The 57671-nt window shown below is 58.9% G+C and carries 51 protein-coding genes (1 of these 51 running past the window's edge); 11 read left to right on the top strand and 40 right to left on the bottom strand.

Features of this window, described 5'->3' with window-relative positions; all coding sequences use genetic code 11:
- Window positions 1-236, bottom strand: partial view of a helicase gene (locus tag D8U82_RS07040; protein ID WP_130889055.1) — the 5' portion only. 148 nt of this gene lie to the left of the window's left edge; 236 of the gene's 384 nt are visible here — the first part of the coding sequence; its start codon is at window positions 234-236; its stop codon lies beyond the left edge, outside the window.
- 432 nt (window positions 237-668) lie between these two features.
- Between D8U82_RS07040 and D8U82_RS07035 the strand changes: the two genes are divergently transcribed.
- Window positions 669-1031 carry a DUF6124 family protein gene (locus D8U82_RS07035; protein WP_130889054.1) on the top strand — a complete coding sequence of 121 codons (363 nt, stop codon included), beginning with the start codon at window positions 669-671 and terminating at the stop codon, window positions 1029-1031.
- 58 nt (window positions 1032-1089) lie between these two features.
- On the opposite strand, the gene D8U82_RS07030 is transcribed toward D8U82_RS07035, so the two are convergent.
- From D8U82_RS07030 to tssA, 34 genes are all read right to left on the bottom strand, one after another.
- Window positions 1090-1527 (bottom strand): hypothetical protein, encoded by a 438-nt coding sequence (locus D8U82_RS07030; RefSeq protein ID WP_130889053.1) that lies wholly within the window; start codon window positions 1525-1527, stop codon window positions 1090-1092.
- A 64-nt stretch (window positions 1528-1591) separates the two neighbouring features.
- Window positions 1592-2680, bottom strand: coding sequence for a tetratricopeptide repeat protein (locus D8U82_RS07025; RefSeq protein WP_130889052.1), 1089 nt, complete (start codon window positions 2678-2680; stop codon window positions 1592-1594).
- Between the two features lie 57 nt (window positions 2681-2737).
- The gene (locus tag D8U82_RS07020; RefSeq protein ID WP_130889051.1) at window positions 2738-3496 is read right to left on the bottom strand and encodes a lysozyme inhibitor LprI family protein; all 759 of its coding nucleotides are present in this window, start codon (window positions 3494-3496) and stop codon (window positions 2738-2740) included.
- Window positions 3497-3498: 2 nt separating this feature from the next.
- Entirely contained in the window at window positions 3499-4362 is an 864-nt protein-coding gene (locus tag D8U82_RS07015) for a tetratricopeptide repeat protein (protein WP_130901945.1), read from the bottom strand.
- Window positions 4363-4366: 4 nt separating this feature from the next.
- Entirely contained in the window at window positions 4367-4822 is a 456-nt protein-coding gene (locus D8U82_RS07010) for a hypothetical protein (protein ID WP_130901963.1), read from the bottom strand.
- 88 nt (window positions 4823-4910) lie between these two features.
- Entirely contained in the window at window positions 4911-5615 is a 705-nt protein-coding gene (locus D8U82_RS07005; RefSeq protein WP_241663584.1) for a hypothetical protein, read from the bottom strand.
- Between the two features lie 20 nt (window positions 5616-5635).
- Complete coding sequence (locus D8U82_RS07000) at window positions 5636-8086, bottom strand: alpha/beta hydrolase (RefSeq protein ID WP_130901943.1); 2451 nt, start codon at window positions 8084-8086, stop codon at window positions 5636-5638.
- Window positions 8087-8095: 9 nt separating this feature from the next.
- Entirely contained in the window at window positions 8096-9490 is a 1395-nt protein-coding gene (locus tag D8U82_RS06995; RefSeq protein WP_130901942.1) for a TIGR01777 family oxidoreductase, read from the bottom strand.
- A gap of 138 nt (window positions 9491-9628) precedes the next feature.
- On the bottom strand, window positions 9629-10993 hold the full coding sequence (locus D8U82_RS06990; RefSeq protein ID WP_130901941.1) for a lysozyme inhibitor LprI family protein: 1365 nt from the start codon (window positions 10991-10993) through the stop codon (window positions 9629-9631).
- A 20-nt stretch (window positions 10994-11013) separates the two neighbouring features.
- Window positions 11014-11475, bottom strand: coding sequence for a hypothetical protein (locus D8U82_RS06985; protein WP_130901940.1), 462 nt, complete (start codon window positions 11473-11475; stop codon window positions 11014-11016).
- Window positions 11476-11530: 55 nt separating this feature from the next.
- Window positions 11531-11911, bottom strand: coding sequence for a hypothetical protein (locus D8U82_RS06980; RefSeq protein ID WP_241663583.1), 381 nt, complete (start codon window positions 11909-11911; stop codon window positions 11531-11533).
- 47 nt (window positions 11912-11958) lie between these two features.
- A complete protein-coding gene (locus tag D8U82_RS06975) occupies window positions 11959-12732 on the bottom strand; it encodes a lysozyme inhibitor LprI family protein (RefSeq protein WP_241663580.1) in 774 nt (257 codons plus the stop codon).
- Window positions 12733-13191: 459 nt separating this feature from the next.
- Complete coding sequence (locus D8U82_RS06970) at window positions 13192-14046, bottom strand: tetratricopeptide repeat protein (RefSeq protein WP_130901939.1); 855 nt, start codon at window positions 14044-14046, stop codon at window positions 13192-13194.
- A complete protein-coding gene (locus D8U82_RS06965; protein WP_130926257.1) occupies window positions 14036-16909 on the bottom strand; it encodes a hypothetical protein in 2874 nt (957 codons plus the stop codon). Before D8U82_RS06965 ends, D8U82_RS06970 begins: the two co-directional genes overlap by 11 nt.
- A gap of 49 nt (window positions 16910-16958) precedes the next feature.
- Window positions 16959-19001 carry a type VI secretion system tip protein VgrG gene (locus D8U82_RS06960; RefSeq protein ID WP_130901937.1) on the bottom strand — a complete coding sequence of 681 codons (2043 nt, stop codon included), beginning with the start codon at window positions 18999-19001 and terminating at the stop codon, window positions 16959-16961.
- Window positions 19002-19029: 28 nt separating this feature from the next.
- Window positions 19030-20031, bottom strand: a complete 1002-nt coding sequence (locus D8U82_RS06955; protein WP_130901936.1) for a serine/threonine-protein kinase — start codon at window positions 20029-20031, stop codon at window positions 19030-19032.
- Window positions 20028-20756, bottom strand: coding sequence for a PP2C family serine/threonine-protein phosphatase (locus D8U82_RS06950; RefSeq protein ID WP_041476618.1), 729 nt, complete (start codon window positions 20754-20756; stop codon window positions 20028-20030). The genes D8U82_RS06955 and D8U82_RS06950 overlap by 4 nt, the downstream gene beginning before the upstream one ends.
- The gene (gene tssM, locus D8U82_RS06945) at window positions 20756-24295 is read right to left on the bottom strand and encodes a type VI secretion system membrane subunit TssM (RefSeq protein ID WP_130901935.1); all 3540 of its coding nucleotides are present in this window, start codon (window positions 24293-24295) and stop codon (window positions 20756-20758) included. The genes D8U82_RS06950 and tssM overlap by 1 nt, the downstream gene beginning before the upstream one ends.
- Before the next feature lie 14 nt (window positions 24296-24309).
- Window positions 24310-25185: a type IVB secretion system protein IcmH/DotU gene (gene icmH / locus D8U82_RS06940; protein WP_016772511.1), complete on the bottom strand. Its 876-nt coding sequence runs from the start codon at window positions 25183-25185 to the stop codon at window positions 24310-24312.
- Window positions 25186-25190: 5 nt separating this feature from the next.
- Entirely contained in the window at window positions 25191-26522 is a 1332-nt protein-coding gene (gene tssK / locus D8U82_RS06935; protein ID WP_016772510.1) for a type VI secretion system baseplate subunit TssK, read from the bottom strand.
- A 2-nt stretch (window positions 26523-26524) separates the two neighbouring features.
- Complete coding sequence (gene tssJ / locus D8U82_RS06930; protein WP_016772509.1) at window positions 26525-27025, bottom strand: type VI secretion system lipoprotein TssJ; 501 nt, start codon at window positions 27023-27025, stop codon at window positions 26525-26527.
- A 5-nt stretch (window positions 27026-27030) separates the two neighbouring features.
- Complete coding sequence (gene tagH / locus D8U82_RS06925) at window positions 27031-28227, bottom strand: type VI secretion system-associated FHA domain protein TagH (protein WP_130901934.1); 1197 nt, start codon at window positions 28225-28227, stop codon at window positions 27031-27033.
- Between the two features lie 18 nt (window positions 28228-28245).
- Complete coding sequence (locus tag D8U82_RS06920; protein WP_003229566.1) at window positions 28246-28386, bottom strand: hypothetical protein; 141 nt, start codon at window positions 28384-28386, stop codon at window positions 28246-28248.
- A gap of 297 nt (window positions 28387-28683) precedes the next feature.
- Window positions 28684-30204 carry a sigma 54-interacting transcriptional regulator gene (locus tag D8U82_RS06910; protein ID WP_122705536.1) on the bottom strand — a complete coding sequence of 507 codons (1521 nt, stop codon included), beginning with the start codon at window positions 30202-30204 and terminating at the stop codon, window positions 28684-28686.
- Between the two features lie 10 nt (window positions 30205-30214).
- A complete protein-coding gene (gene tssH, locus D8U82_RS06905; protein WP_130901933.1) occupies window positions 30215-32872 on the bottom strand; it encodes a type VI secretion system ATPase TssH in 2658 nt (885 codons plus the stop codon).
- An 11-nt stretch (window positions 32873-32883) separates the two neighbouring features.
- Window positions 32884-33891 (bottom strand): type VI secretion system baseplate subunit TssG, encoded by a 1008-nt coding sequence (gene tssG / locus D8U82_RS06900; protein WP_056790879.1) that lies wholly within the window; start codon window positions 33889-33891, stop codon window positions 32884-32886.
- Window positions 33855-35642, bottom strand: a complete 1788-nt coding sequence (gene tssF / locus D8U82_RS06895; protein ID WP_039757337.1) for a type VI secretion system baseplate subunit TssF — start codon at window positions 35640-35642, stop codon at window positions 33855-33857. Before tssF ends, tssG begins: the two co-directional genes overlap by 37 nt.
- 101 nt (window positions 35643-35743) lie before the next feature.
- On the bottom strand, window positions 35744-36127 hold the full coding sequence (locus D8U82_RS06890) for a hypothetical protein (RefSeq protein WP_110599800.1): 384 nt from the start codon (window positions 36125-36127) through the stop codon (window positions 35744-35746).
- The gene (locus D8U82_RS06885; protein WP_016772501.1) at window positions 36124-36975 is read right to left on the bottom strand and encodes a hypothetical protein; all 852 of its coding nucleotides are present in this window, start codon (window positions 36973-36975) and stop codon (window positions 36124-36126) included. The genes D8U82_RS06890 and D8U82_RS06885 overlap by 4 nt, the downstream gene beginning before the upstream one ends.
- A 5-nt stretch (window positions 36976-36980) precedes the next feature.
- Window positions 36981-37484, bottom strand: a complete 504-nt coding sequence (locus tag D8U82_RS06880) for a PAAR domain-containing protein (protein ID WP_076564582.1) — start codon at window positions 37482-37484, stop codon at window positions 36981-36983.
- Between the two features lie 11 nt (window positions 37485-37495).
- Window positions 37496-37903, bottom strand: a complete 408-nt coding sequence (tssE, locus tag D8U82_RS06875) for a type VI secretion system baseplate subunit TssE (protein WP_007920274.1) — start codon at window positions 37901-37903, stop codon at window positions 37496-37498.
- 9 nt (window positions 37904-37912) lie between these two features.
- Entirely contained in the window at window positions 37913-39388 is a 1476-nt protein-coding gene (tssC, locus tag D8U82_RS06870; protein ID WP_016772499.1) for a type VI secretion system contractile sheath large subunit, read from the bottom strand.
- Window positions 39389-39416: 28 nt separating this feature from the next.
- Window positions 39417-39920, bottom strand: a complete 504-nt coding sequence (gene tssB, locus D8U82_RS06865) for a type VI secretion system contractile sheath small subunit (RefSeq protein WP_016772498.1) — start codon at window positions 39918-39920, stop codon at window positions 39417-39419.
- Between the two features lie 32 nt (window positions 39921-39952).
- Window positions 39953-41515 carry a type VI secretion system protein TssA gene (tssA, locus tag D8U82_RS06860; RefSeq protein ID WP_024014827.1) on the bottom strand — a complete coding sequence of 521 codons (1563 nt, stop codon included), beginning with the start codon at window positions 41513-41515 and terminating at the stop codon, window positions 39953-39955.
- Between the two features lie 699 nt (window positions 41516-42214).
- Here tssA and tssI point away from each other — a divergent pair.
- From tssI to D8U82_RS06835, 5 genes are all read left to right on the top strand, one after another.
- A complete protein-coding gene (tssI, locus tag D8U82_RS06855) occupies window positions 42215-44239 on the top strand; it encodes a type VI secretion system tip protein TssI/VgrG (RefSeq protein ID WP_016772497.1) in 2025 nt (674 codons plus the stop codon).
- Window positions 44236-45084 carry a DUF4123 domain-containing protein gene (locus D8U82_RS06850; protein WP_110599794.1) on the top strand — a complete coding sequence of 283 codons (849 nt, stop codon included), beginning with the start codon at window positions 44236-44238 and terminating at the stop codon, window positions 45082-45084. The genes tssI and D8U82_RS06850 overlap by 4 nt, the downstream gene beginning before the upstream one ends.
- 20 nt (window positions 45085-45104) lie before the next feature.
- Window positions 45105-45872 (top strand): hypothetical protein, encoded by a 768-nt coding sequence (locus D8U82_RS06845; RefSeq protein ID WP_241663578.1) that lies wholly within the window; start codon window positions 45105-45107, stop codon window positions 45870-45872.
- Entirely contained in the window at window positions 45869-48199 is a 2331-nt protein-coding gene (locus tag D8U82_RS06840) for a lipase family protein (protein WP_130901932.1), read from the top strand. The genes D8U82_RS06845 and D8U82_RS06840 overlap by 4 nt, the downstream gene beginning before the upstream one ends.
- A gap of 94 nt (window positions 48200-48293) precedes the next feature.
- Entirely contained in the window at window positions 48294-48650 is a 357-nt protein-coding gene (locus tag D8U82_RS06835) for a hypothetical protein (RefSeq protein WP_071172084.1), read from the top strand.
- Between the two features lie 97 nt (window positions 48651-48747).
- On the opposite strand, the gene D8U82_RS06830 is transcribed toward D8U82_RS06835, so the two are convergent.
- The 3 genes from D8U82_RS06830 to D8U82_RS06820 form a co-directional block, all read right to left on the bottom strand.
- Window positions 48748-49023: an HU family DNA-binding protein gene (locus D8U82_RS06830; RefSeq protein WP_003213368.1), complete on the bottom strand. Its 276-nt coding sequence runs from the start codon at window positions 49021-49023 to the stop codon at window positions 48748-48750.
- Between the two features lie 190 nt (window positions 49024-49213).
- Window positions 49214-50362, bottom strand: coding sequence for an FAD-dependent oxidoreductase (locus D8U82_RS06825; RefSeq protein ID WP_130901931.1), 1149 nt, complete (start codon window positions 50360-50362; stop codon window positions 49214-49216).
- A 20-nt stretch (window positions 50363-50382) separates the two neighbouring features.
- Complete coding sequence (locus D8U82_RS06820) at window positions 50383-50550, bottom strand: rubredoxin (RefSeq protein WP_016772491.1); 168 nt, start codon at window positions 50548-50550, stop codon at window positions 50383-50385.
- 201 nt (window positions 50551-50751) lie between these two features.
- On the opposite strand from D8U82_RS06820, the gene D8U82_RS06815 reads away from it, so the two are divergent.
- Both D8U82_RS06815 and ubiA read left to right on the top strand, forming a co-directional pair.
- The gene (locus tag D8U82_RS06815; protein ID WP_122612777.1) at window positions 50752-51312 is read left to right on the top strand and encodes a chorismate lyase; all 561 of its coding nucleotides are present in this window, start codon (window positions 50752-50754) and stop codon (window positions 51310-51312) included.
- Window positions 51312-52202 carry a 4-hydroxybenzoate octaprenyltransferase gene (ubiA, locus tag D8U82_RS06810; protein ID WP_130901930.1) on the top strand — a complete coding sequence of 297 codons (891 nt, stop codon included), beginning with the start codon at window positions 51312-51314 and terminating at the stop codon, window positions 52200-52202. The genes D8U82_RS06815 and ubiA overlap by 1 nt, the downstream gene beginning before the upstream one ends.
- Before the next feature lie 115 nt (window positions 52203-52317).
- Here the strand turns inward: ubiA and D8U82_RS06805 are convergent, their stop codons facing one another.
- Window positions 52318-52701, bottom strand: a complete 384-nt coding sequence (locus D8U82_RS06805; RefSeq protein ID WP_073470882.1) for a hypothetical protein — start codon at window positions 52699-52701, stop codon at window positions 52318-52320.
- 151 nt (window positions 52702-52852) lie between these two features.
- Here D8U82_RS06805 and phoB point away from each other — a divergent pair, with 151 nt between their 5' ends.
- From phoB to D8U82_RS06790, 3 genes are all read left to right on the top strand, one after another.
- The gene (phoB, locus tag D8U82_RS06800) at window positions 52853-53542 is read left to right on the top strand and encodes a phosphate regulon transcriptional regulator PhoB (protein ID WP_007896474.1); all 690 of its coding nucleotides are present in this window, start codon (window positions 52853-52855) and stop codon (window positions 53540-53542) included.
- Window positions 53543-53680: 138 nt separating this feature from the next.
- Window positions 53681-54967 carry a phosphate regulon sensor histidine kinase PhoR gene (phoR, locus tag D8U82_RS06795; protein WP_241149644.1) on the top strand — a complete coding sequence of 429 codons (1287 nt, stop codon included), beginning with the start codon at window positions 53681-53683 and terminating at the stop codon, window positions 54965-54967.
- 123 nt (window positions 54968-55090) lie between these two features.
- On the top strand, window positions 55091-56431 hold the full coding sequence (locus tag D8U82_RS06790; protein ID WP_016772486.1) for a hemolysin family protein: 1341 nt from the start codon (window positions 55091-55093) through the stop codon (window positions 56429-56431).
- Between the two features lie 172 nt (window positions 56432-56603).
- Here the strand turns inward: D8U82_RS06790 and D8U82_RS06785 are convergent, their stop codons facing one another.
- Window positions 56604-57500: a M23 family metallopeptidase gene (locus tag D8U82_RS06785; RefSeq protein WP_130901929.1), complete on the bottom strand. Its 897-nt coding sequence runs from the start codon at window positions 57498-57500 to the stop codon at window positions 56604-56606.
- Window positions 57501-57671 lie beyond the last annotated feature (171 nt).

Below are 57671 nucleotides of genomic sequence, written 5' to 3'. Positions count from 1 at the left end.
GCAAAGCCATAACCGGCATCTTTAAACGCAATCGCAAACGCAGGCTCCGCCACTACCCCAGACTTGCTGGTGATGCGCTGATCCTTGACCACGAAATGCCGCGCCACTTTCCCATCCAGCGTCTGCAACTGAAACACCAGATCCTTGTCACCCAACTGCTGCTGGAACGCAGGATTTGTCCGGCTGGCCTTACCCATCAACAAACCCATCATCCACAGAAGAAAACGAAATTTCATGCGCACAGCCTCAAAAGGAAAATGAACGGCCGAGGCAGTGTAAGGGATTCGGAGGATAACGCCAGTATCTGACGCTGTTGGAAGAGGATGTAGACCAATTCCTGCACGATGACTGCCAAGTCACGATTCAACGTTTACCCCTGATCGTTCCCCCGCTGCGCGTGGAACGCATCCCGAGACGCTCCGCGTCTCACCGTTCACCTTTCCTACACCTGTTGAAACACATCCCTGTAGGAGCCGGCGAAGCCTGCGATCTTTTGATCTTCCGGCCTGCGAATCCATGGGAAATTTCCTGCGAAGTGCGGGGCTGTCCATGAACTAGGCGAGCTCGAAGATCACCGATAGGCTTTCTGCGTCATCGGGTATTCGATGACCGGATGTGCAAGTCCGAATTCGGGAGCAATTTCTTCTTACTCCAAGGGATTTACACCGATGACCAATTCAACGACCAACACCGAGGACACCTCCCCCTACGAATCCTTCGATTCAAGAAAACTACATGAAGCCGCCGAACGCGCCCTCGATCACCATTTGGGCAACCCCGGCCATCCACCGGCCCCACGCCGCGAAGGCTTGTTCAGCCTGAACCCGGACATCGACGCCGAAGCCCTGCTGGCCAACGCCTCGGAAGACCTGCTATCCATCAGCATCATCGCTGCGGACCTTGCGGACGACATAGATGGCTTACGCCGCTCGGTTGCACTGGCATTGAGTAGGATGGCGGACGGGGTGAGATTGATGGTGGAAGGGACGCTTGATCACATTGAAGTGCGGAACATGGCGGCCAAGTTTTAGCGAGATTCACGGATGAAAAAGAGGGGGCGTTGAGCCCCCTTTCTCGATGATCCCTGTCTTACCACCGACAGCCTGTCTCTGGAGATGCATCCATGGTGATGTCTTGTTCAAATGAATACTTATTTCCGGATTTGTAGTTCGTGTAAGTCATCCCGTAAATTCGAGCACCCTGGCTGACCATTTCATATTCGCCTGTCAGCGAGTCTTCGGACACTTCTACCCAAGTTGTCGTGAACTGAGAAGGCCGCCCCTCTGCCATGACTTCCTCTTCGACACTCCGATAGACAAGTGGAATGACCTTTCGGGACTTCGTGTACTTGACCCCTGCTCCGCTCCACCGTGAGACGGTGTCGTAATAGGATCGAAACTCGAAATTGATGTTCTTGCCTTCCAACGAACGGAAGCAGGAAACCTCGGTGGTAACCTCACCTAGGGCAGTCAGCGGTATTAGAAGAAGCGCAGAAATAAACGCAAACGACGATTTCAAACCGATCATTCCTTAGCGACTTATGGACAATTGAAAGTGCTTTTCTGCGAACTTTACGGGAATAGGGCCCGAATCATTTCTTGGAGAGTCCAGCACAGCGCTCACCCACCCTCGCCGGGATCTTCGAAACCTTCCCCGCTTCAGACATTCGCGATGCGTATTGCTTGTACGCCGCCACCGCCCGCTCTTTATCGTTCACGGCCCAATAACTGTCAGCGAGATTCAGGTAAGCAACCGTCCTGTTTGGGTGGTTGGCAATCACTGCATTGAGCAACTCAATCGACTCAGCGTAGTAACCCGCCTCGCCGAGCAGAAAACCGAGGTCGTTGGACCAGCCGGGACGCTGCGGGTAGTAGTACTTTGCGACGATATAGCTATCCGGGGGACAAGTGTCATGCGAGCCACCGCCCATCAACGCGTAGCTCATCGTATCCTTGAAGGAAGAGTCATCACCCTTTCGGTAGGCTGCCAGCGCCATATCCAGCAAATCAGCCGAATTGACGGTCATCAATTTCTTTCTAACGCCCTCAATACTGCCAGTACGAGCAACCTGCAGCTTCTGCAGCGCTTCACGCCCGTCGAAAGAAGCGAGAGTGATTGGGCCCAATGTCTGCACCGGCAACTCCACTACGCTGACAAGCGACCGATCACAGGAGTCGTTGTTCGCCACTTCCAGCAGAGCTTTCAGCTCAAACTGCTTTGAACCTCTGTTGAAGGCGAACAACAGGTTGAAGTTGTAAACCGCGTTATCTTCTTCACTGGTTACCAGCGCGATGTAATCCCCTTCCTCAACGAACGGCTGCTTGACGACAGCTTCCTCAGCCTGCGGATCAATGACAGTCATGACGCCGGGGCGACCTTTAAGTACATGGACGCTGAATACACCCTGAAGCGCAGACGAGTACTGACTCTTGATCAGAGGCAGCGCCTTCGACGTATCGAGCAAAATTTCCTCATTACGTGCCTGCACCGGCGCGATCAACAACCGGTTGGAGGCCTCGTCCGCATCCCCTGTCAGAACAAATACCTTTTGCCGTGATGCATCACCCAGCAAGCTAGCCGGAATTTCCTTCAGGACTTGGGGCGCAGCAAGCGCGGGAGAACCCGGTACAGCGAGACAACAAGTTAGAGCGCAGAGAACGCTCTGCAATACGCGTTTCACTTTCTTCAATCCTTGATTCAATCAAATGATGTCCAAATACGTCCCAATTGACCCCGATTAGGCACCGGGTTCAGGCGCGCCGCATTTCAGCTCTTTGATTTGCTCGTTCTTGATCGGAATCACACAAGCGAGGCGCTTCTCTCCGAGCCCACGAAGCTCCGTCAACCTGAGCGTCACGTGCAATCCATCATCGGCAAACGCATGATCCTCAAACCCGGCATCGGCATAGTCCGTCCAAAATGCCTTGCCCTCGAAACTGCAAAACCGCTTGGAGGACAGCACTCTCCAACCGCCGTTGGGCGCCAGTATCTGGACCGTCAGGCCTGGGCTGCCAAAGGTGCTGACATAACGTGCCACGACATCGCCGAAGCGCTGAGAGCCGGACAGGTACACCTTGTTGAGATCGACCACATTACCCGGCTCATCAGCGACGATTGTGTCCAGGTAGGCCGCACGCTCCAGACTTATTCTGGCCATGCAGTTGCTGATCGTCGTGACATGCGCTGCCACCCCAGGCTCGATTTCCGTGGCTTCAAGCGGGCACGTGGTGTCGCGTAGCTTGATCCAGGCGCGCTGGGATTCTCTGGCCATGGCGACCAGCGCCTTACCCTGCTCAGGGTCGCGCCGTTGTTGAGCCTCAAACCGTCCCAGCAGCTTCTTGTAGCTGGCATTGAGTTGTGTGTCGGCTTCTTTGCGAGCTGCCTCCACACACCGATCGACCTGGGCGCTAACGGTGATTTCTTTACAGTCGTCCTCGGCTATCGCGCAGGAGGCAAACAGGCATCCAAAGGACAACGCGATAAAACGCGCAAACATGTTCAATTTTCCATTCCCTGAATGACGGATCGCTCAACGACACGTTGAGGTATTTTCTGCGCCTTGCCGTCGGCTCTCATCGCGTCGCGGTACTGGCTGTAATAGCGCTGCGCTTCATCTTTGCGATCAAGGCGCCAGAGCGAGTCGGCAATGTTCAACATCAGTACCGTGCGCTTACCCACGGCCTCAACGCCGCGATAAAACTTCAGCGCCAACTCATCGTTACCGCCCTCGGCCAGGTGGAAAGCCAAGTCGTTGAAAGCTTGAATATTGCGCGCCGGTGGGTGACAAGCAATATAGGACTCTGGACTTATAGTGCGAAGATTGAATGCGAGTTCTTCCACGCGAGATTGCGGCATCTCAATATTTGAGACCTGCTTCAATAAGTCCTTTGGAGACGGCGTCTGCATGACGACGTCAGGCGCATCCTCTTCCCCGGAAGTCCACCGATTGCCTTCCCACTTGCCGTAGCAAAACCTGGCTGCAGGCTGACTGAGCACGCAACAGGTCTCCATCGAAATGACCCCGCAACCAGTTTCCTCTGTCGGGATTTCTTCACCCTCCTGGCCAATGACAACGCCATACAGAGTCTGAAGGAGGAGCAATGTTTTCTTGTCGGGACTTAACCAAGCCTCATGCGTTTCGGTACCCACCGCGGGTACATAGAGGGGAAACGTTTTTCCATTGGCGGTAAACGAGGCGACCGCCGACTCCGCAGCAGGCCTGCCCCATGTCTTGTCATTCAGCGTCACTAAGTGCCCGCCAACCCCCACGATCTGAATATTTTCAGACAAGGCATCGGCTGAAGCTGACAGGCCCATGACAAACATCAACCGCTTAAGACTGCCCGCGAGAAGACGGATCATCCACTCACTCCTCATCCATCGGCGACGATTCCACATCGGTCATGCTCAGCAGCCGGAATTCATTGTTCACAAACTCGTAGTAACGGTCCCGGTTACCACTTTCCAAAGCATTCCCCTGCGCATCTTCTTCGCCGTCGAGCGTGATGCCGGAGACGATGATCAAGCGGCTGTCGGGCTGGTAAACCATGCCGAAGGTGCTGCCGTCGTAAGCATTCGGCAGACCGCCAACAACCTCACCGGTCTGGGCGTCCAGCACTTCGCCGCAAATGGCGCTGCCGCCACAGCCGAGCCTGTGAAGGATGTAATGGCCGGCGAAGTTGACCTTGCCTTTCAGGGCTTGCACCCGTGCCTGATCCATCATTGGGCTGCTGTTCTCTTGCGGCACCAGCTTATGGTTAGGGCCGGTGAAAACTGGCGTGACGGTGTAATCCTTGAAGGCTGGATCGGCAGCGAATGCCATGGACGCGGCAGCCAATATCAAGCTGCCGAGAAGAACCGAAAATCCTTTCACGCTGTAGCTCCGTCGACGTAATGCATTTTGGGGATGTTCATTCGAAGGCAATGACGCGCACCGCGTTCTTGATTTGCTCGAACCCTTCGTTGCTGATCGCCAGCGGGGCGGATGAACCCGATTCCGCCGAGCCAATCAGCACGTCTTTGCCCCTCAGCAGGCAAAAAGCGACGCGGGTTATGTGCCGTCGTGACTTGTCGTGGAAACCGAAAATGAATCCCGAAGAGTTCTCCCCGCCCCATTGCTCAAAGGTATAGGTGTTCGCACGACCGGCCAGCGAATTGGGCACCCAGCCCTGATCGGTAAGGGTCGCCGGACACCTGCGGTCGTTGTCGTCACGCAGGATTTGCACCGCAAACGCATCGTCTTCCGGGGGTTTCCAGTCGGTGAGAAGCGAAAAGTACTCCGAGTTTTCACACATCAAACCAAACCACGGCTGGCTCAGGTCGCCGTGTTTCTCGAAGTGCCAGTCGGCACCACTCGACGTCTGCGCTTGCCACAAGCCAGGAGCGCTGGACGGTTTTGGCAGTTGTTTGGCTGCGATAAATACCGAATAGAAATCGTCGAACTTCAGCCATTGGTTCTGCAGCAGCGGCATGGAGAACCGACACGACCCCATGTCTACAACTGTCTCGGTCGGGCCTTGCGCAACCGGCGACTGGCCGGGCTCGTTACCGACCAACACAGCACTTGCGGCAGTCACATAACCCACCTGTAAAAGCGCGACCAGACCAAAGATCAATTCGCGGAGGTATCGTAGTTTCACTTCGCATCCTTCGAATTGATCAATTCCAACTCCCCATCCCGATACACCACCTCACACCCCACCCACGCCGGATCCACCTGCGGCATCACCGCCGACGGCTTGCGCAACTCCCGCAACAACGTCGAGCCATGCGACAAGCGCCCACCCATCCGCGCAATCACCGCCCGCGCAGTTTGGTAGTGTGCATGCCGCCCGGGATCGAGGGTGTCTTCGAGCAAGATGTCGGCGCCGAGGATGCCCTGCACCTGCCCCGGATAAATCATGAACCCGGTCGCCAGCTCCGCACCTTCACGACCGTCCTGCCAAAAGCTGCCATCGCGGGTGCGCATATCGGGGTGCGGTGCAAACCAATGTTCGCGATCCGCCAGCGGCATCGCGTGGTTCAGGCGGAAAAAGATGCGCATCAGGTTGTCGCGGTACCACTCGCGTACTTGCAGGTAGTAACCGCGTAGGCCCGGCAGGCCGGTCGAATGCGCGAGGCGGATCAGACCTGGCCATTGCGGGAATGGCTGTAGCGGCAGATCGCTCGACGCGGGTCGAGGGGTGGCCGGATCGGTTTCCCACGGCAATCGATGTGGACTGTTTTCAAGGTTGTCGTAAGCGGTCGGCGGGCGGCCCAACGCGTCACCGCCGCTGCTGGCCAGCGCCGTGGCGATACACAGATTGCCTTGCACTAAGAACACGTAAAACCGGGTGAACCAGTCCGCCAATTGCTGACCATCGGCGCCTTGGGCGACAAGTTCGGCCAGCTCCCGATCGAAGCGCTGCAAGCCATTTTCAAGGTTCAGCAAATGCCCGCGAGCCTTGCGTTGCATACGCAAAAACAGCGGCAACGAACGCAGCATCTTCAGCGGTTGCCACGGCAGGTGCGGAGTCGCACCGCCGACTTCACCGGCGTAGTTAGCGGCGCTAATGCCCCAGTCGGCGAGTCGGGCGAGGAACAGGTCGTTGTTGATGTAGGACGCGCCGCCGAACACGGCGGTGAACGGCTCGTTGTCCTGCAGCACCCGCGCATCCCAACGCGCCATGATCGCCGGAATACTCGCTGCCGCGCGGCGCTGGGCGTATTCCACCAGTACGCTCGGTTGCGGCGGCAGGATCTCGGCGATGTTGGCGGCAGTCAGGTGGCGGCGCCAGCCGTAATCGCTGATTGGCCGGTATTGCAGCAGCCACAGTTGTGAGCCGTCCCAGGCCCACTCGACGTCGCCGGGCACGTAGTGGAACACGCGCAGCACGTCTTGCAGAAAGCGCCACAGCAAGTCTTCGGTCAAGCCGTGGGATGGCGTGAATGTGCCGCTGCGCCAGGCATCACCGAGCCGCGAAAGCGTTGCCCGTGAGGGGCTGACGTGACCGTCGGCCAGCGATTCGAGATGGCCTTCCACCCATTCCAGTTCTACCGAGAGATGGCGCACGAAAGCGATGCCGGAAACGACCGGGGTGATGAAGCGCTGCACCACCACCTCCTCGACACCTTCGGCCGTCAGTTCGGCAATGCGTTTCGGCACATTGGCGGTCGGTTCGCGCAGATAGGTGGTGCTCAAACCGGCATTCGCGGAATCGGCCTGATCCTCGCCATAACTGGAGGAGCGCACCGCCCAGGTCACATCAGGTTGGGCGGCGAGAAATGCCGGCAGACGCGGATCGGTATAATCGTTGAGGGTCAGCGCTGCCGGTACCGTTTGCCGCGCCAGTTCAGCCAGACGCAAACGCCCGCCCTTGGTGTGCGCGACAAACCCGCGCTCGCCCGACTCCAGCCACTGCGCGAACTGCGCAGGCGAGTCGATCCACGGGTAATGACCCCAACCAGATTTGAGGCTGATGGTCAGATCAGCGCGCGCAAGAATCGCCGACCACGCCGCAGCTTGCTCGATGCCGAGTACAGCGTCCTGATCGCCCCAAACCAACTCGACCGGATCGGTGATCCACTCCAGCAGTGGCAACGCGGTATCGGCGCGAATCAGATCCCAATGCGGCACAAACGCACGGCAGCGCGCATAGCCGGCGCCCATGCGCTGGTACTGCGCAGGCGTCCAGGTCTGGTTGGAAAACTTGCGCGCGAACAGCGTGGGTTTGTTCGACAGCAGCCAGTGGATGGTTTTACGAATCGGCAGTGGCGACATCAGCGCCGGCAACCGCCGCTGCCAGAGAAACGCCCCCACCGGCGCCAACAAAACGCTGCGGGAAAAGTGTCCAGGCCGACGTTGTAACGCGTGCAGCACCAGCAACGCATTGACCCCGACCGCCATGATCGCGCTGCCCTGCTCCGTCATCGCCAGCAAGGTCTGCGCGTAGTCCGCCAGATCCTCGCAGGGTGGCTGCGGGTTGGCGCCGAATCCCGGCAACTCCAGCGGCACCACGTCGTAGCGCTGGAAGTGCGGCAGCGCGTCATCCCACCAATCGGCGGCGCTGCCGTTGCCGGCCAGCAGGTACATCAACGGCTTGTTCATGAGCGATCCTCAGGTCAGATCGCGCAGAGCGGCGTCGAGGGTTGGATAACGGAATGTGTAGCCGGCCTCGGTCAAACGCTGCGGCACCACGCGCTGACCGTCGAAGAACAGCTGCGCCATCTCCCCCGCCAATGCACGCAGTGGCGCGGCGGGAATGTGCAACCACACCGGACGCTTGAGGACCTTGCCGGCCTGCTCGGCGAACGCGGCCTGACTGACCGTTTCCGGCGCCACCATGTTGTAGGTCCCGCGCAGATTGTCATCGTTGAAAGCCCGCGCTATCACCTGAAGCACATCGTCGCGATGCACCCAGCTCATGATCTGCTGACCGTCACCCATGCGCCCGCCGAAACCCAGGCGTAACGGCATAAGCAGCGGCGTCAACGCACCGCCCGGGCCGAACACCACACCGAGACGCAGCACCACCTGACGCACGCCAAACTCGGTGGCCGGTCGCGCGGCGGCTTCCCAACGCGCGCAGAGTTCGGCCATGAAACCGTCGCCCTTGCTGGCGTGTTCGTCGAGGCTTTCGCTGGCATCGCGCACGCCGTAGAAACCGATGGCCGAGGCTTGAATCCATAGCGCGGGTTTGTGCTTGGTGTTCTTCAGCCAGGTCATCAGCGCTTCGGTGGTGCCGACTCGGCTGGCGAGCAATTGCGCCTGACGTTTGGGAGTCCAGCGTGGGCCGGCGACAGGGGCGCCGGCGAAATTGATCACTACGTCGAAGGCTTCGTCATGACTGAGTTCGATGAGTGAATGCACGCAGCGGACGCGGCCGTTGAATAGATTGGCCGCGCTCAACGGATCGCGCGTCAGTACGCTGACCGAATGGCCCGCGTCGAGTAATCGATTGACCAAGGCTTCGCCGATGAACCCGGTGCCGCCGGTGATCAGCACGCGTTTGAAAGCGCTGCCGGCAAACGGGTTGGATTGGCTCGGTGTCTTTACTGCAGGAGGCTTCCGGCGATCATGCCGATACAGCCAGAACAACGGCGGCAACAACACCAGCAACGCAAAACCGTCGAGCCACAAGTGCGACCAGACCTGTTGTTGCGCTGAAAGCCACATGTCCTGCGGCGCCCATAACAGGATGCCGGCGCTCAACCAGCCCCAGACTGCCGGGGCTTTCAAGCGATTGCCCAAGTGCACCAGCGCGAGCATGTACAGCGAATAACTTTGCAACGTCGCGCCGAACAGCGCGAGCCACCAGACTTGTTGTTCGTGGCCGGCGGTGGGAACCGCATCGGCACCCCAGAACGACAGTTCGAGGACTTGCAGGTAGCCATCGAGCAAGCCGGAGTCACCGGCCCAGGTCAGGATAAGACCGGCGAGGATATGCGTGATCGCAGCGGCATATAGCCAAAGCACCAACGCTGGGCGAAGCGAGGAAGAAGGGGCTGGCATTCCGTGTCCTTAGCGCGTTCCTTGGGGTGGGGAGTTTAAAGGAAAATCGGGGTCGTCAGATGCTCAAGCGTTAAACGTTTTAGCGTAGGGGATTCAGACAAAACTTGTGCAAAACCGCCTCGAACAGCCCCTCGAAATTCAAATGCAGTGGCTGACTTTGATCGGCGCCGTGGCTGACGATCCCAATCGCCCCACGTTGAAGACGCCCAACTGGTCACCTTTGTCAGCCGCCATTTGATAACAGGCTAACGCCCGCGATATATCCTTCGTTCCTAACTCCCCACCCTCAAAGGTAGAGGCCAGGTAATTCATCGCGTCCGTGGAGCCCATGGTAATCGCCCGAATAACCTGCTCTTCTGCCTGCTTGGGATGAAGGCAAGGGCCGTTATAGTCAGTGGAGTTTCCTGAACAAAGAAACGTCGCATAACCCATCGCACCCTTTGGTATTTTCGAAGCCGCTTTGAACAAAGCCTCAACCTTAGGGGTTTCCAACTGAGATGCCATTTGCGAAAGACTCAGGCTTGCCGCCGACAGGCTCGCCTGTGCATCACCCGACTCAGCAGCACACACAAAATTCTCCAGGGACGCTTCAATCAGCTCCGCAGTCAGCCGGTATTGCTCAAGAAACCCCAGCCCACCTAAAGCTTCAGCACGCTGATCACAGAAGTTCTCGGCGCGGCTCATTCCTGGATTACGTGTTGCGACAAGATCCTTCTCACTGATCGACCAATCCTCAATCCCCTCAAGCACCCAGCACGCCTGACGAGAGAAGTTGAAGATTTTCACATTGCTGTTACCCGCCCGTTTATCCACAACGTTGACGTGACTGTCGTCGACCTCTTCGATCTCGACTCCAGGTGTCTTGCCGGGTGTGATTGCAGCCATCAGCGGATAGGTGAACGTTGTTCCACTAACTCCCGAGGTCGAAGGCTCAAAGGTACTACGTTCCTTTCCCGCCACCGGTTTCAACACCAGGGACTTGACCGTCATTGCAGTGAGACGGCGCTGTGATTCGCTGCTGGCGGAAAACGCCGTCAGGAACGGCGCGAACTCCTCCGAGGGGCAAGCGCCGCTGGCCGGCGCCGTCGAAGCGCTCTTGTCGGATGCAAGAGCAGGGACAATCTTGTCCAGATACGCCGAGCGCTCACGACTCATTCTGGCGATGCACGAGTTGACAGCGAACACATGCGCCGGCATCCCCGTCTCGATCTCGAACGCCTCCAAAGGGCAGTTCGCATCGCGCAATTTCAACCACGCACGTTGCGATTCTTTAACCTTCGCCGCGTACTCCGCACCCAACGCCGGATCTGTTCGATAGTCAGACTCAAGCCGCGTCATCAACTGCTTGTAGCTGACATTCAACTGCGTATCGGCAGCCTTCTTCGCCGCCTCCGAGCAGGGCACCATTTCCAGGCTTGAGGTGACATTGCGGCAGTCGTCCTGCGCGTAGGCAGCTGAAGCCGGCAGCAGTAAGCCCAGAAGGGTTAAAACAAAACGGTTCACTGTGTTCTTCCTTGAGTCATTCAGGTTTTGCGTTTGGTGAATCGGGTGATGCATTGCTTGGGCATGTTCATTTCCCAGTAGGTGCTGAGCAACGCTTTACGCTTTTTGTCGACGCGCAGGTTAACGAATCCATCGCCGCAGTCCGGCTGTAACTCTTCGAAGGTGCCGGTTATGGCTTGATAATTGAACACTCGGTAGTAGTCATAAGTGCCCATGCCGTCATCGAGCTGCCAGATCGCGAAATCCTTGGCGCCGTCGAAGTTGAAATCATCGAACTGCATGTGGAGTTCGTTTTCGGCTTCAAAATCGATTGTTCGCGACTCGCTGTGCGTTTCGCTTTTAACCGCGATGCTCAGCTTGGAGCCTTCGAGAACCAGCGTCGCGTCGACGCCTTTGGTTGGACTGAACGTGGTGGTTTCGGCTAACGCCGGGATCGTCCACATCAGGCCGAGCAGTGATACCGCAAGAGTTTTGAATTGCATGTACTCGCCCTACTCCCACTTGCATCCGGACTCCAGAGAAGAGTCGATGCTGGTGTTATTTCCGAAATGAAAAAACCTTGCCGTTAGACCTCTTCGTGTAAGACATCGAGACGATGTGCGTCCCTTGAGACACGAACTGATAGGTTCCCGTGACGTTGCCGTTGATGACTTCAGACCAGGTTGTGGTGCTCTGCCAAGGCGCATCGGGACTGAGCATCTCGTCCTCGTAATCCGTCAGCACAATGGAAATGGGTTCGCTGGACTTGGCGTACTTGACGAAGCCACCGGACCATTTGCTGGCTTCGTCGTAGTAGGTACGGAGTTCGAACTTTACCGGGCTCGATTGGGATAGTTCGAAGCAAAGTGATTCGGTGGTGACTGCGCTTTGAGCGCCTAAAGGAAATAGCACAAAAAAGAGAAAGAAAAGTTTGTTCATGCTCATCCAAGTCGACGCTTTCGCGCGAATGCTCTGGCTTGTCCGTTTCAACGTCTGCTCTTGTCCGGTGCCAAAGCCAATTGGCGAGCACGCTCTATCGTCGCGCGAATTAGGCAGGCATCGGACCACTCACCGAAAACTGATTTATGCAATTTCGGGTCGGCCTGGCACTCCGCATCTCGAAATTTCATCCAGGCTCTTTGAGTTTCCCTCAGTGCTTTCTGACCGCTTTCGTCCAGCCGACTCATACGATCCCGATATACAGAATTCAGCAATGCATCCGCGTCAGGAACCATCAGATCAAGAACACCATTTCCCGAGGGAAACCACTCAACGTCGGCCAATGCCTGTTCGCTCTCATTGTTCCAATTGTAGAGGCCGTTTTCTTCGATCTTCAGTGTGGCGGATCGCTGATGGTGATTCGTCGGATCGCTCTCGCTGACCTCCGAGCGATAAACAATTTCCAAATAGATAGGGTCGGTTGTGCGCTGAGGATCATTCAATAGCGTTTGCCGAACAATGGCCCGTTGCTTTTTGCTCTCCGTGATCTCTATCGAAAAGCACGGATCCGGCCCAGGACGCTCTGCGGACGCCTTCCTCTCCAGGCATTGATTTCGCACCGCCATTGAAGGGGTATCCGAACCGCCACCCACATCAACGACTCTGACAAGCAACCGGACTTCCGGGTCCTTGGAAAAGTCGGCCTGAAGGATGGTGGCAATCATCGTGCCCTCAGCCATGACCACAGGCGACAGTATTGAAAGTAAAAAAATGAGGCTGAATCTGAAAATCTGCATTCCTTGGCGTCCGTAAAAACTCATTGATCCGTTCAATTCTGAAGGGGCCTGCGACAGAAGATAGAGTCAGAACCGACAAACGGGCCAGATCTATTTAAGTTCTCAACCAAATTCAAAGCGATCGAACGCAACAAATAAATCCGTCCCCTTTTCCTCAGTCCCCTCCGCATATATATAAATAGCAAAAGCAGCAAGAGTCGGATCATTTGTGTATATCTCAAAATAAATAAACTAGCAAAAAATGGAAAATAAGGAACGCCGTAGTCAGGCAACGTTTTTTGGTCATTACTAAAACGTGGCCTTTCCTAATTTCACTGATCATTAGGCGCAGAGAATGAAGTAATTTGTAAGCCCACTCATGAACAGCCATTTTTTCGAACAATTACTAACCTATTATCTACCCATTTCGCCTATGCAGCCAGTCTATAAAAGACTGGCTCTTTTCATAAGTAAAACGATCACTAATGCCTCATATCATCCCACCTACTTCAATCGTTCTGCAACTCGCGCGGGCATTTTCCCCAGCAGGCCTTTCTTTGCCATCGCCGAACGATAATCAACGTAATAGCCCATTGCTTCTTCGTGTTTACCAAGCGCCCAGAGCGAATCTGCCACATTAAGCTTCAACGGTACCCTATTCGCTGCAAGAGGAAGTAGACGCTCATAAATTTGCATTGCTAATAGGTGCTCACCACCCTGCGCAAAGTAGAACGCAACATCGTTATATGCTGGAATACTTTTTTCCGGTGGGTAACATGCCATATATGAAGGAACCCCCATAAAAACATAATCTTTTAATGTACTAGCACGAGATTCGCTTCCAGTAACTCCAGCCACGTTAGAAATCAATCGACTTGGTGGAACCCCTCCCGTAGCAGCATCAAAAACATCTCCTGTAGAGTCCTTCCACCGTTCATCCTGCCAAGCACCATCACACTGCTGCACTGAACCAATATTTTTAACACAACCTGTTTCTAGCGATATCACGTCGCAGTACGCTTGAGAGGAAATTTTTTTATTACCATCCCCATCAATAACTTCCCCAGCATTGGTTCTTTGAACGATCAAATATTTTTTCTGAGGAGACATCATGCTCACATCAGAACTGGCCACAACTCCTTCTTCTAAATTATCAGCCTTAGTAGGAATCGCGTAAATCTTGAATTCAGCTTTAGAGTTTTTAAACTCAACCTCACTCCACCCTCCAAATTTTTCGTTATACCCCGTAAAGCTTAACTTGCTATTGTTTATGCCAAGCAATCCTAAACTTGAATTCTCAGCATAACTAGGCTCAATAGCGAACAACGCCAAAACCGCGAACAAGAAATTATTGAACATTAACCGCCGCCTTCAACTTTTCATATCGATCTGATGGGTCCGTCATACCGACCCGATTAGGTCCATAAATATCGGTAATTTTTCGCTCATAGAGTGCGTGATTACTACCCCAGGTTGCCAAATCTTTACTTACAGTAGGGTTCTGTAAAAAAAACTTATTTAACGCACTTTTCAAATTTGCGCCCACGTTACCAGGACGATTGACGTGCTCATCTAAAACCGTAGCTAAGCCAAGTGTTGACAGAAATAGCTGCCCAACATTAAAGCTATACGTACTTATCGACTTGACACGAACATCTCTCAAGCGCTCAACAAATTCTGAGATTTGAAGCTCTACATATTCAGGCGATCCTACTGCACAAGACAAAACAGCTACTGGCTTACACTGAATTACATGTCCAAAATTAAACTCACCGCAGCCTTCCCTTAATTTATTCTTCAACGCCTCCCGCTCAAATTTTTCACCGTTTGAAAACTCAGCATCTTGATAGTATAGCCTAGGTTTATCTGAACTCAGGTCCAAGTGCCAGCCTTGATTTTCAAATAATTCTACATACTCTTCAGGATAGAGTTTTTTGAAATTTTTGATTTGAATCGGAAGCTCGCCCTCGCCATCGATATTGACAGTTTTTTGCATTGCGCCTGCAGATATTATTTCACTATCATACGCTTGAACAGTATTCACCTTCCCCTCATTTTCACACATGACGGAAATAACTTTTTTCTCAAAAGCTGATACGTTACTAGCGGCCTCTACAGCGCTCCATTGAGGAGCGTCCCCCAATTTTCCATTCCCCCAAGCTGCTGGACCATAACGACCATGGTATCTGGTAACTTTCACAACAGCATTGCAAGCACATTGTTTTTTTCGATCAAAATTAGCTATCAGAGCAACAACGTGTACGTGCCAAATTTTTCCATCTGAATTAAGGCTTACCTTTGCAGCAACTTCTTTCCACCAAGACAACGAATTGATTCGCTGCTTTTGCGCAACCCAATCTAAGTTCGGACGATCCGCTGAATGCCCCATTAGTTCATCTAGGGCATCCCATTTCGCCGCATCATAGAACCACTCACTTTCACACTTAGTGATAAGCTGGGATATAGATTGTGCAAACCAAGGCTTAGCAAGTGCTGCTTGGATTTCAGTAGATGTCAGCTTGTCGTTTTTATCAGAATCAATAATGTCGTACAACCCTTCCTTTACCGGGCCTTTAGTAGATTTACTAGCTAGAGGAACGAAGGTAGCTTTTTCTTCCTCGGTAAGCATATCGCGATCGTGAAGAAACGAAGAAAAGTGATCGGCATTACTGCCGGTCTCTTCAATAAATTTAAACCCGACCCATTCCCACGGTTTATGGCGAGTGGTCATCAAATCCTTTTCGCACACCCATCCGCTGATAGGATTTCCTTGGCCGTCACCCAGTATCCCTTCGAGGTGCCACCATCTAGTCGTACTTGTAGTTGCGGGAGCGTTGCCTGTGCTGGGGGTAGTGGTAGATTGTTTGATTTTTTTTGAATCCGGCAGGGCCTCTAAAACACTTGAGGGAACAACCAGATCATATCCAATCACCACACCGGCGTCGTTGGCTTGTGGTGGATTGGTCGCACTTATATCTGGGCGATGAGTAATTAGCTTCGTATCTTTGTGAATCTTTAACAGATTTTTTTGATCGTCTGGTAAAGCAGCAGCTGCACCTTGGCTAAGAGAAACAAATTTCTCAATGTCATCGCACGTGAATACTTCCACATGCACTAGGTTGCGAGGTGCTCCTTCATCGTGCTCTTGATAATGACCTGCAAATCCAACCAACGCACCAGCCTTAATGGTCACTGGTTCATCGAGCAAAACGACCTTCCCCATATCCTTTGGTTCAGTCTTAGTTTCAAGGGAGGGAAACCATACATAACCTCCAACATTGCCAGCTTCATCAGTAGCAAGTGCAGGAATTGGATTTCCACTCACAACTTTTACTAACTTTCGGTAGTTACCAACTGCACCCTCTTGGCTAATCTCAATCTGAGTGCCAGCAGGCAGTATCGACATAACCTCTCCGGTGGTCGAACCGCTCCTACGCACCCTCAACCCCTTGGCTTGATTAGCAGGAATGTTTTTCGCCAGCTCGCCAATCAAGTACTGATTTCCGCCTTTACTGTTCATTTGGGCTTTGAATACCCATCCGCCTATAGCCGCGGACTGATCAGCTTCAGGCGTCACACTCACAACTTTTAGCCATTTCCCATCTGCGCTCGCCTCTCCAGTGGTCACCGTGGTTCCACGGGGCAAAGTCGTCAGAATATTGCTGTAATCCGCGGATCCGGGAAGCCCTGCGCGCGCATTCAGGCCCTCAACGGGATCCTTCACATCCGCTTTTACTTGGTAGCCTCCATTAACCCAATATGACGGGCGCTCCAACATAGGCGTTTTCGTCCTGTAGCCATCCATGTCCAACAGATGCATATACAGGCTATAAAACGTCAATATCGGTCCCGCAGCTGGAGCAGGTGGCGGAGGTCCACCTGCTCCAGCAGGTGGTGCTGGAGGGGACGGCACCTCCAAGGCATGCTTAATCAGCACAAACCCTGTCGAAGCAAAAGCGGTACGGTCGGTATATACCGTGGCTGGATAAGTGTCATCGATCCGATAGGCAACTACTTGCCCATCAGCGATGCAACGAACCTCGCTCTGTGCCGAGACTAATCCGGAAGCCTCATCAAAATGCACGCCGCCATGCCACAAGCCATTGCTGCCAAGTGGGTAATAACCATCCTGCGCCTTCGCTAATGCCGCGTAATACTGCTGTGGATCTGTGCCACCCGCACCACCAATCTTTATTGGGTAAGACCACTTTTTAACTTTCACTGGCTCTGTCATTTGTACTTTTACCTAATCCTTTTTGATCCGTTGACGGTCAACCAGAGAACCTGATCATTCGCATTGGTCGACGGTCAGCTTTCTGAGGCACCGCATTCCCCAACGCCTGATCCATCAAACTCCCCGCCTTATCCTTATCCGCCGCCCCCGGCAGCACCGGCGGTTTAATCCCGATCCCGGTGCCGGAACCAGCCGAACCACCCGCATTGATCTTGATCACCGGCCCAACCACGGTCACACCACCGCCATCAAGCTTGATAAAGCTCCCACCCCCAAGAATGGTCAGCTCTGTCCCCGCCTCAATAACAATCTTGTCCCCAGCCTTGAGGTGAATCTCTTTCCCCACACTGGTCAGCTGCGCAGTCCCCAGCTTCACATGCTGGTTCTGCCCAACCGTCAGGTGATCATCCAGCTTCGCTTCAATCTTGCGGTCGGAAATCGTCGTGCGGTGTTCCTCGGCTTTCAGCTCGGTGTAGGTGTTCTTCACCACTGTGTCGTGACGTTCATTACCGACCCGAATCTTCTGGTCATGCTCAACGTTTTCATCCCAATCCCGCTGGGCATGAATGTAGATCTGCTCCGCACCTTTCTTGTCTTCGATGCGCAGTTCGTTGTACCCACCGCCACCCGGTGAGCTAAGCGTTTTGAACACGCTGCGAGTCTTGTTCGCCGGCAATGCGTACGGCACCGGATTTTCCTTGTGGTACAGGCAGCCGGTCACCAGCGGTTGGTCGGGGTCGCCTTCGAGGAAGGTGACGAGGACTTCCATGCCGATGCGCGGGATGCTGATGGCGCCGTAGCGGTCGCCGGCCCAGGAGCTGGAGACGCGTAGCCAGCAGCTGGTTTTGTCATCGGCGAGGCCTTCACGGTCCCAGTGGAATTGCACTTTGATGCGGCCGTACTGGTCGCAGTGGATTTCTTCGCCTTTGGGGCCGGTGACCATGGCGGTCTGGCTGCCGAGTACGCGCGGTTTCGGGTGTTCGAGGGCCGGGCGGTAGAACACGTCCCAGGGGGTGGCGAGGAAGGTGTTGCGGTAGCCCTGGTGGAAGTCGTCCTTGTTGTCGGTGGTGTCGCTGGTCACGCCTTCTTCGAGGACTTGCGGCTGCTTGCCCTCGTGGAAGATTTCGGTGAGCAGCCACAGGTCGTTCCACTCGCTGCGCGGGTGGTCGGACATTTCCATGAAGTGGCCGCTGACCAGTTTGGTCTGGTCGCCGCGACCTTCGGCCTGGCGGTAGTCGGCGCGATGGCGTTCGAGGGCGCGCTGGCTGAGGAACTTGCCGCGCGCGCGGTCGATGAAGCGGCCGGGGTAGTCGTAGTCTTCGAGATCCGGTTCAGTGCTGTTGCCGTCCGGTTTGTACGCGGCTTCCATTCGCAGGCGCGGTTTTTCGAAATCGTAGTCGCGGCGCGTGGTGCGCGTGGTGCGGGTTTCCAGGCGCAGTTTGAAAGCTTTGATCACCGGCTCGTCGGCGACCATACCGCTGCCCTGCACATAAGCAGTTGGCTGCCCCAAGTTCTGGAACACGGTCTGGTCGTCGCCGAACACCAGCAGGTGGGCCTTTTCGCTGTGCTGGAAGTGGTAGTGAATGCCTTCCTCTTCGCACAGGCGCTGGACGAAATGCAGGTCGGTTTCGTCGTACTGCACGCAGTAGTCGCGATCCGGGCACGGCTGGCTGAGCTGGAAGCTGTAGGCGTTGCTCTTGATGCCGTGTTCTTCGAGGATCAGCGCGATGATTTTCGGCGCCGACATCTGCTGGTAGATGCGCTGGTTGGTGCGGTGATGCAGGTATTGCAGTTGCGGCACGATCGAGACTTTGTAGCGGGTCAGGCGCTTGCCGGCATCGCCCTGGGCGACGCGGTAGATCTGCCCGTGAATGCCCGAGCCCTGTGGATCGAATGCCAGAAACGCCTGCTTGTGCAGCAGTTGTTCGAGGTCCAGATCGGGGTTTTCGCTGACCAGTTCGAGGTCGAAGCGATACGCCTGGCTGATGCCTTCGGTGCCGGTGAACGACAGCACTTGCAGGTCGCCGACGTAGTCTTCGACCTTGAGGCTGAAGTGGGTTTCGTTAGCTGAGTTGAACATCGTGTGCTCCCTGTTCGAATGTCATCCGTTACGCCCGAAGTCGCAGACGTTGCAGCCAGGACGAAGTGGCGCCCAAGGCGTCACGCAATTGTTGGGCAGTGATGGTGCGTTCTGCCGGGTTGAAGCTCAGCGCGGTTCGCAGCGCTTGCCAGCCGTGCTGGGGTAGATTCGCTGGGGCGCGCAGTTCGCGCTCCAGATGCTCGTCGCGGGCCTGGGCCGAGGGCAAGCGGCGGAACGGGTGTTTGCCGCCCGCCAGTTCATAGATCACGCAGGCCACGCCGTACACGTCCGCGCTGGCCGACAACGGTTGGCCCTCAAGCAGTTCGGGGGCGGCGTAGCCCGGGGTCCAGGCGTTGAAGCGCTCGCGGCTCAGGTGCGGCAGGCCGGGCAAGATGCCCTCCTCTGCCTGCCCCAGACCGAAGTCGAACAGGCGCAGGCCGTCTTCGCTGAGCATGACGTTGCTCGGTTTCAGATCACCGTGCAGCACGCCGCGACGGTGGGCGTAGGCCAACGTGTCGAGCAGCGGCAGGACGATGTCGCGCAATTCTTGCCACGGCAGGCCGAGGGGCCGCTCGCAGAGCAATTTGTCCAGGGTCAGGCCACGCATGTATTCCATGGTGATAAAGGCCCGCTGGCAGTCGGTGTCGACTTCAAAGGTGTGCGCACGCACGACGTTGTCGTGGCGCAGGCGTCGGGTCAGGGCGAACTCGCTGTAGAGCAAGGCACTGGCATCCGGCGATTCGGCAAGTTCTTCGCTGAGGATTTTCAGCGCAATGTAAGGGTCGGGATCGCCGAACTGTTCGTGCAGCAGATCCCGCGCCCGGTAAACGGCGCCCATGCCACCGGCCCCGAGCAGACGCTCGAGGTGGTAGCGACCGGCGAGTACATCCGGCAGCGCAAGGATGCTGGCCTTGGTCGGCGCCAGCAGCGGTTCGGCCTTGTTGCCCTTGGCGAAGGCGAAGTAGGTCAGGTTGCTGGCCTGTTCTTCGCTGATCAGCAGGTCATCGATGGGCGATTCGAGTTCACTCATTGGCGGATCACCACGGCAGTCAGGTTGTCGCGCGCGGCGCCACGCAGAGCGCCGTCGAACAAACGTTCCAGCGCCACGTGCGGCGCGCTGAGGCTGAGGGCGTTGCCGAGGGCATCGCTGCTCAGGCCCTGATACAAACCATCGCTGCAGAGCAAAAACACATCGCCCGGATAGACCTCGAGTTCAAGCACATCCAGTGTCAGTGTGTCGGCGGCGCCGACGGCTCGGGTGAGTGCCTGAGCCGCCGGGTGCGCTGCCGCCTGTTCGACGCTCATTTGCTGCTCGTCGATCAGTTGCTGTTGCAGCGAATGGTCCTTGGACAGCTGATACAACCGCTGCCCGCGCCACATATAGCAACGGCTGTCACCGGCCCAGATGCAGGCCGCGCGATTGCCTTCCACCAGCAGCGCGACGACGGTGCTGCCCATGATGCTGTCGTGACGTCCGGCGGTGACCGTCAGCTCTTGCCCCAGTCGCCGGTTCAGCCAGTGCAGGCACTGGCGGATGGCTTTGAGACGTTCGTCGAAATCCTCGTGTTGCGGCAACTCAGCCAGGCTGGCGACGATCAACTGGCTGGCGATGTCGCCACCCTGATGACCGCCCATGCCGTCCGCGACCACCCACAGCCCGTGCTGCGGGGAGTCGAGGAAGGCATCTTCGTTGCGCGCCCGCACCTTGCCCGGGTCGGTACGCGCCGCGCTGCGCCAGGGACTGGCCACCAGCATCAGAGCTGCACCGGCATACGGAAGGTGCGCAGCACGCCCATGTCGAACGGGTTCGGCGTGCGCTGGCTGGTCAGCAGATAGTTGGCGCGCAGGCCGCCCACGTCCGCTTTCAGTACCAGCACGTCACGACCGTTCAGGTACTCGGTCTGCATCAGGTCGAACAGACGGAACAGCGACCATGGGCCGGAGTTTTTCTCGATACCGATCGGACGCCCTGCCATCTTGTCCATGACCAGACTGGTGCGACCGTCTTCAGCATCGGTCGGCCACTTGAAGGTCATTGGCAGGATCGGGCCGTGGCGGTATTCCATGGTCTTGTCGCCGAACTTGAATTCGGAACGGCTGACCGCCGGATCGAGGGTGTACGGCTCAAGCTTGAACTGCACGGTCGGCTCGGCCGGGTTGATCGAGAAGAAGCTCTGGCGAATGGTCTGCGCCGCCGCCATCTGATCAAGGTAGACCTTCGATACCGGCAGGCTGTGGCCGTCGACGCTGCGCATGCGGTAGTTGCCCGGATCGCCGCTGACGAACGGGCGCATGTAGCTGTCGAAGAAGCGGTCGACGGTACCTTGAGCACGGAAGAACTCGCGGAAGTCGCTGATCGCCACGTCGCTGGTGCTGCTGGCGCTGAACGGATAGCGCTTGCTGATGGTTTTGCCGTACACGCTGTACAGCTCGTTCTGATAACGGCCGTTCAGGTATTGATAGGCATCGTTGAGCACCAGGCGCCACGAGTCCTCGGCCAGCACGTTGAACCACACGCTCAGCGGACGCGGCAGACGACCGGAGGCATTGCGCAGGTTGGTCAGCGCATCACGCTGGCCGCTCATGCGCGTCTTGGCCATCTCGAATGCGGCTTGCTCCGGCGTGCTGGAACGGGCCAGACCGGCCAGTTGCAGTTGCAGGTCGTTGAGCGCGCTGAACGCTGGCGTCAGGTCAGCGCCCGGGCCGTTGTTGTCATCGAGCAGACGATGCAGCGGTTCGAAGCGGCGTTGCAGGGATTTCTTCGCGGTGTCCGGCAGGTTCTTCGCCACGTTCAGCGCCGAAGCCTTGTCGGCGGCAGCGGCGGCGAGTTTGCCGACCTTGCCCAGTTTGCCTTTCTGTCCGGCCAGCGCATCGGCAGCTTCGCCGGCTTCATCGACCGGATCAGCCGCGGCTTCGAAGCGAGTGTTTTCACGCACTTCGGTGAGCAATGCGAGGACCGGCGAGTTGGCCGAAGTCAGGCCCGCCAGTTGCTCGGCGCCTTCGCCAGCGTCGCTGATTGGTGGCAGTGCGACCTGGCCAACGGCTTCGCTCCAGTAGTTGGCGTAGTCGCGGAAGTACAGCTGCTCGAGTTCGACCATCAGGCGACGCAAGTCCATGTCGCTGATGCCCGCGCCTTCGCCCAGCACCCAGTTGTCACGCAGGATATCGGTGACCAGAGCCGCGCCCTGCACCGAGAAATACTGCTGATAACCCTGCTGGGTGTAGAAACCCGGGATCACGTATTCCGTGCCGATGAACAACGAGCCTTGTGGGCCGAGGTGTTGGCTGAAGCGATAGTCCGGCAGGTTGCGCGCCTGCTCGCGGAGCATGCGGTAAACCACGTTGGCCAACGATTCGCTGCGCAGGACCTGACGCGCCTGCGTCACCAGTTGATCGTTCAGCGGGTAGATGAACGGCTGCTTGAGCAAGCGCTCAAGGTGCGTGTTCAGACCGTTCTGCACCGCGGTGTTGCCGGTGTAGCGCTGCGACCAGTCAGTGGCGACCCAGTCCTTGAGCCACGCCGCGTCGCGACGATCCTTCATGTTCAGCATCAGGTACGCGCGCAGGCTGTTGAGCAGGCGATCGCGATCCTTCATGTTGGCGCGGATCTGCCCTTCGAGCATGGTCGCCACCCGTGGCAGCAACTGCGCTTCAAGCTCACGCTCGTAGGCGGTTTTCACCACCGGGTTGATCTCTTCGCCCTGATACAGGCCGCCACGCTCGTGGTACGACACGTCGCCCTTGCTCGGGAACACCTGGGTCGCGGCGTAGCTGGTGTCGAGCACTTTCAGCACGCCCATGGCGTCATCGCGCGGCGTCACGGCCGAGCGTTGCTGGGTCCAGCTCTGCGCCAGCGTACGCAGGTTTTCCAGACGCTCGTAGTTGGCCGAGAAACCACCGGCCCAAAGCATGCCGAACAGCGCCAGCGCCGCCAGAGCGCCGACATACAGCGCACGCTGGCCCCAATGAATGCGGCTGCGCTCGCGCTTGTCCAGACCGGCCAGATCGGCTTCGGGGAAAATCACCTGGCTGAGCAAGTGATGAATGAACCGCGAACGGCCGCTGCGCAGGGTCGGCAGTACGCCGGCGTTCATGCCCAGGCTGGCGCCGATGCCGGCGGTGGTCGAATCCATTTCCTGGGTCAGGTGCGGCGCGCTGGTCAGGTAGAAACCGCGCAGTTGCGTGGCGCGCTGATAACGGTTGCCGGTGAACGCCATGTCGACGAACAGGCACAGACGCTCGCCGATCTGCCCCAACTGATGCGGGAAGTCGAGGATGCGCCCACGGCGCTGAGTGTCGCGCTCGGAGTGCATGCGCATGATCACTTGGCTGTTCAGGCGGCGCAGCAGCTCTTCGAACTCGTTGCGCAGGACCGTGACGTCGGTGCCGACCTGATCCTTGCGGAAACTGGTGCCGAGCACCTGATCGCTTTCTTCGCGGGTCAGTTGATCGAAGAATTCGTCGAAGCCGAGCAGCTTGTCCGCCTTGCTCAGGACCAGATACACCGGCACATCGACGTGGAGTTTCTGATGCACGTCCTGCAAACGACTGCGCACCTGGCGCGCGAGGGTCTCGATGTCCTGCTCGCTGCCGCCGGTGAGGGTTTCCACCGGAATGGTCACCAGCACGCCGTTCAACGGACGGCCGCGACGACGCTTGCGCAGCAGTTCCAGCAGGGTGGTCCAGGCGTTGCCGTCGACTTCCGCGTCCGGTTGAGTGGTGTAGCGCCCGGCGGTGTCGATCAGGACACCGTGATCGGCGAAATACCAGTCGCAATGACGGGTGCCGAGGGTGTCGCGGGTCAGCTTGCGGTCGATCTTGTTGATCGGGAATTCCAGACCGGAGAAGTCCAGCAGGCTGGTCTTACCCGAGGCCTGCGGACCGATCAGCAGGTACCACGGCAAGTCACTGCGCCAGCGCTCGCTGCGACCGCGATACAGGCTCGACGTCTTCAGGGTTTTCAGCGCGTCCTTGAAACGCGCTTTCAACTCTTTCTGTTCTTCGTCGATCAGCTCTTCGCGGCGGATACGGTCCTGACCGTCCTCGCTTTCCTCCTCGGCTTTCTTGCGGATACCCGCGCGCCAGCTGACGAAGACCATGGTCAGGCCCCAGATCAGGAACAGCACGCTGATGGTCAGCAGGCGCGAGGTCGCGCTTTCCCAGAACTTGTAATCATCGACCGCCAACAACGGGCCGACGAACCACACCAGCAGCGCCACGAACAGCACCAGCAGCAGAGTCCAGACCCAGGTCTGGCGCAGGAAGGCGCCGACTTTCTTGAAAAACTTTTTCATCACACGTCCCTGTTTTACGGCTGCGCCTGCGGTTGCACCGCGGCTGGATCAAGCGGCTGATAAGGATGCAGAACGGTGTCGCGTTGTTCGCTCAGGACCCAGGCGAAGCCCGAATACATCACCACCAGGCAGACCAGAGTAAAGAGCACCACCATCCACGCCGGCACGATGCGCACCAGGTTGCGGCGCTGATCGTTGAGGCCTTCCCAGTGCGGCGACAACTCGCGCGGCACGTCGCCACGCAACTGACGGATCTGCCGGTACAAGGCGTCGCGGATGCCTTCAAGCTCAAGCATGCCGCGCGCCTGGACGCGGTACTTGCCCTCGAAACCGAGGGACAGGCACAGGTACATCAGTTCGAGCATCGGCAGGTGCTTGACCGGGTTTTTCGACAGCCGATCGAGCAGCTGGAAAAACTTCTCGCCGCCGAAGGTTTCGTTGTGGAAGCTGCTCAGCAGGCTCATCTGCGACCACTCGCTTTCGTTGCCCCACGGCGTGGTCACGACGGCTTCGTCGACCACGGTGCAGAGCACGTAACGCGCGGCCATCACCTGGCTGCTTTCGGCGCCGTTGTGCAGGGCGCGTACTTCGAACAACTTCAGCCCGGCGGTCAGCCGCTCATTCAGCGCGTAAAGGTCTTCGCGGGTCTCGCTGTGCTTGAGACGCACCACTTCCGAGAGCAGGTCGGACGAAGCGGCGACCAGCGAGTTGAGGCTGATGTTGAACGCCTCCGCCGGACGCAGGCGCGCGGCGTAGATCATGCGTTCTTCCAGTTGCTCGAAACGCGGCGGCGCGGCGAAGTCGGTCAGCGGACTCGATGCCGGTCCGTGGCCTTGACGATCGAGCAGGACGGTTTTGTCGTCCTGGTTGTAATCCGTTTCCTTGATCATGTCGGTCAGTTCCTGATGGCCCAGAATTTCAGTTCAAGCTCGGCGAATTCGCCGGACACGTGGAACGCGAAACCGCCGGAGCGTTCGAGTTGTGCCAGGTCTTCGGAACTGAGTTCGAGAATGAAATAGGTTTTGTTCGAGTGGAACGCGATCTGCCGTGGTGCCACCGGCAACGGTTTGACCTTGATCCCCGGCAAGTGCAGGTTGACCAGTTGGCGGATGCGCTCCACCGGGCCGACCTTGAGGTGCTGCGGCAAACGCTGACGCAGTTCTTCGGAGTCGCAGTTGGCACTGGCTGCCAGCACGAACGAGGCCGAGCCGAGCAGTTTGTGATCGTGCAACGGCGAGACGATGATGCCGTACTGACGCGCCTGCAGGATCAGTTCGATGGCGTGCTGTTCGAGCACCATCGACAGCACCTGACGGATCGCTTCCATCAGTTTGCGGAAGCTTGCGCCCTGATCGGCGTGGGAATAGCGGCTGTCCAGACGCGGGCGTTTGCTCTCGCCGGAGAAGGTCGCCAGATCGCCGAGCATGGTCAGCAGCGTGCGGTACAACTCTTCCGGGTGAACCTGCTCAAGACCGAGGTAATGGCGCAGCAGCAGTTCGGTACGGTTGATCAGTTGCAGCATCATGAAGTCGCCGACTTCAGCGCCGCCGACCTTGCCGTTGGAGCGAATCCGCTCGGCGATGGTGTCGCCACGGTGGCTGAGCATGCTGATCACTTCTTTCAGGCACGACAGCAGGTAGCTGGAGGCGTGGGCCTGAATGTAGGTCGGGACGAAATCCGGGTCGAGGCTGATGACGCCGTCGGGCGTGGTGTCGAGCACGTCGCAGATTTTCAGCTTCACGTAGGCCTGATCGCTCTGCTGCTCGCCGAGCAACAGTTTGAAGTCCGGGCGGCCGCAGCTGACCTGACTGGCGGAATCGTCGCCGGCGTTGGAATCGGCGACTTCGGCGTCATACGCGGTGTAGCGCGCGAGCACGTCGGATTGCTCCGGGCGCCGGGCCTCGATGTGGTTGCCGGTGACCAGCGGCAGCGCCAGATAGATCGGCGTGTTGCCGGTGTTCGGCGGCACGTCCAGCGCCAGCGGCTCAGTGTTGCCACCGAGTTCGAACAGGCTGCCGTCCGGCAGAATCCCCGAGGCTTCACTGATCACCAGTTTGCCCATGTTGAGGAACTGCAAGTCGATTTCCAGATTGAGAAAACCCCAGGTGTAGCCACCGAGCAATTGCGTGCGGGTTTTCATCTGGTGATCGTAGTAACGATCGTTGTGCTGGAAGTGCTGCGGTCGCAGCAGCATGCCTTCCTGCCAAATGACTTTATGGGTGTTCATGATCAGTCATCCGCCTTGGCGAGCACTTGTTGGGTATTGCGGATACCGGCCTGATCGAGTGTCAGATCAGCCTCGGTGAGTTCCAGCGGAGTGATCTGCACGGTGTGGCGCCACTGCGTATCCGGCAGGTCGCGATAGGCAGCAAGGATGCCCACGTAACGGCTGCCCTCCTCCACGCTGAGTTTCAGTTCCACGGTTTCACCCGGGCGCAGTTCGAGTTCTTCGCTGGCCACCAGATCCGGGTTGAGGGATTCCTTGGCGCGTTCGTAGAGGCTGAAGAAATCAGCGTTCTCGAAGGTCACCGGGTGCTTGAGTTCGAACAGACGCACGACGATCGGCGACGGCCGCCCGTTGAGGTCCGGGTTGAGCTGATCGCTGCCGGTCAGTTTCAGATTGATCTTGGTCACTTTCGAGTACGGCGACAGCGACGAGCAACCGGCAAGCAGCACCAGCACGGTGAGCGCAGTCAGCGTCTTGAAAAAAGCGGTCGAGCGGCGAGACATGCGCATCATCCTTGGTGGTCGGTGTGGAGGGTGGAGATCAGGCGGATCTGTTCTTCGTAAGCCTGGGCAAAGTCGCGGGCCAGCAGACGCTCGCTCCAGTCTTCGTCCTGACGCAGTGCCTGGTGATAGCGGCCGAACGCTCTCCAGCGCCCACCCGATGTTGCAATCAATGGCTTGCTGTCGCGCTCGAAACGCAGGGTCAGTTGCTCCGGCGAGAAGTGCTCCAGCGTGCCACGCACAGCGGCGCGACTGGCGGTCAGCAAAGCCACTTGGTGCGCCTGCAAATCACGGAATGCACGGGAGATCGCCTGCTCGGCCGGCAGGTGTCCAGGCTTGCTTGGCTGCAACAGAATCTGCAGTGCTTCGCTCGGATCGACGGCGAATTTCAGCGGGTTCTTGTTGGTGCCTTGCACGGTGGTCTGCGCCAGACGCAGTTCGTTTTTCAGCTCGGAGCGGGTGCGCAGGCTCTGCTGCAAACCGCCGATGCTCTGGCGCAGCAGGCGCGCAGCGTTGAGCGCCAGCGCTTCGCGTTCGTCGTGGCTGAGGCCTTTGACGTCGACGCCCAGCGCCGCGCCGAAGTGCTCCCAGAAACCTTCGCTCTGACGCTCGACGGCTTTCGGTGCAGGCGCCGGCTCAGGCTCGACCGGGGCGGCGATCAGCTCCGGGACCATCAGGCTTTCCATGTCGATGCGCGCGTAGTCGGCACGTTGACGGGAGTCTTCCGGCTTGGCGGTGGGCGACAGCAGTTCGTCGATTTCCGAGTAGACGCGCTCTTGCTGTTCGAGGGCATTGAGCGGGTCGAGGTCGAGGAACGCGTCATCCGGAATGATGCTGCCAGCGGCACGCGGACGGCCGACTTCGCCGTCGAAGGTCGCCGGGTCACGGACCAGCCGCGCGCGGATCTCGAAGTCGCCGAGAATGTAGGTGCTGCCGTGCTCGATGCGCACCGGCTCGCCCTTGTGCAGGCGCGCGCCGCTGCTGCCGTCCTGGACACCGTTGCTGCTGGTGTCGGTAAGGAAGAACGAGCCCTCGCGGTAGCTGACAATCGCGTGATGATTGGACAGGTGCCGCTTGCGGTCAGGGATGATCCAGTCGCAGTCCTCGCCGCGCCCGATCACGCCGCCGGCCTGCTTGAAGGTCCGCTGGCACAGCTCGGTGGGCACGAACTGCTTGGTGTTCAGCATTTCGAAAACCAATTCCATGTTTGATGCTCCTTGCGGTCACTTGCCGCGATTGACCGCTTGCGGATCACCCAACGGGCGATAGTCGTTGTCGTTGAATTTGTAATTGCCGCTACAGCCGCCAAGGCCGCATAGAACGACGAGGGTCAGCAGGACAGCGTGCCAGTGACGAACAGACATCAGAGGGTCTCCAGGTGTAGACAAAGCACAAAGCGCCGACCCTTGCGGGCGGCGCTGAAATAAGTTCTTGAGGTGGGCTCGAAGCCTCTAGATCGGGGCCTTGCGCCATAGCCTGGAGGTACGGCGACCTCCCGTGGCGAGGGGACTTGTCCCCGTTGGGGTGCGCAGCGCCCCCATAACCTGCCAGCGCGGTCTCTCAGTGAAACCGTATTTGCCGGACTGCGACTGCTGCGCAGCCGGACGGGGATAAATCCCCTCGCCACAGGGTATGTGTTGGGTTCGAAGAAGTGCTGTAGGTCAACCATCAAAGTCACCCAAATTGATATTCAGGCGCCCGAGGCGGTACAGCAGCGTGCGCCGAGGCAGGCCCAGTTCGCGGGCGGCGAGGGTCTGGTTGCCGTCGTTTTTGCGCAGGCAATCAAGCAGCAAAGTGCGCTCGACCTGCTCCAGCCGTTCGCGCAGATTCAGGCCGCTGTTGTCTTCCGGCATCGCTTCCAGGCGCAGGGAAAAATGCTCGGCGAGCAACTCGCCGCCCTCGCAGAGCAACACCGCGCGCTCGACCAGTGCCTTGAGTTCGCGAACGTTGCCGGGGAAGTTGTAGCCGCACAGATGCTCCAGCGCCGAATCCGACCAGCGCACCGGGTCACGCTGCAAAAACGTGCAGGTCTTCTCGGCGAAATGTCGAGCCAGATCGAGGATGTCGCCTTCGCGCTGACGCAGGGCCGGCAGCTCGATCGGGAACTGCGCGAGGCGGTAGTACAAGTCCTCGCGGAACTTGCCTTCGCTGACCAGCGCCGCCAGATCACGGTGCGTCGCGGCAATGATGCGCACGTCGATCTTGTGCGTGTCGTTGGAACCCAGCGGACGGATCTCGCCTTCCTGCAACACGCGCAGAATCTTCGCTTGCAGCGACAACGGCATGTCGCCGATTTCATCGAGCAGCAACGTGCCGCCATTGGCCGCGTCGAACAGCCCGGCGCGATCGCGATCGGCGCCGGTGAAGGCGCCTTTGCGGTAGCCGAACAGTTCGCTTTCCAGCAGGTTTTCCGGGAACGCCGCGCAGTTCTGCACGATGAACGCCTGGGAGCGACGCGGGCCGCAATCGTGGATCGCCCGCGCCACCACCTCCTTGCCGGTGCCGGTCTCGCCACGCAACAGCACGGTGTACGGGCTGTGGAGGATCTTGCTGATCAGCGAGTAGGTCTGGCGCATCGCCGCGCTTTTGCCGATCAGGCCGTAGCCGCTGATGCTCGGCACGCTGCGAGTGGCGGTGGCCGATTCGGCGGCTGGCTGACGCAGGCGTTGCAGCAGATGCAGTTGACCGAGCACGAACGAGCCGAGCTGGCCGAGGGAGTCGGCGAAACCCTGCAAGTCAGTGCGACGGCGACTGGCACACAGCAACAAGCCCTCAACCGACTTGTGCTGATTGACCAGCGGCACGCACAACAGCGACTGCCACGGCGTGCTCGTCGCCGGCAGAAAACTGGTTTCGTGCAGGCTGCCGGTCAGGTCGTCGAGGCACACCACGCGGTTCTGGCACAGGGCAAATTGCAGCAGTTGCTCGCCGTTGTAATCCGCCGGCAGGCTCGCCGCCTGACGCGGTTGCAGCGCGCCGTCGAGGCACTCGGCATTCATCCCCAGGCAGGTGTGGGTGGCGTCGAGCAGATACAGCTGCGTCAGTTCGCAGCCACTCAGTTCGGCCAGGCCACGGACGAATTCACCCAGCAGCGCAGCACTGTCCGCCGCCCGCGACAGACTGGCGAACTGCGCCAGCAACGCTTCGGCATAGACCAGTGGCTGCGGCACTTGAGTGAACATCACGCCCACCTCAGACGAACTCGCAGGTCACGCTGGAGTTGCCGTCAAGCGTGGCATGCACACGCTTGAGGCTCTCGCCGGTCGCCATCGCGTCGAGCAGACGGTCGGCCACCAACGGCAGCACGTGTTGATCGAGCAGATGATCGATCAGGCGCGCGCCGCTTTCGCTTTGCGTGCAACGCTCGGACAGGTGATCGACGAGGTTCTGGCACCAGCTGAAGTCCAGCTGACGACGGTTCAGGCGCTCGCCGAGACGGCCGAGTTTGATTTCGATCAGCTCGCGCAGCACCGGCCCGCCCACCGGGTAGTACGGCACCACTTTCATCCGCGCCAGCAGCGCCGGTTTGAAGTGTTTGCTGAGTACCGGGCGAATGGTTTCTTCGAGCACTTCGGCGGTCGGCCGCGCGCCGTCTTCGCAGAGTTCGCTGATCTTGTCGCTGCCAAGGTTCGAGGTCATCAGGATCAACGTATTGCGGAAGTCGATCTCGCGACCTTCGCCGTCGTTGGCCACGCCTTTGTCGAAGATTTGGTAGAACAGGTTGAGCACGTCCGGATCAGCCTTCTCGACTTCATCGAGCAACACCACCGAATACGGCTTCTGGCGCACGGCTTCGGTGAGCATGCCGCCCTCGCCGTAACCGACGTAGCCCGGTGGCGCACCGATCAGGCGCGAGACGGTGTGCTTTTCCTGGAACTCGGACATGTTGATGGTGGTGATGAAGCGGTCGCCGCCGTACAACAGGTCAGCCAGGGCCAGCGCGGTTTCGGTCTTGCCGACGCCGCTCGGGCCGACCAGTAGGAACACACCGACCGGTGCATCAGGCTTGTTCAGACCGGCAGCGGTGGCGCGCATCGAACGATCCAGCGCGTGCACGGCTTGCTCCTGACCACGGATGCGTGTGCGCAGATCGGTGGCGAAACTGGCGACCTTGGCGTTGTGCTCGCGGGCCAATTGCGCCAACGGCACACCGGTCCAGGCGCTGATCACTTCGGCGACCAGACGCGGGCACACTTCGAAGCTGACCAGGCGTTCTTTGACTTGCGCAGCGGTCAACGCGGCGTGGGTTCCATGCAGCTGAGCTTCCAGCGCTTCGACGCTCTGGCCTTCTTCAACTTCGGCGACCACAGTTTCAATCACGGTGCCTTCGGCGTCTTCTTCCACGCTGACGGTCGGCTCAACAGCTGCAGCCTCGCGGGCCTTGGCCAGTTGCTGACGCAGTTCCAGCAGACGCTCGGCCAGCTCTTTCTGCTCAGTCCACAGGGTCTCGAGCGCAACCATCTCGCTTTCGGCTTCGTCCAGCCGCGCTTCCAGTGCCTCCAGCGCTTCGTGGTCGATCAGCAGACCGGCCTCGGCATCGCGACGCAGGGCCTGGCGCTGACGGCCGCCTTCAGCCAGTTCGCCACGCAGGCGCTCCAGACTTTCCGGGGCAGCAGCGAGGCTGATGCGCACGCGGGCGCAAGCGGTGTCGAGGACGTCGACGGCCTTGTCCGGCAGTTGCCGACCGGCCAGGTAACGCGCGGACAATTCAGCAGCGGACACCACCGCGTCATCGCGCAGGTAGATGCCGTGGCTCTTCTCGTAGACCTGAGCCAGACCACGCAGAATGGTCACCGCTTCGCTCACGGTCGGTTCGTGCAATTGCACAGGCTGGAAGCGACGGGCCAGCGCCGGGTCTTTCTCGAAGTATTTCTTGTACTCGGCCCAAGTGGTCGCGGCGATGGTGCGCAGTTCGCCACGGGCCAGCGCCGGTTTCAGCAGGTTGGCCGCATCGGAGCCGCCGGCATTACCGCCCGCGCCGATCAGGGTGTGGGCTTCGTCGATGAACAGGATGATCGGTTTCGGCGAGGCTTTGACTTCGTCGATCACGCCTTTCAGACGACGCTCGAATTCACCTTTGACGCTGGCGCCGGCCTGCAACAGGCCCATGTCCAGCGAGAGCAATTCAACGCCTTTGAGCACTTGTGGCACTTCACCGGCAGCGATGCGCGAGGCCAGACCTTCGACGATCGCGGTCTTGCCGACACCGGCTTCACCGACGACGATCGGGTTGTTCTTGCGGCGACGGGCGAGGATGTCGACCATCTGCCGGATCGCGCCGTCACGGCACAGCACCGGGTCGAGTTTGCCGTCGCGGGCCTGTTGGGTCAGGTTGTGGGTGAAGCGCTGCAACAGCGATTCGCCTTGCGCCGCCGGCTTGCCGTTGGCCGCCGGTTGCTCCTGTTGCGACAGGGCAAATTCTTTCAGGCGATCAATGTTCAGTTTGGCGAGCAGCGGTTGATAGCGGCTGCCGGCATAACGCATCGGGTTGCGCAGCAACGCCAGGATCAGCGCGGCGTCTTCGACCTGGGTCTGGCCCAGCTCGAGGTTGGCCACCAGCAGCGCGTCTTGCAGCCATTGCACCAGTTCCGGAGCGAACACCGGGTTGCGCGAAGCGCTGTGCTCGACCCGCGATTGCAATGCAGCGGTCAGTTCACCGGCGTCGACGTCAGCATCTTGCAGCGCGCGCGACAGCAAGCCGTTCGGGCGCTCGAGCAAGCCCAGCAGCAAGTCTTCGACGAGAATCTTGCTGCCGCCACGGGCGACGCAACGCTCGGCCGAACGTTCCAGATCACGACGGGTTTCGGCGTCCAGCGCCTGGATGAGTTGTTGCAGGTCTACGTTGATCATGGCTCACGTCCTTAATGAATTTTGCTGCCCAGGGTCACCACGCCGTCCGCTTTTTCGCGGCCCAGCCAACTGGTCCAACCGAGGCGACAGGCGTTCTGCTCACCGATGCGCAGTTCGCGGATTTCTTCCTGGCGCAGGACCAGGCGAATGTCGTAATCGAGCGGGTCACGCAAAGTGAACCGCACCAGCGCGCAGAGCGGCTGGTAGCCGAAACCGATCGGCAGGAATTCATGGAATCGCTGCCAGTCGAGTTCGGTGATGTGAATGCGGAATTTGCCGCTGCGATCGCGCACGTGTTCCCCCAGCACCAGGTCTTCGCCGAGTACGCTGTTGGCGCGGCCCAAACGATTGCGCTGCTCGTCGAGAATTTCCACGCGGCGCTCGATGCACTGCTCGATGACCAGGTCTTCGTGCTTGAAGTAGTAACGCAGCACGGCTTCGATCAGCGCCGCCGAGTGCGCGCGCAAACTGAGCAGGCCGAGGTACGGCAGCAGGCGTTTCCAGTTGAGTTCCTTGGCCTTGCGGATCTCGTCGCCGCCCAGGCCGATCAGCGCAAAAAGTTGCGCCGAGAACGGATCGATCGCGCCGCTCTGGAAGCTCGCGCGGTAGCGGTACTTGCGCCAGATCGGCAGCATCAGCCGTTGCAGGCGATGGTGGAACAGGTCGAGGAAATTGCGCGTCGGGTTGCCATCCTCGCTGTCGCCCAGGGCTTGTTCGCCATAGAACGCCGGCAGCGGCGAACCAGAGCCGACCAGGCCGATCAGGTTGAAGCGCATGCGCGCGCGCATCTTGCCGTGCTCTTCGAAAAACTCGACGCGATCGACGTCGCTGCGCGGAAAGCCCAGGCTCGGGTTGGCCTGGAACTCGACCTGGTCGTACAGATCGTCTTCGCTCAGATGCGGGTGTGCCTCGCGCAGCCGGTCGATCACCAGCAGCACGGCCTGAAACAGCGAGTACTCGCGTATTACCTTGGTCAGCCCGCTTAAAGCAGGGGCTGCAGGCCCATACGTGGTGTCCATTGGTACACCTCTCCCTGTGTGCTTTTTACCCGCAGCTCATGGAATGAATTGAGACTGGCGTAAAGCGCGAAAAACTCGTTGAGAACCGAAGCGAAGACGAACAGGTCGCCTTCGCCGATATAGCCTTCCGGGTCGATGGTCAGTTCGGTGCGTAAACCGCGCACCGGCAGACCGCGATGCAGGCGGTCGACGTGGTGATGTTTGATGTGCTTGAGGCCGCCGAGCAGGCGCTTGCTGACCTTCTCCGCGTGCTGGTCGTAGTAGCGCGGCAGGTCGTAGGTTTCCAGAATCACCTTCAACGCATTGACGTCCGCCAGTGACAGATAGTTGAGCGACATGTTGCTGATCAGCTTCCACAGGAAGTCACGGTTCAGCGGCGGCGCGAAGCTCGACGTGGCCGGGGTGATGTTGCGGAAACTGAGGAATTCCGGAGTCTGCTCGCTGGCCATGCAGATGTCGCCGAGCTTGAGCTTTTTCGGCAGGTTCTGGTTGGTGCACATCAGCTCGATCGACAGGGTTTCGTGGGCTTCGGTGTGGCGGATGCCGAAGCTCAGGTAAGTGTCGAGGCCGTCATGCAGCAAGGACGAACGCTGGCGGATGCTGTAATGCGGACGGCTGTTGGGCACATCGAAACTCGGGTCGTGCTCGAAGGACTCGAACGGCACGTACTCCTGATAACCGAGGCCGCCGGGTTTCCAGCCGGTCACGGTTTCCACCGAGAACACACCGCAGTTTTCCAGGTCGTATTCCGCCGGCAGCAGGAGGTACTCGTCCTGCTTGCCATCGAGACGAATCGGCAGCGCGTCGTGCTCGAACAGATTGACGATCGGCGTGCAGAACAGCTTCACGTTATCGAGCGTCGGGCGCATGCGCATGATGCCGCTCTTGCGGATGTCGAAACGCAATTCGAGGCCGCGCATCTGCTTGAGGGTGTCTTCCGGCAGCGCCTTGAGAATGTCCAGACCGTTGACGTCGACGAACAGGAACTTGTCCTGGAAGGCGAAATATTCCTGCAAGTAGCGATAGCCACGGAAGGTGTTCAGCGGATACGGGATCAACGCTTCTTCTTCGGCAAAACCCACCGGTTTCACCCGGTCGCCGGGAATCTTGAACGCCATCGGCTTGCCGCTGACGCCATCAATCGGCTTGCCGGCGCCGTCGAGCGGGATCAGTTCGATGCCGTCGAGGTTGCGCAGCAGGCTCAGGTAGAGCATCTGGCTGATGTAGCGCTCACCGGCAAAGTGCAGGCGCAACTTGCTCAGCTCCAGTTCGCCGAGGTGGCCGTCAGCGCTCATTTCCAGGCGCAGGCTGAGCAGCGAGCCATCGCCCTTCACCGAGTAGTTCAGCGCGGCCAGATCCAGCGGCAGCACTTCGGTCGGGTAACAGGTGCGGAAACGGCAGCGCACGTCTTCTATCGGCTTGCTCTCGATCGGCGTATCGCGCTCGACCAGCAGCGCCGGCCCGGAACGCTTGAGCGGATCAAACTGCAAAATGCTGAACGCCGGCAGCGGGCGCATGTAGTTCGGCCACAGCAACTGCATCAGCGAATGGCTGAGCTCCGGCAGTTCGTCATCGAGCTTCTGCCGCAGGCGCCCGGTGAGGAATGCAAAGCCTTCGAGCAACCGCTCTACATCCGGATCCCGCCCGGCCTGCCCCAGATACGGCGCCAGCGCCGGACTACGCTCGGCGAAACGGCGACCGAGCTGGCGCAGTGCGGTGAGTTCGCTTTGGTAGTAGTGGTTAAAGGACACGGGGTACCTGCCTGGTAGTGGAACTCATTTAAAAAAACAGCAGAACAGTTCATGCGGGTAAGAAACTCCCCGCGGGCAATGTCGGCCATAACGCCCAACAGTCATGCTTTAACTTCTCGATTTGAAAAAAAAACGCGATCAATCAATTGGCCAGCAAATATCGCCGCAAAAGTCAGGACACCACCCATCGAGGTGTAAGCCATCGCACGGACGGGGTAGTGAGGCAAAAAATAGTACAAAATAAGTCCCAGCATTAATGAGACAGACAGGACCTTTAATTTCAGCTTGGGGACAAAAAACGCTATAGCGTTCATCACCACAAAATACTGAACCATTAGATCCGGCGTCATACCGATGCCGATACCTCTCGATGTCAACCCGCCATACATATCGATATATACGTCGACACCGTAGTTATGCAAAGGAATATACAGGGCACATACTATCAGGTGTGGAATACAGGCAACTAAGCGACGAGCTTTCATTTATTCCATGCCCCGTACTGATCCATATCGCCTTGCGAAATTGGATTTATTAACTTCGCATTCGATACAGGCACATAAGGTGCGTCAGTAAGTTCAATTGTGTGCGGGATACCTTTATCGTATACCGTGTCTTTTTTCACAACCAACTTGCAGTTTTCTTTTGCCCACAATATCCCTCGCAATATGATGAAGTTATCGTAAACGTCTTTCGGTCCTCGCTCTGCTCCGGTATAGGCTTTGCCGTCGCCCCAGGTCACACCCGTTTCACCAGCCAGCTTTATTGCGAGTTCTACCTGCTTTGTTTCTCGCAGATATTTTCTATAGGTGTTAACCGCAAACGGCACCTGGCCAATGCCATCAGTCCAATACGGTTTATCCTCCATGAACACCATCAAGAACTCAGCACCGCCCACGGCACGGAATTTCCAGTCACCCGGCATTCCAGAGTGAAAAGTGAATGAAAACCGGTCGACGATTGCGAAGTCGATCAGCTCCTGCCAAGTAACATGTTTATAAGCCGCATGCGATTCTGATCCGGCCTGCGTTGTTTCCGGGTTGATCCAGACAAGCTCTCTATAATATCTGGCCAACGGTTCGAACCACTGACCCTTTTCTGCGTATAGTTTCTCCGCAGTGATAATTCTGAATGGAGAGTCATCCTTACCCGGCTTCAAGGCGAAGAGCGGCACACCACTTTTTCGCGTAATAATCCAGGCCAACGGAAGGTCAACTTTCTTCGGCTTTGTATCCTTGCTCTCAGTTGTTTCGGTAAGAACTTTAAGTGTAGTCACCTCGTCCTGAGTCACAAACGTGTAAGCGACACCATCGATGTTGATTACGGTCTCCATACCTACTAGTCCGCCGAAATATATATAGTTACAGGCTCTGCCGTCTTTCCAGTTGAAAAACCACCTGACATGCCTGTTGACGTTGAGCCTGTTTTCTCAATCCCGCTATCAGAGCGCATGATGTAGTTTAAATTTTCAACCGTTCTTCCATCTGCGGTTTTGAATTCAAAGACACGATTGAATATTCCAGGAATGATGACCGGCTCCGGCGGCACAAACGGCGCCGGCGTATGCGAATTGCCAATAATCACCGTCCCGGATCCGGCCGTGACCTTATTGCCGTGAGATCCAACCGAACCTACGGTCGCAGCCGGTTTGCCGTTGATCAACACGGTTGTCGCAAGATCGCCGACCATCGCACCACCACACGCCGAGACATCGCCTTGGCGGGCGGCCGCGAGGCCGTCGAAGAACACGTCGCCGGAACCGGCGGCGATCGGGTTGGTGCCGTGGCCGGGGAGCGGGCAAGCGGTGGGGTCGGATACGCGTGCTGCGGGTTTGCCAGACATCGGGGATCTCCTTAGGTGACCTTGACTTGACCGCTGCCATCCAGGCGCGCGGAGAAACTGACCTGACGCTTGAAACCCTCGACTTCCAGCAGGCCTTCGATACTGAAGGCCAGGCGAAGTTGATCGTGGTCACGCGGCAGGGAAATGACACGCACGTTGCTCAGGCGTGGCTCGTAGGCTTCGATGAAGTTTTCGATGGCCAGGCGGGCCTGACTCAGCGAGTCGTGCAGGCTCAGGCGCATGTCATTGAGATCGGGCAACCCGTAGTCGGCCAGCGTTTGCACGCTGCCGGCCCGGGTGCTGAGCATTTTGGCCAGATGGGCAGCCACTGACGCCATGGCACAAGCCTCAAGGCTGTTGCCCTTGCGTAGTTGTGCGTCGCCGTTGAGGCGTTCGAACAGGCTGCCGTATCCGTCCATGAGTCGCTCTTACTCTTTGTCCAGCTTGCCAACCAGCGACAGGGTGAAATCGGCACCCATGTACTTGAAGTGCGGACGCACATTCAAGCTCACGCGGTACCAGCCCGGCTCGCCTTCAACGTCGCTGACGATCACTTGCGCAGCGCGCAGCGGACGACGGCCACGCACTTCGGCGCTCGGGTTTTCCTGGTCGGCAACGTACTGACGGATCCACTTGTTCAGTTCCAGCTCGAGGTCGGTACGCTCTTTCCACGAACCGAGTTGCTCGCGCTGCAGCACTTTCAAGTAGTGAGCCAGGCGGTTGACGATCATCATGTACGGCAGTTGGGTACCGAGCTTGTAGTTGAGCTCAGCGGCCTTGCCTTCTGCGCTGATGCCGAAGAACTTCGGCTTCTGCACCGAGCTTGCGGAGAAGAACGCCGCGTTGTCGGAGCCTTTGCGCATGGTCAGGGAGATGAAGCCTTCCTCGGCCAGTTCGTATTCACGACGGTCGGAAACCAGAACTTCAGTAGGGATCTTGGTTTCGATTTCGCCCATGCTTTCGAAGTGGTGCAACGGCAGGTCTTCAACCGCGCCACCGCTCTGCGGGCCGATGATGTTCGGGCACCAGCGGAATTTGGCGAAGCTGTCGGTCAGCTTGGTGCCGAACGCGTAGGCCGTGTTGCCCCACAGGTAGTGCTCGTGGCTGTTGGCAACGGTTTCCTTGTACACGAACGATTTGACCGGGTTCTCTTCCGGGTCGTACGGGTTGCGCAACAGGAAACGCGGCACGGTCAGGCCAACGTAGCGGGAGTCTTCCGAGGTACGGAAGCTCTGCCATTTGGCGAATTGCGGGCCTTCGAAGTGGTCTTTCAGATCTTTCAGATCCGGCAGGCCGGTGAAGCTTTCCAGGCCGAAGAATTTCGGGCCGGCAGCAGCGATGAACGGCGCGTGGGACATGCACGAAACGCTGGCCACGTACTGCATCAGCTTGACGTCTGGCGAGCTTGGCGACATGTAGTAGTTGGCGATGATCGCGCCCACCGGCTGACCACCGAACTGGCCGTATTCAGCCGTGTAGATGTGCTTGTACAGGCCCGACTGCATGACTTCCGGCGAATCTTCGAAATCGTCCAGCAGGTCTTCTTTGGAGACGTTGAGGATTTCGATCTTGATGTTTTCGCGGAAGTTGGTGCGGTCGACCAGCAACTGCAGACCACGCCACGACGATTCCAGCGCCTGGAAATCCGGGTGGTGCAGGATCTCGTCCATCTGACGGCTGAGCTTGGCATCGATCTCGGCGATCATGCGGTCAACCATGGCTTTCTTGACCGGCTCACCGTTGTTCTGCGGCTTGAGCAGCTCTTCGATGAACGCCGACACGCCACGCTTGGCGATGTCGTAGGCTTCGTCGTCCGGGGTCAGACGGGTTTCGGCGATGATGCTGTCGAGAATGCTGTATTCGCCGCTGGCGGCGCTCTTCTCTTGTGCTGCGCTAGTGCTCATTGTGTTGGCTTCCTTGGCTACTGGAGTCTCAGGCGTCCGGGGCTGCGGCGTTCAGGCCCAGCTCACCGAGTACGCGACCGCGGGATTCGTCGTCGGCGAGCACGCCTTCGATCGCTTTACGGAACGCAGGTGCGTTACCCAGCGGGCCTTTGAGGGCCACCAGCGCATCGCGCAGTTCCATCAGTTTTTTCAGCTCAGGCACTTGCTCGACCAGGCTGGCCGGGTTGAAGTCCTTCATCGAATTGACGCGCAATTGCACGGCCAGCTCTTCAGCCTCGCCATCTTCCTGCAGACGGTTCGGCACGCTCAGCGTCAGACCCAGCTCTTGCTTGGCCAACACTTCGTCGAAGGTCATCTTGTCGATGCTGATCGGCTTGCGATCTTCGATTTTGCGATCGTCCTTGCGGTGGGTGTAGTCACCGATTGCCAGCAGCTTCAGCGGCAGTTCAATCTCTTCCTGAGCTCCGCCGGTGGCGGGTTTGAAGGTGACGTTGATGCGTTCCTTGGGGGCTACCGAGCCTTCTTTGGCCATGGCTTTTCTCCTTGCGGTTGTGGCCCTGGGGCCTATTCGAGTACCACTTCGAGGTCGAGGTGGCACAGCCTGCGATAAATCTCTTCCTTGCTTTCACGTACGGCGTGGTTCTGCGGCAACAACTCGCAGCAACTGTGCAGCAGGTGCAGCACTTGCAATGCAAGATCGGGCTCCCAGGCGTGCAGGCCTGAGTCCTGTAATGTCTGATCGAGGGTTTCGAGCTGGTTCTTGGCCAGTTCGTATTTCTTGGCCAGGAAACACAGCCGCGCGAGGGTGAACTGCCAGAAGAAGCGTTCGCGGCCACCGTGGGCCGATTGCAGACCCTGCTTGAGAATCTGCACGGCCGGCTTCAAGCCTTCCTTGCGCAGGATCGGCTGGACTTCCTCGAGGGCTTTTTCCCACGCCGGCTGGGTTTCGACGTTCTCGCTTTCGACCTTGCGCGGCGCGCTGGCGCTTTGCAGGTGCGGCATGACGTTGGCGGCGATCCACGCCCGGGTGGACGGATCGGCAAACGGCGCGCCGTCATGGAAGCGCAACTCGATGATGCCCGGCAGGCGCTGAATCAAAAGCGCGAAGTGGATTTCCACTTCGCGCATGGCCAGCTCGGCGTTGAGGTTCTGGAGACATTCCCAGACCATCCTCTGGCCATCGAACCAGAACGGCGCCTTCGCCAGGCTCGCCTCCAGTTCCACCAGCAGGTCGGCGTATTTGCCCTGATCGAAACGGTCCTGATAGAGCTTGAGCTTTTCCAGCGGCAGACCGCGCAGCACGGTGATCTGCTCGGCGTTGCGCTCGGGCACCGCGTCGATGGTCATCCACAGCAGCGTGCGATTGAGGCGCAGGGCACGCAGGTCGGTGGCTTTCTGTTTCAGCCACCAGGCACACAACGGGCGCGCGCTTTCCTGCTGGGCGCGCAGGGCTTTGTGCGCATCACGTTCGTTGTCGATCGGCGCGCCGGGGGTGAGCAGCTGGGTCGCGGCCTGCTTGACCTGCGCCACCGCCGCGCCCACCACGCCGGGCGCCGGCTGGTTGTCGGCGGCGCGCTGAATCATGGTTTTCAGGCGGCGGGAGATCGGCAGCAGCAGCGGCGCGTCATCGCCCAGATGCTCAGTGCACGCGGCCTCAAGGCCGGCCAGGTGCTCGGAGAGCTGCCGGAACATCGGCAACTGCTCTTTGATCGCAATGTTTTCGGTGATGACCTGCTCGAGACGCGGCACCAGCCAGCCGATCGCGGCGGCACGGGTGCGGGGTTTGAGCGGGTGAACGTCGGCCCAGTTGTTTTCCGACAGATGGTGCAGCAGACCGAGGCCGGCGAGCAGCCCGGGGAAGGATTCGCGCTGGTACAGCGACCAGGTCAGCCAGGCGCCGACACGCAGATCCTTGGATTGGGTACGCAGCAGATTTTCGCTGTTTTCGCGGATTTTCAGCCAGTCGATCTGCCCGCTTTCGTGCATCGACGAAGCCTTGGCCAGCTCACTTTCCAGCGCCTCGAACTCGCTCGAAAAACGAACGTCTTCGCCCGCGAAATTCTCTTTGGAAACAGAGACTTTTGCGAGTTCGAGGTAATGGGCGGAAAGTTTGCTTGAGTAGGACATCCATGGCCTTTATTAAGGATTACAGTCATGCGCGCGAATGGAGTTTCAGCAACGCGGGACAGTATCGAAGAGCAGTTCAGCGACTCATCCAATTGAGATGTGCTCTTTCAAGTGGGCGCATCGTAATCACTATGATGGCCACTAGCAAGCATCTGATTAAACAACAAGACGAACTGTTCATTGCGGTCTGTAGGAGATCGCCCTATATGTCGCAGGGGTTTCCCTGAGGCCGTTTATTAACTGGCGGATTTTACCAGCCCCCGGCAAACCCTTGACCCAGAGCCCTGCGCCGCAGCCGGGCGAGTTTACCTGACGCTCGTATCCTCGAGCGGCGTGCAGCATGCCAAATTCAAAAAAAAATAGAAGTAGGACACTTCCGAAAATAGCTGGTTTGCCTCAACAAGTTTTCCGCGACAACGATCAACGCAAAAAGTGCCACTATAATGATGGCATTTCATTATTCTGAAACTTTCCCGCGCCAACAAACACTGCCAACTCGATAGTTATCGAAGCCGCGTCCTTCAGATAGTTCTCGCATCACGACCAAGACTTCCACACCGGAATACTCTGACAAATTTCAGGGATACTTCTTACATCAATTAGTTTGCCGCGCCGCTAGCTTGCCCTGGCCACTTTTCATGCGCGGCGATCAGGGAGGACAGCATCGCGCTTTGACTCACTTTGCTTAAGGACAAGCCCATGTTCGGCAAAGGCCACTGCGCGCCATTCTCTCTGCATATCCCCGCCATTCGTCACGACTTCAAGGTGCTCGCGTTCACGGGCACCGAAGCCATCAGTCAGCTGTACGCATTTCGCCTTGAGCTGGTGAGCGAGCACGCGGATTTCGATCTGGAAAGCTTGCTCAGCCAACCTGCGTTTCTGCAGTTCGGATCAGCGGGCGAAGGCATTCACGGGCGGATCGAAAACGTCATGCTCGGCGAATCAGGCCAGCGCCTGACCCGTTATGAACTGACACTGGTACCGGCGCTGCATTATCTGCAACTGAGCCACGACCAGCGGATTTTCCAGCAACTGACCGTGCCGCAGATCATCGCGCAAGTGCTCAAAGGGCATGGCATCCAGGCCGATGACTTCACGTTCAATGTCGCCGCCGGTGAGCCTCGTGAGTACTGCACGCAGTACGGCGAAAGCGACTTTTTGTTCATTCAGCGTCTGTGCGCCGAAGAGGGTATCGCCTGGCACCATCAACATTCGCTCGACGGGCACTTACTGGTATTCAGCGACAGCCCGGTGTTCGCACCCAAATTGGGTACGACAGCCTTTCGGGTTGATAGCGGCATGGTTGCCGAACACCCGGTGGTCAACCACCTGACCATGGGCTTCAACACCCGTACCAGCACCGTCACCCGCCGTGACTATGACCTCAAGCGGCCAAGCCTGCTGCTGGAAAGCCGCTTCACCGCAGAGTTCACGCCGGCTCTGGAGGAGTATCGCTATCCACTGTTGATGAAGTCCGAGAAGCACGGCAAACAGCTGGCGCGTCAGGCCTTGGAGCGCCATCGCAGCGACTATCAATGGATTGAAGGCAAAAGCGATCAGGCGATTTTGCGCAGCGGTCACTTGTTCGAGCTGAGCGAACATCCCAGGGCCGAGTGCAACGAGTTGTGGCTGTTGGTCAGTCTCAGTCACGAAGGCAAGCAACCGGCAGTGCTCGAAGAGGCTTTCAGCAGCGAGGCGAAACCTGCCGATGGTTTTTCCCAGGGCTACCGCAATACCTTCAGGGCCATTCCCGCAGAAGTGGTTTTCCGCCCGCCTTTGCCCGCGCCAAGACCCTTGCTGGTCTGCCAGACCGCGCGCGTTACCGGGCCTCCCGGAGAGGAGATCTTCTGCGATGAGTACGGCAGGGTTCGTGTCGAGTTTCCCTGGGATCGCGCTGAACGCAACAGCGAAAAAAGCAGCTGCTGGTTACGCGTAGCTTCCAGTTGGGCAGGTGACGGATTTGGTGCGGTGACCATTCCCCGGGTCGACATGGAAGTGGTCGTGACCTTCCAGGAAGGCGACCCGGACCAACCGCTGATTACCGGCTGCATCGCCAACAAGGTCAATGCCGTCGCCCATCCCTTGCCGGCGAGTAAAACCCGCACGGTATTACGCAGCCAGAGCTCACCGCGCAATGGCGGCTACAACGAACTGTCGATCGAGGATCGCGCCGGGCAGGAGAAGATCTACCTGCGCGCGCAGCGCGACCTTGAGCAACTGATCCTCAACGACAGCCGCAGCCTGATCACTCGAGACCGCCATGAGCATGTCGGCAATGACAGCACCAGTCTCATCGAGGGCAAGGATTCGCGCACTCATCAAGGACTGCGAAGCACAGTAATCAACGCCGACGACTTGTTGCAGGTCAGCGGCACCAGCAGCCAGACCTTGGGCGCTCTGGTGATCCAGGCCGGCCAGCAGGCGCATGTCACGGCAAGCAACGTGGTGATCGATGCCGGCATGAGCCTGACGCTGTCAGCGGGCGGTCATCACATCGTGATCAATGCCGGCGGGATTTTCAGCAGCGTGCCCATCGTTCAGGGCGGCGCGCCACTGCCGGGTCTTGCACCGCTACAACCGCTGCAAGTTGAGGCCGGCCTGCCAGCTGCGATCAACGCCACGCCGCTGTCGATCGTCAACAGTGCCCGCCAGCAGGCAGCGGATTTTTGCCCGCTGTGCGAAGCCTGCGCAGCGGGTCAGTGTGAGCTGGGAGAAGTCGCATGAGCCCGGTCGAACAATGGTTGCACGCTCAGTCCCGCGCCGGCTGTGAACTGTATCTGATGCTCGACACCGAGGGCCAAAGCGCAGAGCACGCTGCGTTGACCCGCGACCTCGGTACCGAGCGGTTTCGTCCGCTCTACAGCGGCACGCCGGCCGAGTCGCTGGTGCCGACCGGCCCGCTGCTGTTGCAAATCGATACGGCGCAGCATCCCGCCATCCAAACCTTGCTCGCCACGCCCGAGCGCAATTGGGGCTGGCTGGCCAGTGCCCGTCACGTCGAACTTGACGCGCTGGCGGCGCACTGGCGCGAGCGCCTGATAACCGGCGAACGCCCGAATCAGGCGGTGTACCGCGTGCATGACAACCGGGTTCTGGGCCGTGCGCTGGCGCACCTGCAACCCGAGCACCGCGCGGCGTTTCTCGGGCCATTCAACAGCGTCTGCTATTGGCACGCAGAGCGATGGAACGCCATCGACAACCCGGACCCCGGCCACCACCCGCTGCCGATGGATCCGCCTTGGCTGCACACGCCGACCCCGGAGCTGATCTACGCCAACGTGCTGTTCGACAACACCCGCCGTTACCTGGTCGGCGAACACACCGAAGCCATGGCCACGCTGGCCGAACAGCTCGACGTCGATGAGTGGCTGTGGGGCCTGATTCAACTGACGCACTTGTGGGGCTGGCAGCAACCGGAGCAAGTGCATTTCTTGCTGACCCGCAGTTTGCAGTTACCGGGATATCGGCCAGGCAAATCATGGCTGCCCAAACCCGGTGAAGATCCGGCGATGCATTTTGAGCGGGTATATCAGGAAGCGTTGTATTGGCAGGGAGAGGTAGGACGATGAGGAACTTGAAACGAGGGTTGATGCTGAGTGGTTGCCTGGGATTGCTGGTGGGTTGTACGACGGTGAAGACCCCGAACACGTTTACGTTTGTTCCGGATTTTCCGCCCGGATTCAAGTACGACCTGACGGCCACCTATGTTCCGGCCAAGGGCCAAACATGCACCGTGCCTGGCGGGAGAAACACTCAGCTGGGATACAACAAAACCAATATGAAGTACGAAGGGACTTCCGAGATCCCGCTGTACAGAACCGTAAGCGAATGTCCTCTGGCGCTGAATTACATCGAGATCAAGGTCATCGGTATTTATGGTTCAGGACGAAGCAACTTCAGCTATGACTACGCCTCGATTGCTGTACGTCCGGAGTTGTTGGAACGACAGATGGATAGTTTCAGAGATGACGAGACAGCTGAGTTCTTTGGTGAATGCATGTGGTCTTTTCGCACGGTGGGCCCGAAGCGTTATCTGATCAAACTGCTGACCTGCAAAAAAATGGATGCACAGGGCAATGTCGGGCGGAGCCGTCCTTTCACGGCGTACACGCTGACTCAGCTTTCGGGAAAAACGGTGACTCTGAAAATCCAATTATCTGAGCGGGAAAAGCCCGCTTTTGGTGACACGTGGGTAAAAGTGCCCGGCGGATGGAAGCGCTGCATGGGGAAAGCCTTTGAGGATCAGGATGCGTTCTGTTTCGGCAATTACAAAGACTTCAGCACATTCAGGATGGTAGACGAGCGCATCTGCACTATTTACCCCGATTGCACTGAAAACAAGGATCAGACCCCATGAGCATTGAGCCGACAGATTCGGGCATTGCGGCCTTTATGCAAGGCAACATCCACGCCTGCCCAAGACGCGGACAAGCCACAAGTTTTCAATTGGTGGACGAGTTCGGTGATGGCAAACCCTACGCCGGTTTGACCTACGAAGCCGTCGATTACGAAGATATTGTTTATACCGGCAAACTGGATTCCTCGGGCTCCGGAAAAGTTCTTGATCATTACTGCGGTCCCGTAACCCTGAAGCTCAGTCAGTTTTATCAGGGTAAAGAGGAAATATATGCGCGACTGAAGGAACGACCGCACTACCCTCTTCCCATCACCGAACTCCAAGTCCGCGCCGAAAAAACCCGCTTCTTCCACAAAACAGGCACTCGCACCCAGGCCAACCCCGCCAAGGACCTGTCCGAAACCGATGCGTACTGCCAGGTCGAAGTCAGTGAACTGGTAAAACACATCGCCCACCTGCCGCCGCTGGCTGCTCGTCGCGACCCTCCGAAAAGGGCGGCGCACAAGCTCATGCGATCGGCGGCGAAGTCCAGAGACTTCACGCTCGTCGATAAAACTTCTGCGGATGGCGGACTGCACACAATCTTGAGTGCGGCGGAGATGGCCACCGTCGAACTGGGGTTTTCCCCGCCGCCGCCCAAGGGCGTCGCGCTGTTGCCGAACAAACATCATGTGCTGGAAGTACGTCCGATGAGAGCGCTACGGCCAATGCTGTCGACAGGCGAAGCGTTCTGCGCGCTTAACCTTTATCAGCTGTCGGTGATGGCGACGCTGAGCTACACCGATTTCGGGCAGGAACCCAACACTCAACCGGTGCAGACCGACACGGTAAGCTTTACGCTACAGCCCAGCAGCGGCAACTGGTTCGGCCACGCGCTGCCGCAGTTCGATGAGTTGTGGAAGGTCGATGACTCACAATCGCAGAAATACTATCCACTGTATGAAGACGTGCCGTATTCGAAACGCCTGGAAGTGGTGCCGTTTGACCCGAATCTTTACCCCGAAGTGAATGACCCCGCGTTAGGGAATCAACAAGAACACCCCGCCAGACTGCATTTTTTCGATGATCGCAAACAGGTCGAAAGCACGGACACTCAGGCTTTCATCTGCCACCACGACGAACTGATCCTGATCAGCGTGCGAGGTACCAGTGAGATCTGGCCCGACGGCCGGCGTGACGGCGATGCCTATCAGGTTCCCTTTGCCGAAGGCGAAGGCAAAGTGCACCGCGGTTTCTACGGTGGCGCTTTGGCGGCTTATCCATTTATCGTGACTTATCTGGAAAAATTCTACAGCGGGCAAAAGCTGCTGATCACGGGTCACAGTCTGGGCGGTGCAGTTGCATTGATCCTGTCCGAGATGCTGAGACGCAACCTGGAGTTCTCCCCGCAAATCGTGCTCTACACCTACGGCGCCCCCCGCGCCGGCGACACTACCTTCATCGAAAGCGCCCAGTCGCTGGTTCATCACCGCATCGTCAATCAGAACGATCCGGTACCGAGCGTGCCGGCGACCTGGATGAACACCTTTGCCAAGCCTGGGCCGATGTACGCAACCAACGCCGTGGTGCTGGGCTTCAACCCGGTCGCCGGCCTCGGCCTGCTGATCTGGGGAATCATCAATTTCTTTGGCGACGACTATGGGCATCACGGTGCTTTGCGCCATTTCATGCCCGTTGAGTTCGACAACGACCACCGATCCTCGCTTCTCTGGGAGCCGGGTTGCAGCACGATCGTCGATCACGGCTGCGCCAAGGCCCTGCGCGCTACCAACGGCTTGCCCGAACGCGGATCGTTTTTGCGGCAGTTGTTCTCCGCAGGTCACCACTCAATGGTCGGCAGCTACATCCCCGGCTGCTGGGCCAGCTTGCGCCGTTGGCAGGAAGCACTGCAGCTCAAGCGTTCGCTGGTGACCAATCGCGAATACGAGTGGATCAGCAGCGCCCTGGAGAATATTCAGCAACAGCTGCGGGCCGTTAAGCGCGATCTGCAAAACAACCGCCGTTCTTACGTGCGAGAGCAGGAGCGCGTGCACAAGACGCTGATGCTCAATCAGGAAATAGACAAAATCAGCATGACCAAGGCCCACCTGACAGCGCTGCGCAGTCAACGGGTCACTGAGACCGACGTTTACGGCAGCTATGCCGACCAGCCCGAATGGGTCGAGGAAGGTCTGCTGCGCTGGAACGCCCACCCTGAAAACCTGGTTCAGGAGCAACTGGCGATGATCCCGCCAGCCGCTGAAGACCACGACGCCGCTATCGCCGCGATGACCGGTGGACATGCAGTTGGCGCGCCGTTTCATCTGGATATTGATTCGATTGTGTAGCGCCTGAACAACGGGCGGGCAAAACATGGCTGTGCCAGAATCCAACGCTCGAAAATGCGATCCCTCTACTACAACTGCCAAGGAGCTTCATTTCATGGAACTGAAACCACTGTTTTTCGCCGCGCTCATGTGGCTGCCCATCACCCACGCGTCAGCGGAAACCCCACCATTGGACGGCCATTACTACCTGACCGGCGCAATGGAAATGGGCGCCGAGTTGCTGTTGCGAAAGGACGGCACCTTTGATGCCGGTGTGGCGTATGGCAGCGCCGATGGCTTTGCCAAAGGCACCTGGAAAGTCGAGAACCAGACAGTAGTGCTGGAAAGCAAAACCAAGCCTGCCTCCAACAGCGATCTGGGCGGACTGTTCCAGGACCTGCAACTGGCGATCGAGCCAAACTGCCTGGCCGTGGATTTCGGCAACGGCAAGGCCTGCTTCCGACGCCAGTAAGCCAACAGACAGCCACAAAAAATGGGCACCCGACCGCAATCGGTGTGCCCATTTCTCATTTGCGGTTCTCCCCGTCATTCAGGGGAGCACGCCGCCATCAAGGATTGACGCTGTCTTTCAACGATTTGCCTGGCTTGAACGCAACGGTGTTGCTGGCCTTGATCTTGACCGGCTCGCCGGTCTGCGGGTTTTTGCCGGTGCGGGCGCCGCGGTGGCGCTGCAGGAAGGTGCCGAAGCCGACCAGCGTCACGCTGTCCTTGCGGTGCAGGGCGCCGGTGATTTCTTCGAGGACGGCATTGAGGACGCGGTTGGCCTGTTCTTTGGTCAGGTCGGCCTTTTCGGCGATTGCAGCGGCGAGTTCTGGTTTACGCATTAGTGAAGCCCCTTTGACGGTTTTTTGTTGTTATGTCCGTGCTGTTCTCGTTGGAACAGCGCCCAAGGCGCCGCAGGCTCTACTCTGCGGCAGACGGGAGTGAGAATGGCACGCCGCCAACGGCGGCGCCAGTCTCCCCAAGACCTTTGTCGGGGCAAAAGAGCGGTGTTTGCGACAGAACGACCGGCATTTACGCCAGCAGCGGCGGCAGCTGTTTGTTCAGGGCCAGTTTTTCCATGACCGCCCCGCCGGTCAGGGCGTAACCGAGCAACTGACCGTCGGCACTGTGGCACAGCGCTTTGATGTCGGCGCCCTGCCCTTCGACGCTCCAAATGCCTTCGCTGCCCCGTGGCGGCGGCGAAACCACCAGCGGGCACACCGGGGTTTTCACGGTGATCGGCATCGGCCCGTAGCTGACCGGGGTCGGGTTTCCTGCGAGGGTTTGCGCCAACGCGCGCGCGCAACTCATCAGCGGCATCACGTAGAGCAGATTGAGCCCGTCGACTTCGGCGCAGTCGCCCAATGCGTAAATATTGGCGTGGGACGTCTTCAGGTAACGATCGACCATCACGCCGCGATTGATCTGCACGCCGGCAGCCGCTGCCAGATCGATGCGCGGGCGCAGGCCGATCGCCGAGACCACTACATCGCACGGGATGATCTGACCATCGGACAGGTGCGCTTCGAGGCCATCGGCGACTTTCTGCAGCCGGGTCAACACCGGGCCGAGGTGAAACTTCGCCCCGATACTTTCCAGCCCGGCCTGCACGGCCGCCGCAGCGGCGGGATGCAAGAGCATCGGCATGACCTGTTCGCACGGCGCGACCAGTTGCACTTCGTAGCCGCCGAGGATCAGGTCATTGGCAAACTCACAGCCGATCAGCCCGGCGCCGAGCAACAACACCCGACGCTTGCCCGCCGCTGCGGCACGGAAGCGCGCGTAGTCTTCGAGATCGTTGATCGGGAATACCAGTTCCGCGCTGTCGCCTTCGATCGGCACGCGCACGGTTTCCGCGCCCCAGGCCAGAATCAGGTCGCGATAGGGCACGGCTTCTTCACCGATCCACAAGCGTTTGTGGCCGGCGTCGATACCGCTGATGCGCGTGTGGGTGCGCACCTCGGCTTTCAACTGCTCGGCCATGGCGCCGGGTTCGGCCATGCTCAGGCCGTCGGCGTCCTTGTTCTTGCCGAAACCGGTGGAGAGCATCGGCTTGGAGTAAGAGCGGCCGTCATCGGCGGTGATCAGCAGCAGCGGGGTTTCGCTGTCGAGCTTGCGAAACTCGCGGGCCAGGTTGTAGCCCGCAAGCCCGGTGCCGATGATGACGACTGGTGCGCTCATGCCTTACTCCTCTGATTTGCTTAGTTGATTTCGATCATTTCGAAGTCCATCTTGCCGACGCCGCAGTCGGGGCACAGCCAGTCTGCCGGTACGTCTTCCCAGCGGGTGCCCGCCGCGATGCCGTCATCCGGCCAACCATCGGCTTCGTTATAGATCAGGCCACAGACGATACATTGCCACTTCTTCATTCAGGTACTTCCTCAGGGTTCAGGCCTAGTGCCGGCGCGGACGGTCGATGGGTGCTGCGTTGCCATCCGGCTCAGGGCGTTTTGTACTGAGGGTGCCGCGCAGATGCAAGCCTGTTCGGCGCAACGGCGGCCGGCGCCGCTCAATCCTGTCGCCCGCCATGGTAAGCTCGCCGCCTCATTTGCGGCCAATAATGACTCATTGTGCAACATTCAAATGCCTGCCCCGCCCCGCTCTGGCTGACCCAAGACCGCCTGACGCCCCGCCCCGATCCGTTGACCCTGGACTGGTTGTTCGACGAAGGTTCGCTGACCCGCCGTTTGACCCGTTTGTCCGAGGATGGCTTCAGCGTGTCGCCGCTGTTCGAAGGCTGGGACACCTTGCGCGCTGATGAATGCGCGGCACTGGAGCTGGCCGAGGGCAGCGAAGGCTGGGTGCGTGAGGTGTATTTGCGCGGCCACGGCGAGGCCTGGGTGTTTGCCCGCAGCGTTGCCTCGCGGGCGGCCCTGCAAGGTGATGGTTTGCACATGGATGAACTGGGCAGCCGCTCGCTGGGCGAATTGCTGTTTTGCGATCGGGCGTTCCAGCGCCGCGCCATTGAAGTCTGCCACTACCCTGAACAATGGTTGCCGCCAGCGGTGCAAGCCCCTGAGCTGTGGGGCCGGCGTTCGCGTTTCGACCGTGGCGCGCTGAGCGTGCTGGTCGCGGAAATCTTCCTGCCGAGCCTGTGGGACGCCGCCCGCGCCCATCCGGAGAACTGCTGATGTATCAGAGCCTGCTCAAGTCCCTCAACCGTCTGAACCCACGCGCCTGGGATTTCGTTCAGTTGACGCGCATGGACAAGCCGATTGGCATTTACCTGCTGCTGTGGCCAACGCTGTGGGCATTGTGGATTGCCGGCAAGGGTTCGCCGTCGCTGGCCAACATCGTCATCTTCGTCCTCGGCGTGGTGCTGACCCGTGCCGGCGGTTGCGTGATCAACGACTGGGCCGACCGCAAGGTCGACGGCCATGTCAAACGCACCGCGCAACGGCCGCTCGCCGCTGGCCGGATCAGCTCGAAGGAAGCGCTGGTGTTCTTTGCCGTACTGATGGGCATCAGTTTTCTGCTGGCGCTGTGCACCAATGCGCCGACGATCTGGCTGTCGCTGGGCGGCTTGGCGCTGGCATTCACGTATCCGTTCATGAAGCGCTACACCTACTACCCGCAAGTGGTGCTGGGGGCGGCGTTTTCCTGGGGCATGCCAATGGCCTTTACCGCTGAGACCGGCGAGTTGCCAGCAGCGGCGTGGTTGCTGTGGATCGCCAATCTGCTGTGGACGGTGGGTTATGACACTTATTACGCAATGACCGATCGCGATGACGACCTGAAGATCGGCGTGAAATCCACGGCGATTCTGTTTGGCGAGGCGGATCGGGTGATCATCCTCAGCTTGCAGGCATTGTCGCTGGCCTGCCTGATTCTGGCCGGGTCGAAGTTCGAGCTGGGGATCTGGTTCCACCTCGGCTTGCTGGTGGCTGCCGGGTGTTATGCGTGGGAGTTCTGGTACACGCGCAGCAAGGACCGTATGCGTTGCTTCCAGGCCTTCTTGCACAACCATTGGGCAGGGTTGGCGATATTTGTCGGGATCGTGCTGGATTACGCGCTGCGCTGATGCATGACACCTGTGGGAGCGAGCCTGCTCGCGAAGGCGTCATGTCAGTCACCTCTGCGACAACTGACACAACGCTTCGCGAGCAGGCTCGCTCCCACAGGGTTTTGGACCGTGGTTATTTGGCCTTGGCGACTTTCCAGGCGCCGTCCATTTTGCCGTCGCCGGTCATGTCGCCGGCCTTCTTGTCCATCACGAAGGTGTACAGCGGCATGCCCTGGTAGGCCCACTGCTTGCTGCCATCATCACGAGTGATTACCGTCCAGTCCCCCATCGACTTGTCATTCGCTGTCGCCATTAGCGGCGGCCAGTTTGCCGCGCACTTGTCATTGCACGCGGACTTGCCAGCGGAGTCCTTGGCGAAGGTGTACAGGGTCATGCCCTTGTGGTCGGTGTACATGCCGTCCTTCTCCATCGCCGGATCGGCCGCCATGGCCAGCCCCGGCAATGTCAGGGCGGCGGCCAGCAGCAGGGCTTTGAACGAAGCAGTCATCTGAGTCATGGAAACCTTCTTTTGTGGTTGTCAGGATTCGGACTTAGAGCTTAGTCGAGGATGGGTGCAAATGTTGCGCGCCTGAAATACTGTCACACGACTGCAATAATTCCGTTATCTAATGCGGCGCAAGACAGTTAAATGACAAGAGGATTAAGGCATGGTTGGCAGGAGCATTCTGATCGTCGACGACGAAGCGCCCATTCGCGAAATGATCGCCGTGGCGTTGGAAATGGCCGGCTATGACTGCCTCGAGGCAGAGAACTCGCAGCAGGCTCACGCCATCATCGTCGACCGCAAACCGGACCTGATCCTGCTCGACTGGATGCTGCCCGGCACCTCGGGCATCGAACTGGCCCGGCGCCTCAAGCGTGACGAGCTGACCGGGGACATCCCGATCATCATGCTCACCGCCAAGGGCGAAGAGGACAACAAGATCCAGGGCCTCGAAGTCGGCGCCGACGATTACATCACCAAACCGTTTTCCCCGCGTGAACTGGTCGCCCGCCTCAAGGCTGTACTGCGCCGCGCCGGACCGACCGATGGCGAAGCGCCGATCGAAGTCGGCGGCCTGCTGCTCGACCCGATCAGCCACCGCGTGACCATCGACGGCAAACCCGCCGAGATGGGCCCGACCGAATACCGCCTGCTGCAATTCTTCATGACCCATCAGGAACGCGCCTACACCCGTGGCCAGTTGCTCGATCAGGTCTGGGGCGGCAACGTCTACGTCGAAGAGCGCACCGTCGACGTGCACATCCGCCGCCTGCGCAAGGCCCTCGGCGACGCTTACGAAAATCTGGTACAAACCGTGCGCGGCACCGGTTATCGGTTCTCCACAAAAGCGTAAAAGCAGCTGCAAGTTTCCAGCTACAAGCGGCAAGTGAAAGCCGATCCGTTTTAGCTTGAAGCTTGCGGCTTGAAACTTGAAGCTGCGGCTAAGGACGCCCTCGTGAATCAAAACTGGCATGGCACCCTGATTCGCCACATGCTGTTGCTGGTCACCGCCTGCCTGGTGATCGGCCTGATCACCGGCTATTACGGCTGGAGCCTCGCGGCGGGTCTGGGACTTTATCTGGCCTGGACGCTCAAGCAATTGCTGCGTCTGCACGAATGGCTGCGCCAGCATCAACCCGACGAAGCACCGCCCGATGGCTATGGTCTGTGGGGCGAGGTGTTCGATAGCATCTATCACCTGCAACGCCGCGACCAACGGGTGCGCGGACGTCTGCAAGCGGTGATCGACCGGGTGCAGGAATCCACCGCCGCGCTGAAAGACGCGGTCATCATGCTCGATAGCGACGGCAATCTCGAATGGTGGAACCGTGCCGCCGAAACCCTGCTCGGCCTGAAGACTCCGCAGGACAGCGGCCAACCGGTGACCAACCTGGTGCGCCATCCGCGCTTCAAGGAATACTTCGAGCAGGACAGCTTCGCCGAGCCATTGGAAATTCCTTCGCCGACCAATGATCGCGTGCGCATTCAGCTGTACCTGACCCGCTACGGCAACAATGAACACCTGATGCTGGTCCGCGACGTGACGCGCATTCATCAGCTGGAACAGATGCGCAAGGACTTCATCGCCAACGTCTCCCACGAACTGCGTACACCGCTGACGGTGATCTGCGGCTATCTGGAAACCCTGCTCGACAATGTCGAGGAAGTGAACCCGCGCTGGAGCCGAGCCCTGCAACAGATGCAGCAACAGGGCGGGCGCATGCAGACACTGCTCAACGACCTGTTGCTGCTGGCCAAGCTGGAAGCCACCGACTATCCGTCGGACAACCAGCCGGTGCAGATCGACACATTGCTGCAATCGATCACCAGCGATGCGCAGCAGTTGTCCGGGGCGAAGAACCAGCGCATCAGCCTCGAGGCCAATGCCGCAGTGCTGCTCAAGGGCAGCGAGGCCGAACTACGCAGCGCGTTCTCCAATCTGGTGTTCAACGCGGTCAAGTACACCCCGGCCGAAGGCAACATCCGCATTCGCTGGTGGGGCGACGATCAGGGCGCGCACCTGAGCGTGCAGGATTCCGGCATCGGCATCGACAGCAAACACCTGCCGCGCCTGACCGAACGTTTCTATCGTGTGGATTCCAGCCGCAACTCCAACACCGGCGGCACCGGCCTCGGCCTGGCCATCGTCAAGCACGTGCTGCTGCGCCACCGCGCTCGCATGGAGATCAGCAGCGTGCCCGGCCACGGCAGCACGTTCACCTGCCATTTCGCCCCGGCCCAGGTGGCCAGCGCACGGGCGATCAGCGCCGCCGAGTGATGCCGCCCGGCACACGCCACTAGGCAATCGCACGGTCAGCCGCTACATTGGCTGACTTGTGCCTGCCTTTCAGGCGCTGTTTCTCCCCACTTTCGAATCACACGGAACCCGCAAAACTCCATCATGGACCCTTCCCCTGGCTTGTCCCTCGCGACCATTTTTGCCGACTTCGGCATGATCCTTTTTGCTCTGATCCTGGTGTTGCTCAACGGCTTTTTCGTTGCGGCGGAATTCGCCATGGTCAAACTGCGCTCGACCCGGGTCGAGGCCATCGCTGAACAACACGGCTGGCGCGGGCACATCCTGCGCACCGTGCACAGTCAGCTCGATGCCTACCTGTCGGCGTGCCAGCTCGGCATCACCCTCGCCTCCCTTGGCTTGGGCTGGGTCGGTGAACCGGCATTTGCGCATATTCTCGAACCGCTGCTGAGCGCGGTCGGCGTCGACTCGCCCGAGATCATTAAAGGCGTGTCGTTCTTCACCGCGTTCTTCATCATTTCGTACCTGCACATCGTGGTCGGCGAGCTGGCGCCCAAGTCGTGGGCGATCCGCAAACCCGAGCTGCTGTCGCTGTGGACGGCGGTGCCGCTGTACCTGTTCTACTGGGCGATGTACCCGGCGATCTACCTGCTCAACGCCAGCGCCAACGCGATTCTGCGTATCGCCGGGCAAGGTGAACCCGGCCCGCACCATGAACACCATTACAGCCGCGAAGAACTGAAACTGATCCTGCACTCCAGCCGTGGCCAGGATCCCAGCGATCAGGGCATGCGCGTGTTGGCTTCGGCGGTGGAAATGGGCGAGCTGGAAGTGGTCGACTGGGCCAATTCCCGCGAAGACCTGATCACCCTCGAATTCAATGCGCCGCTGAAGGAAATCCTGGCGATGTTCCGTCGCCACAAGTTCAGCCGTTATCCGGTGTACGACAGCGAGCGCCAGGAGTTCGTCGGCCTGCTGCACATCAAGGATCTGCTGCTGGAACTGGCCGCGCTGGACCACATTCCCGAGTCGTTCAACCTCGCCGAGCTGACCCGCCCGCTGGAGCGCGTATCGCGGCACATGCCGCTGTCGCAACTGCTGGAGCAGTTCCGCAAAGGTGGCTCGCACTTCGCCGTGGTCGAGGAGGCTGACGGCAACATCATCGGCTACCTGACCATGGAAGACGTGCTGGAAGTGCTGGTCGGCGATATCCAGGACGAACACCGCAAGGCAGAGCGCGGCATCCTCGCCTATCAGCCAGGCAAGTTGCTGGTGCGTGGCGATACGCCGTTGTTCAAGGTCGAGCGCCTGCTCGGCATCGATCTCGATCACATCGAAGCGGAAACCCTTGCCGGGCTGGTTTACGAAACCCTGAAACGGGTGCCGGAAGAGGAAGAAGTGCTGGAAGTCGAAGGCCTGCGCATCATCATCAAGAAGATGAAAGGGCCGAAGATTGTTCTGGCCAAGGTGTTGATGCTCGATTGATGGGAGTTTGGGGGGCTCTTGTGGCGAGGGGATTTATCCCCGTTGGACGGCGCAGCCGTCCCAAAACCATTGAATGCAGTCAGTTAGTACAGAGTTGCAATATTTGGGGCCGCTTCGTGGCCCAACGGGGATAAATCCCCTCGCCACAAAAACCCTCAACACCCTATCGCGCCTACTGCTTGCCCAGCGCAAAGTTGGGCAACGCCCCCAGCGGCTGGTTGAACTGATAGGGAATCGACACCAGCCCTTCGCCGGTATTGCGCTGCACCACGAAGTGCAGGTGCGGGCCGCTGCTGTTGCCGGTGTTGCCCGACAGCGCCAGCGGGCTGGCGACCTTGACCCGCTGGCCTTCGCGCACGCTCACCGAACCCTGTTTCAGATGCAGGTATACGCCCATGGTGCCGTCGTCGTGCAGCACCCGCACGAAATTGCCGGAGGCATCGGTGCCGCGCCCGCTCTGGGAGTTCTCGGTCTTGACTACCACTCCCGCTCGCGCGGCGATGATCGGCGTGCCCACCGGCATGGCGATGTCCATGGCGTAGCGGTTCTTCGGCCCATAGTGGCTGTACTGGCCGTTGGCGCCCTGGCTCAGGCGAAACGGCCCGCCACGCCAGGGCAGCGGATAGCGATAGCTCTGTGCGGTGCCTGCGGGGTCGCCCAGCGAATACTGGAACTGCGGCGAATACACCAGCGGCTGGTCACGACTGATCGCCGTCAGCAGCGCCAGCCGCGTGTTGCTGCGCGGTGGCAGCACACGACGGATCGCTCGCGACGGCGCGCCACGCACATTGCTCGTGCCGATGAAGGCCAGGGCAACCTCGACCGGCGCGTACAGATCGTTGCGCGCAAACACCACGTCGACGCCCTTCTGCTTCTTGATGTCCAGGTACACCTGGCGGTCGAGGCGCTCGACCATGCGGTCCTGAAACACGAACACTTTCGCGCCTTTGCTCGGGCGGTCGCTGTACGAGACCACGCCGTTGGCGTCGGTGGATTTGTAGATGGTCATGGCCATCGCCAGCTGGGAGGCCAGGCAGAGACCGCAGAAAAACAGCAGGCGCGCGAGCATGGGCAAAAGTCTGTCGAAGGAAGGCCTGGGAATCAGCCTAGCAGCTGAGACAGACCAGGCTAGTCGACAGATGTTTCAAAATGGCCAGCGCGGGAGATGGGTGGTGCTTTTGATGGCCCCTTCGCGAGCAAGCTCGCTTGTATGGTTAGACTTGAAGGGGTGGTGGGACGA

Origin of the sequence: Pseudomonas sp. Sample_23 (assembly GCF_004307595.1) — a bacterium.
Taxonomy (GTDB): Bacteria; Pseudomonadota; Gammaproteobacteria; order Pseudomonadales; family Pseudomonadaceae; genus Aquipseudomonas; species Aquipseudomonas atacamensis.
Note: the sequence above shows the minus strand (reverse complement) of the source record. Positions and strands in the feature narration are given on the sequence as shown.

Excerpts from the sequence above, each read along its gene's own strand:
- D8U82_RS07035 (WP_130889054.1), top strand. The coding sequence starts at position 669 with ATGACCAATTCAACGACCAACACCGAGGACACCTCCCCCTACGAATCC.
- D8U82_RS07030 (WP_130889053.1), bottom strand. The coding sequence starts at position 1,527 with ATGATCGGTTTGAAATCGTCGTTTGCGTTTATTTCTGCGCTTCTTCTA.
- D8U82_RS07020 (WP_130889051.1), bottom strand. The coding sequence starts at position 3,496 with ATGTTTGCGCGTTTTATCGCGTTGTCCTTTGGATGCCTGTTTGCCTCC.
- D8U82_RS07015 (WP_130901945.1), bottom strand. The coding sequence starts at position 4,362 with ATGATCCGTCTTCTCGCGGGCAGTCTTAAGCGGTTGATGTTTGTCATG.
- D8U82_RS07010 (WP_130901963.1), bottom strand. The coding sequence starts at position 4,822 with ATGGCATTCGCTGCCGATCCAGCCTTCAAGGATTACACCGTCACGCCA.
- D8U82_RS07000 (WP_130901943.1), bottom strand. The coding sequence starts at position 8,086 with ATGAACAAGCCGTTGATGTACCTGCTGGCCGGCAACGGCAGCGCCGCC.
- D8U82_RS06995 (WP_130901942.1), bottom strand. The coding sequence starts at position 9,490 with ATGCCAGCCCCTTCTTCCTCGCTTCGCCCAGCGTTGGTGCTTTGGCTA.
- D8U82_RS06985 (WP_130901940.1), bottom strand. The coding sequence starts at position 11,475 with ATGCAATTCAAAACTCTTGCGGTATCACTGCTCGGCCTGATGTGGACG.
- D8U82_RS06980 (WP_241663583.1), bottom strand. The coding sequence starts at position 11,911 with ATGAACAAACTTTTCTTTCTCTTTTTTGTGCTATTTCCTTTAGGCGCT.
- D8U82_RS06975 (WP_241663580.1), bottom strand. The coding sequence starts at position 12,732 with ATGAGTTTTTACGGACGCCAAGGAATGCAGATTTTCAGATTCAGCCTC.
- D8U82_RS06970 (WP_130901939.1), bottom strand. The coding sequence starts at position 14,046 with ATGTTCAATAATTTCTTGTTCGCGGTTTTGGCGTTGTTCGCTATTGAG.
- D8U82_RS06960 (WP_130901937.1), bottom strand. The coding sequence starts at position 19,001 with ATGTTCAACTCAGCTAACGAAACCCACTTCAGCCTCAAGGTCGAAGAC.
- D8U82_RS06955 (WP_130901936.1), bottom strand. The coding sequence starts at position 20,031 with ATGAGTGAACTCGAATCGCCCATCGATGACCTGCTGATCAGCGAAGAA.
- D8U82_RS06950 (WP_041476618.1), bottom strand. The coding sequence starts at position 20,756 with ATGCTGGTGGCCAGTCCCTGGCGCAGCGCGGCGCGTACCGACCCGGGC.
- tssM (WP_130901935.1), bottom strand. The coding sequence starts at position 24,295 with ATGAAAAAGTTTTTCAAGAAAGTCGGCGCCTTCCTGCGCCAGACCTGG.
- icmH (WP_016772511.1), bottom strand. The coding sequence starts at position 25,185 with ATGATCAAGGAAACGGATTACAACCAGGACGACAAAACCGTCCTGCTC.
- tssK (WP_016772510.1), bottom strand. The coding sequence starts at position 26,522 with ATGAACACCCATAAAGTCATTTGGCAGGAAGGCATGCTGCTGCGACCG.
- tssJ (WP_016772509.1), bottom strand. The coding sequence starts at position 27,025 with ATGTCTCGCCGCTCGACCGCTTTTTTCAAGACGCTGACTGCGCTCACC.
- tagH (WP_130901934.1), bottom strand. The coding sequence starts at position 28,227 with ATGGAATTGGTTTTCGAAATGCTGAACACCAAGCAGTTCGTGCCCACC.
- D8U82_RS06920 (WP_003229566.1), bottom strand. The coding sequence starts at position 28,386 with ATGTCTGTTCGTCACTGGCACGCTGTCCTGCTGACCCTCGTCGTTCTA.
- D8U82_RS06910 (WP_122705536.1), bottom strand. The coding sequence starts at position 30,204 with ATGTTCACTCAAGTGCCGCAGCCACTGGTCTATGCCGAAGCGTTGCTG.
- tssH (WP_130901933.1), bottom strand. The coding sequence starts at position 32,872 with ATGATCAACGTAGACCTGCAACAACTCATCCAGGCGCTGGACGCCGAA.
- tssG (WP_056790879.1), bottom strand. The coding sequence starts at position 33,891 with ATGGACACCACGTATGGGCCTGCAGCCCCTGCTTTAAGCGGGCTGACC.
- D8U82_RS06890 (WP_110599800.1), bottom strand. The coding sequence starts at position 36,127 with ATGAAAGCTCGTCGCTTAGTTGCCTGTATTCCACACCTGATAGTATGT.
- D8U82_RS06885 (WP_016772501.1), bottom strand. The coding sequence starts at position 36,975 with ATGGAGACCGTAATCAACATCGATGGTGTCGCTTACACGTTTGTGACT.
- D8U82_RS06880 (WP_076564582.1), bottom strand. The coding sequence starts at position 37,484 with ATGTCTGGCAAACCCGCAGCACGCGTATCCGACCCCACCGCTTGCCCG.
- tssE (WP_007920274.1), bottom strand. The coding sequence starts at position 37,903 with ATGGACGGATACGGCAGCCTGTTCGAACGCCTCAACGGCGACGCACAA.
- tssC (WP_016772499.1), bottom strand. The coding sequence starts at position 39,388 with ATGAGCACTAGCGCAGCACAAGAGAAGAGCGCCGCCAGCGGCGAATAC.
- tssB (WP_016772498.1), bottom strand. The coding sequence starts at position 39,920 with ATGGCCAAAGAAGGCTCGGTAGCCCCCAAGGAACGCATCAACGTCACC.
- tssA (WP_024014827.1), bottom strand. The coding sequence starts at position 41,515 with ATGTCCTACTCAAGCAAACTTTCCGCCCATTACCTCGAACTCGCAAAA.
- tssI (WP_016772497.1), top strand. The coding sequence starts at position 42,215 with ATGTTCGGCAAAGGCCACTGCGCGCCATTCTCTCTGCATATCCCCGCC.
- D8U82_RS06850 (WP_110599794.1), top strand. The coding sequence starts at position 44,236 with ATGAGCCCGGTCGAACAATGGTTGCACGCTCAGTCCCGCGCCGGCTGT.
- D8U82_RS06845 (WP_241663578.1), top strand. The coding sequence starts at position 45,105 with ATGCTGAGTGGTTGCCTGGGATTGCTGGTGGGTTGTACGACGGTGAAG.
- D8U82_RS06840 (WP_130901932.1), top strand. The coding sequence starts at position 45,869 with ATGAGCATTGAGCCGACAGATTCGGGCATTGCGGCCTTTATGCAAGGC.
- D8U82_RS06835 (WP_071172084.1), top strand. The coding sequence starts at position 48,294 with ATGGAACTGAAACCACTGTTTTTCGCCGCGCTCATGTGGCTGCCCATC.
- D8U82_RS06830 (WP_003213368.1), bottom strand. The coding sequence starts at position 49,023 with ATGCGTAAACCAGAACTCGCCGCTGCAATCGCCGAAAAGGCCGACCTG.
- D8U82_RS06825 (WP_130901931.1), bottom strand. The coding sequence starts at position 50,362 with ATGAGCGCACCAGTCGTCATCATCGGCACCGGGCTTGCGGGCTACAAC.
- D8U82_RS06820 (WP_016772491.1), bottom strand. The coding sequence starts at position 50,550 with ATGAAGAAGTGGCAATGTATCGTCTGTGGCCTGATCTATAACGAAGCC.
- ubiA (WP_130901930.1), top strand. The coding sequence starts at position 51,312 with ATGTATCAGAGCCTGCTCAAGTCCCTCAACCGTCTGAACCCACGCGCC.
- D8U82_RS06805 (WP_073470882.1), bottom strand. The coding sequence starts at position 52,701 with ATGACTCAGATGACTGCTTCGTTCAAAGCCCTGCTGCTGGCCGCCGCC.
- phoB (WP_007896474.1), top strand. The coding sequence starts at position 52,853 with ATGGTTGGCAGGAGCATTCTGATCGTCGACGACGAAGCGCCCATTCGC.
- phoR (WP_241149644.1), top strand. The coding sequence starts at position 53,681 with ATGCTGTTGCTGGTCACCGCCTGCCTGGTGATCGGCCTGATCACCGGC.
- D8U82_RS06790 (WP_016772486.1), top strand. The coding sequence starts at position 55,091 with ATGGACCCTTCCCCTGGCTTGTCCCTCGCGACCATTTTTGCCGACTTC.
- D8U82_RS06785 (WP_130901929.1), bottom strand. The coding sequence starts at position 57,500 with ATGCTCGCGCGCCTGCTGTTTTTCTGCGGTCTCTGCCTGGCCTCCCAG.